This window comes from Pontibacter diazotrophicus, assembly GCF_003367245.1.
GTDB classification, from domain to species: Bacteria; Bacteroidota; Bacteroidia; order Cytophagales; family Hymenobacteraceae; genus Pontibacter; species Pontibacter diazotrophicus.
Map to the genome: position 1 here is coordinate 1 of NZ_QRGR01000041.1, position 44,824 is coordinate 44,824.

General features: G+C 46.3%; 40 protein-coding genes and 1 pseudogene. 19 read left to right on the forward strand and 22 right to left on the reverse strand.

Annotated features, from left to right (window positions below; all coding sequences use genetic code 11):
* Positions 1-398: 398 nt before the first annotated feature.
* The gene (locus DXT99_RS24370; protein ID WP_115568212.1) at positions 399-1,562 is read left to right on the forward strand and encodes a putative sensor domain DACNV-containing protein; all 1,164 of its coding nucleotides are present in this window, start codon (positions 399-401) and stop codon (positions 1,560-1,562) included.
* Positions 1,563-1,597: 35 nt separating this feature from the next.
* Here the strand turns inward: DXT99_RS24370 and DXT99_RS24375 are convergent, their stop codons facing one another.
* The gene (locus DXT99_RS24375) at positions 1,598-3,556 is read right to left on the reverse strand and encodes an adenylate/guanylate cyclase domain-containing protein (RefSeq protein WP_115568213.1); all 1,959 of its coding nucleotides are present in this window, start codon (positions 3,554-3,556) and stop codon (positions 1,598-1,600) included.
* A gap of 672 nt (positions 3,557-4,228) precedes the next feature.
* On the opposite strand from DXT99_RS24375, the gene DXT99_RS24380 reads away from it, so the two are divergent.
* A complete protein-coding gene (locus DXT99_RS24380) occupies positions 4,229-4,501 on the forward strand; it encodes a DUF4242 domain-containing protein (RefSeq protein ID WP_115568214.1) in 273 nt (90 codons plus the stop codon).
* 138 nt (positions 4,502-4,639) lie between these two features.
* Positions 4,640-6,688, forward strand: coding sequence for a sensor histidine kinase (locus tag DXT99_RS27625; RefSeq protein ID WP_246001017.1), 2,049 nt, complete (start codon positions 4,640-4,642; stop codon positions 6,686-6,688).
* Positions 6,689-7,026: 338 nt separating this feature from the next.
* On the opposite strand, the gene DXT99_RS24390 is transcribed toward DXT99_RS27625, so the two are convergent.
* From DXT99_RS24390 to DXT99_RS27205, 4 genes are all read right to left on the reverse strand, one after another.
* Positions 7,027-8,160, reverse strand: a complete 1,134-nt coding sequence (locus DXT99_RS24390; RefSeq protein ID WP_115568215.1) for a fatty acid desaturase family protein — start codon at positions 8,158-8,160, stop codon at positions 7,027-7,029.
* Between the two features lie 931 nt (positions 8,161-9,091).
* Positions 9,092-10,135 (reverse strand): NAD(P)-dependent alcohol dehydrogenase, encoded by a 1,044-nt coding sequence (locus DXT99_RS24395; RefSeq protein ID WP_115568216.1) that lies wholly within the window; start codon positions 10,133-10,135, stop codon positions 9,092-9,094.
* Positions 10,136-10,501: 366 nt separating this feature from the next.
* Positions 10,502-10,828, reverse strand: a complete 327-nt coding sequence (locus DXT99_RS24400; protein ID WP_115568217.1) for a hypothetical protein — start codon at positions 10,826-10,828, stop codon at positions 10,502-10,504.
* Positions 10,829-11,037: 209 nt separating this feature from the next.
* On the reverse strand, positions 11,038-11,277 hold the full coding sequence (locus DXT99_RS27205; RefSeq protein WP_115568218.1) for a MarR family transcriptional regulator: 240 nt from the start codon (positions 11,275-11,277) through the stop codon (positions 11,038-11,040).
* 750 nt (positions 11,278-12,027) lie between these two features.
* On the opposite strand from DXT99_RS27205, the gene DXT99_RS24415 reads away from it, so the two are divergent.
* The 3 genes from DXT99_RS24415 to DXT99_RS24425 all read left to right on the forward strand — a co-directional run bounded on the left by DXT99_RS24415 (position 12,028) and on the right by DXT99_RS24425 (position 14,595).
* A complete protein-coding gene (locus tag DXT99_RS24415; RefSeq protein ID WP_115568220.1) occupies positions 12,028-13,635 on the forward strand; it encodes a PAS domain-containing sensor histidine kinase in 1,608 nt (535 codons plus the stop codon).
* A gap of 126 nt (positions 13,636-13,761) precedes the next feature.
* Positions 13,762-14,199, forward strand: coding sequence for an STAS/SEC14 domain-containing protein (locus DXT99_RS24420; RefSeq protein ID WP_246001018.1), 438 nt, complete (start codon positions 13,762-13,764; stop codon positions 14,197-14,199).
* Between the two features lie 9 nt (positions 14,200-14,208).
* On the forward strand, positions 14,209-14,595 hold the full coding sequence (locus DXT99_RS24425) for a response regulator (RefSeq protein ID WP_115568221.1): 387 nt from the start codon (positions 14,209-14,211) through the stop codon (positions 14,593-14,595).
* Between the two features lie 134 nt (positions 14,596-14,729).
* Here DXT99_RS24425 and DXT99_RS24430 read toward each other — a convergent pair whose 3' ends face one another.
* The gene (locus DXT99_RS24430) at positions 14,730-15,815 is read right to left on the reverse strand and encodes a glycoside hydrolase family 5 protein (protein ID WP_115568222.1); all 1,086 of its coding nucleotides are present in this window, start codon (positions 15,813-15,815) and stop codon (positions 14,730-14,732) included.
* 78 nt (positions 15,816-15,893) lie between these two features.
* Entirely contained in the window at positions 15,894-16,070 is a 177-nt protein-coding gene (locus DXT99_RS28045) for a putative collagen-binding domain-containing protein (RefSeq protein ID WP_115568223.1), read from the reverse strand.
* A gap of 141 nt (positions 16,071-16,211) precedes the next feature.
* Between DXT99_RS28045 and DXT99_RS24440 the strand changes: the two genes are divergently transcribed.
* Positions 16,212-16,643 (forward strand): hypothetical protein, encoded by a 432-nt coding sequence (locus tag DXT99_RS24440; protein ID WP_115568224.1) that lies wholly within the window; start codon positions 16,212-16,214, stop codon positions 16,641-16,643.
* Positions 16,644-16,783: 140 nt separating this feature from the next.
* Here DXT99_RS24440 and DXT99_RS24445 read toward each other — a convergent pair whose 3' ends face one another.
* Both DXT99_RS24445 and DXT99_RS24450 read right to left on the reverse strand, forming a co-directional pair.
* On the reverse strand, positions 16,784-17,632 hold the full coding sequence (locus tag DXT99_RS24445) for a rhamnogalacturonan acetylesterase (RefSeq protein ID WP_115568225.1): 849 nt from the start codon (positions 17,630-17,632) through the stop codon (positions 16,784-16,786).
* Positions 17,633-17,694: 62 nt separating this feature from the next.
* A complete protein-coding gene (locus DXT99_RS24450) occupies positions 17,695-18,474 on the reverse strand; it encodes a rhamnogalacturonan acetylesterase (protein WP_115568226.1) in 780 nt (259 codons plus the stop codon).
* A 1,118-nt stretch (positions 18,475-19,592) separates the two neighbouring features.
* Here DXT99_RS24450 and DXT99_RS24455 point away from each other — a divergent pair.
* Positions 19,593-20,159, forward strand: coding sequence for a heme NO-binding domain-containing protein (locus tag DXT99_RS24455; protein WP_115568227.1), 567 nt, complete (start codon positions 19,593-19,595; stop codon positions 20,157-20,159).
* Positions 20,160-20,729: 570 nt separating this feature from the next.
* On the opposite strand, the gene DXT99_RS24460 is transcribed toward DXT99_RS24455, so the two are convergent.
* The 4 genes from DXT99_RS24460 to DXT99_RS24475 form a co-directional block, all read right to left on the reverse strand.
* A complete protein-coding gene (locus tag DXT99_RS24460) occupies positions 20,730-21,314 on the reverse strand; it encodes an EF-hand domain-containing protein (RefSeq protein WP_115568228.1) in 585 nt (194 codons plus the stop codon).
* 185 nt (positions 21,315-21,499) lie between these two features.
* Positions 21,500-21,673 (reverse strand): IS3 family transposase, encoded by a 174-nt coding sequence (locus DXT99_RS28050; protein ID WP_394851347.1) that lies wholly within the window; start codon positions 21,671-21,673, stop codon positions 21,500-21,502.
* 375 nt (positions 21,674-22,048) lie between these two features.
* The gene (locus DXT99_RS24470; RefSeq protein WP_246001019.1) at positions 22,049-23,311 is read right to left on the reverse strand and encodes a PQQ-dependent sugar dehydrogenase; all 1,263 of its coding nucleotides are present in this window, start codon (positions 23,309-23,311) and stop codon (positions 22,049-22,051) included.
* 245 nt (positions 23,312-23,556) lie between these two features.
* Positions 23,557-24,558 carry a glycoside hydrolase family 43 protein gene (locus DXT99_RS24475; RefSeq protein WP_115568230.1) on the reverse strand — a complete coding sequence of 334 codons (1,002 nt, stop codon included), beginning with the start codon at positions 24,556-24,558 and terminating at the stop codon, positions 23,557-23,559.
* A gap of 793 nt (positions 24,559-25,351) precedes the next feature.
* Here DXT99_RS24475 and DXT99_RS24480 point away from each other — a divergent pair.
* The 4 genes from DXT99_RS24480 (at position 25,352) to DXT99_RS24495 (ending at position 28,250) form a co-directional block, all read left to right on the forward strand.
* The gene (locus DXT99_RS24480) at positions 25,352-25,855 is read left to right on the forward strand and encodes a GAF domain-containing protein (protein WP_115568231.1); all 504 of its coding nucleotides are present in this window, start codon (positions 25,352-25,354) and stop codon (positions 25,853-25,855) included.
* A gap of 330 nt (positions 25,856-26,185) precedes the next feature.
* Positions 26,186-26,599: a hypothetical protein gene (locus tag DXT99_RS24485; protein WP_147294299.1), complete on the forward strand. Its 414-nt coding sequence runs from the start codon at positions 26,186-26,188 to the stop codon at positions 26,597-26,599.
* 232 nt (positions 26,600-26,831) lie between these two features.
* Entirely contained in the window at positions 26,832-27,512 is a 681-nt protein-coding gene (locus DXT99_RS24490) for a site-2 protease family protein (RefSeq protein WP_115568233.1), read from the forward strand.
* Between the two features lie 126 nt (positions 27,513-27,638).
* Positions 27,639-28,250 carry a MarC family protein gene (locus DXT99_RS24495; RefSeq protein ID WP_115568234.1) on the forward strand — a complete coding sequence of 204 codons (612 nt, stop codon included), beginning with the start codon at positions 27,639-27,641 and terminating at the stop codon, positions 28,248-28,250.
* 11 nt (positions 28,251-28,261) lie between these two features.
* On the opposite strand, the gene DXT99_RS24500 is transcribed toward DXT99_RS24495, so the two are convergent.
* The 3 genes from DXT99_RS24500 to DXT99_RS24510 are packed head-to-tail and all read right to left on the reverse strand — an operon-like array spanning position 28,262 to position 31,972.
* A complete protein-coding gene (locus DXT99_RS24500; RefSeq protein ID WP_115568235.1) occupies positions 28,262-29,137 on the reverse strand; it encodes a universal stress protein in 876 nt (291 codons plus the stop codon).
* Positions 29,134-30,804 (reverse strand): BCCT family transporter, encoded by a 1,671-nt coding sequence (locus DXT99_RS24505; protein ID WP_115568236.1) that lies wholly within the window; start codon positions 30,802-30,804, stop codon positions 29,134-29,136. The genes DXT99_RS24500 and DXT99_RS24505 overlap by 4 nt, the downstream gene beginning before the upstream one ends.
* Before the next feature lie 19 nt (positions 30,805-30,823).
* A complete protein-coding gene (locus DXT99_RS24510) occupies positions 30,824-31,972 on the reverse strand; it encodes a hypothetical protein (protein WP_246001021.1) in 1,149 nt (382 codons plus the stop codon).
* Positions 31,973-32,225: 253 nt separating this feature from the next.
* On the opposite strand from DXT99_RS24510, the gene DXT99_RS26900 reads away from it, so the two are divergent.
* On the forward strand, positions 32,226-32,378 hold the full coding sequence (locus tag DXT99_RS26900) for a hypothetical protein (protein WP_181885244.1): 153 nt from the start codon (positions 32,226-32,228) through the stop codon (positions 32,376-32,378).
* Positions 32,379-32,407: 29 nt separating this feature from the next.
* Here the strand turns inward: DXT99_RS26900 and DXT99_RS28055 are convergent, their stop codons facing one another.
* The 5 genes from DXT99_RS28055 to DXT99_RS27795 all read right to left on the reverse strand — a co-directional run bounded on the left by DXT99_RS28055 (position 32,408) and on the right by DXT99_RS27795 (position 35,437).
* Entirely contained in the window at positions 32,408-33,022 is a 615-nt protein-coding gene (locus tag DXT99_RS28055) for a phosphatase PAP2 family protein (protein ID WP_115568237.1), read from the reverse strand.
* Between the two features lie 25 nt (positions 33,023-33,047).
* Complete coding sequence (locus tag DXT99_RS24520) at positions 33,048-33,884, reverse strand: HAEPLYID family protein (protein ID WP_115568238.1); 837 nt, start codon at positions 33,882-33,884, stop codon at positions 33,048-33,050.
* Between the two features lie 115 nt (positions 33,885-33,999).
* Complete coding sequence (locus DXT99_RS24525; protein WP_147294301.1) at positions 34,000-34,383, reverse strand: hypothetical protein; 384 nt, start codon at positions 34,381-34,383, stop codon at positions 34,000-34,002.
* Between the two features lie 486 nt (positions 34,384-34,869).
* Positions 34,870-35,022, reverse strand: a complete 153-nt coding sequence (locus tag DXT99_RS24530) for an IS3 family transposase (protein ID WP_115568240.1) — start codon at positions 35,020-35,022, stop codon at positions 34,870-34,872.
* A 286-nt stretch (positions 35,023-35,308) separates the two neighbouring features.
* On the reverse strand, positions 35,309-35,437 hold the full coding sequence (locus tag DXT99_RS27795; RefSeq protein WP_262511381.1) for a hypothetical protein: 129 nt from the start codon (positions 35,435-35,437) through the stop codon (positions 35,309-35,311).
* Positions 35,438-36,454: 1,017 nt separating this feature from the next.
* Between DXT99_RS27795 and DXT99_RS24535 the strand changes: the two genes are divergently transcribed.
* From DXT99_RS24535 to DXT99_RS24560, 6 genes are all read left to right on the forward strand, one after another.
* On the forward strand, positions 36,455-37,720 hold the full coding sequence (locus DXT99_RS24535) for a M1 family aminopeptidase (RefSeq protein ID WP_115568241.1): 1,266 nt from the start codon (positions 36,455-36,457) through the stop codon (positions 37,718-37,720).
* Between the two features lie 367 nt (positions 37,721-38,087).
* Complete coding sequence (locus tag DXT99_RS24540; protein ID WP_181885245.1) at positions 38,088-38,972, forward strand: DUF5694 domain-containing protein; 885 nt, start codon at positions 38,088-38,090, stop codon at positions 38,970-38,972.
* 144 nt (positions 38,973-39,116) lie between these two features.
* Positions 39,117-40,190: a serine hydrolase domain-containing protein gene (locus DXT99_RS24545; protein WP_115568243.1), complete on the forward strand. Its 1,074-nt coding sequence runs from the start codon at positions 39,117-39,119 to the stop codon at positions 40,188-40,190.
* Between the two features lie 544 nt (positions 40,191-40,734).
* On the forward strand, positions 40,735-42,180 hold the full coding sequence (locus tag DXT99_RS24550) for a S41 family peptidase (protein WP_115568244.1): 1,446 nt from the start codon (positions 40,735-40,737) through the stop codon (positions 42,178-42,180).
* 410 nt (positions 42,181-42,590) lie between these two features.
* Positions 42,591-43,355: a sensor histidine kinase gene (locus DXT99_RS27210; protein WP_246001024.1), complete on the forward strand. Its 765-nt coding sequence runs from the start codon at positions 42,591-42,593 to the stop codon at positions 43,353-43,355.
* Positions 43,348-44,091 carry a LytR/AlgR family response regulator transcription factor gene (locus tag DXT99_RS24560; RefSeq protein ID WP_115568246.1) on the forward strand — a complete coding sequence of 248 codons (744 nt, stop codon included), beginning with the start codon at positions 43,348-43,350 and terminating at the stop codon, positions 44,089-44,091. Before DXT99_RS27210 ends, DXT99_RS24560 begins: the two co-directional genes overlap by 8 nt.
* Before the next feature lie 352 nt (positions 44,092-44,443).
* On the opposite strand, the pseudogene DXT99_RS24565 reads toward DXT99_RS24560, so the two are convergent.
* Positions 44,444-44,599, reverse strand: a pseudogene (locus tag DXT99_RS24565) (ATP-binding protein); the annotation flags it as partial.
* Between the last annotated feature and the right edge of the window lie 225 nt (positions 44,600-44,824).

Below are 44,824 nucleotides of genomic sequence, written 5' to 3' on the forward strand. Positions count from 1 at the left end.
TATCTTTTCTATACATTGCCATTGGGTGTCGGTTAAATCACTTAGGTAAGTCATAAGTCTGCAAACTTTTCTTACCCAACAACCGGCACCTACTTTTCTATTCAACTAAATCAAAACAGCCTCTAAGTATAAACACAAATGATTATAACTTAATTAACCCACTGTTATAGCTCTAACTCTAAATGATGCTTTGTTTTGCAAACTGAAGCAGAGAAGGGAGAGGGACAATTCTTGGACGACATAGAAGGAAATAAGGAAACAGGGAATGTGCATTCGCGTACAAAATAGAAGCCCCCTCGCATGCAGTGAAGCATGCTTCAAATGAATTGTGCAAAGCATGGCTTTGCACAGGCGCTCTAGTTGCCATGAGCACCCCATCCTCTAAAAGCACATCTCTGATGACCAATGAAACAATACAAACAACTCCCGTAACAAAATACCATGCGGCCCTGACACTTGTCGAAACGGTGGAAAGCCACTACACTCACTTTATACCCACGACCCGTCATCTCAGTGGACAAAGGCAGGCGACCCAGCCCCATGCGCAGGCTATCGAGGCAATAATTGATACAGCGTTCTGGACAAGTCTCCGGAGGGAGGAAGGGCTTGCTCCTAGAATATCGCTGGCCTTCCTCTCCCCGGAGCAGGCCATGCAGCCACTACTCTTCGGGCAGCGCCTGGAGCTTACCACAAAGAACCTCACGAAGATAGCACCTGGTGTTGAGCGCCCCGGGATTCACCTTGGTGTCTGGTATGAGGAAGGGGAACTGTACGTGTGGGGAACCACACGTCAGCTTCCCTATTCCTGTTTTGTAGTAGACGTAACCGAGCCTGGCGTGCTGGTCATCAAGCATAAGCGAGGCGAAGGGCCAGTCAAATTCAAGAATATGGCTGTGCTGATTGGGGAGAAGGTAAAGGTAATAGATGAGAGCAGCGCTCACCTGCCCGACTGCCCGACGCTGGTGACCTCTTTACTCGGCCTGGAGCCCTCTTCTTCCTGGAACGACCCTATAAATGCGCTGGTGCAGGTAGCCATCTCCATACGCGCCCACAGGCATGGTGGAGCCCTTCTGATTGTACCCTCCGGCACTGATGCATGGCATGAGTCCATTGTGCACCCGATCCTGCACTTAATAGAACCTCCCTTTTACGGGCTCTCTGAGCTGATGAAACAGGACCTGAGCACGAAGGTAAAGCGCCAGTGGCAGGAGGCGCTCCAAGAGGCTGTTGACACTGTTGCCTGCCTCACGGCTGTAGACGGGGCAACCATCATCGATGATGAGTATGAGCTGATCGCTTTCGGTGCCAAGATAAGCCGGCCAGTGGGAAAGGGCCCGGTGGAGCAGATTGTGGTGACCGAGCCGGTCATGGGCTCCAAAGCTAGCGTTGTTCACCCAACGCAGAACGGGGGGACCCGGCATCTGTCGGCGGCACAGTTTGTGCACGATCAGCAGGATGCCATTGCGCTGGTTGCATCGCAGGATGGGCGCTTTACAGCTTTCGCCTGGTCACCGTGCGAGGAGATGGTTCAGGCACACAGGATTGACACGCTGTTAATGTGAGAGGCTTGTGTTGTGGGGGCATAAAACTGGTGCTGTCAGGTTAAAGTATTACTCATTTTCTCAGGAGGAATACCAATACTATCTATCAGACTGCGGAAACGCGCATCGTTGCGAAGCAAAGCCGGAACAGTGGGGTCCTTTTTCAAAATAACTATGATTGGATCATGGTCTTGGTATGCCTTCTCCAGGAACAGTAAAGCCTTCTCCAAATCGCCTAGCCAGGCGGCAGATAAGCTCAAATGAGTACCGGCTATATATTCTGTCTTTGCTTTCGTTTCCAGTTCATGCATTAGTGCTTCTGCCTCTTCTTTGTTACCGATACTGCAATGCACCCAAATCAGGCAGCTGACCACGTGTTGATGCCGGTTAGAAATCTTAATCAAATAATTAAATGCATTTATTGCCTCTTCATGCCGTTTCAATGCCCAGTAAGCAAGGCCCGCTATACGATGGGACAGGAAGGAGTTGTTGTCGAGTTCGATGCCAGCTTGAGCAACAGTGAGCGCTTCTTCAAACTTTTGCTCAATATAGAGTGTCCACGATAAATCAGCATACACAATGGCACTCAGCGGGGCTAACTTCACGGCTAACCTACCCTGCTTTTCCGCTTGTTGAAACCTCCCCCGGAGGAAGGCCAGATAAGACATGCCATAAAGAGCCCTGGTTTGAGCAAACCTGGGATTTCGTTCTATGGATTTTACAAAATTTATTTCTGCTTCCGCCCAGTTCCATTCAAGCACTACATAATAACTGGCCAGGGTACAGTAAGACTCACAGCGGGAGTCGTCCAGCCTTATAGCTGTGTTCGTAGCTTGTTTCACTTTCTGCATTACCTCTGTTCCCGGGAAAAATCCATAGAAAGCTCCTAATACAAGCGCATCTGCATAACCTGTATACGCCAGCGAATATTCCGGGTCAATGGCAATAGCTTGTTTGAAATACTCCAACCCTATTAAAATGGAGCTACCACGCCGGTTTATATGAAACATGCCTTTCAGGTACAACTCATAGGCCTCTGCATTTAGAGTTGGAGATTTAGTGACAAGTTCAAGGTCGTTCTCAAACAAGGTTACTTTCAATTGAGCCGTTATCGCCAGCGCTATTTCATCCTGTATGGCGAAAATGTCATCCATGTTCCGGTCATACTTGTCTGACCACAGATGGAACCCGTCTGCGGCATTGATTAGCTGGGCAGTGATGCGCAGCCGGTTCCCCTGTTTCCGCACGCTGCCCTCCAGCACGGTGGTTACGCCTAGTCTTTCACCCACTTCCCTTAAATCCACTTTTGCTCCCTTGTACTGGGAAGAAGAGGTACGGCCGGCCACCTGCAGGTCCTTTAAGTGTGCCAGCGAGTTTGTGATTTCCTCGGCTATGCCATCGCTGAAATAATCCTGCTCCGGATCATTGCTCATGTTTACAAAAGGCAACACGGCAATGCTCTTTGGCGGAGCTACTTTTTTTGTTCTGTGCATCAACCACTTCGGATCCTCTTGCCTGCTGTTCGGGTTCACTTCGTACACCCGGACACGCTCTTTTACATTTTTGAGTACCTCATCGCCCACCAGCCTGGTGACTACTTCTTTGTTGTTAGCGACATTCTTATACACCTGCTCCGAAATCAATATACCGCCCTCTGGTGCCAGGGTCTGCAGCCGTGAGGCAATATTGACGCTATCGCCGAAAACATCGTTCTCCTCAAATATCACATCCCCCAGATGAATGCCGATGCGCAGCTTAAGTTCAGGAAATTCAGCGCAGGCCTGTTGAATAGCAATGGCACTCAGCACCGCGTCGGCAGCGTTAGAGAAGCTAACCAGCACCCCGTCTCCCAGTTCTTTTATCAACCTTCCGCCATGCTTCTGAATAAGTGGTTGCTGCAGTTTGCGGTTTCGGTCAAGAATCTTAAATGCTTTCTGCTCGTCGTTGCCCATCAGTGCTGTGTAGCCGACAATGTCGGTGAACATAATAGCGGCCAGCTGACGGGATTTAGACATCTTGAAAATTTAAGAGGTTAACATAAGGTGAAGGTAAACGAAGCCCCAACTATTTATTAAACGTTGTTAACCTTTGCTTGATAGGATATTATTGATTTAGTTTATCATGATTTGCTTCTATGCGTGCCGCAACTGTTGTACTCTATGCAATCCAGGACCTGTTAAGCAGTAGCCTCGTTCCCGTAATGCTGGTCCAGGGTGTGTTATTGTCCTTTGCTCTGCGTCCATTTACGCACCCATCTCTGCAGGTCCTCCACCACTTCGAATTCATCAGTAATTTTTCCCAGATCCAGCAGTGACTATGTGCTGTACTTTTCACAATTTCTTGTGGCTTACTATAATTTATCAAAAATTCTGCAGAACAACCATGTTTTACATATTTACCCCCCTAATTAGTTCATTTTAAAATAGTTAATGTACAATTATAGATGCACCTCTGAATCTTCTCAGGAGGGTCCTCATGTTCATAGTTGTCTTTACCCTTGGCCGATGATTCACCTGATGTCAATAAGCTAATCAACCAATAAAAAGGAGGTGAGTTATACTTCTATGAAGTAACAAAACCATTTGTATGGTCTAACAGACAAATTAAAAGCAAACGCTGGACCGGTATTGATAGCATAAATCTGATACCTGCCAGCAGCATAGGTGTTTCAATCAAACTAAATAATTATGCCAAAATTTATCATTGAAAGGCAAATACCGGGTGCGGGGAAGTTTTCGTCTGAAACCTTAAAGGCAATTTCTCAAAAGTCAAGAGAAGTATTATGCATCCTTGGTTCGGAAATCCAATGGATCCATAGCTATGTGGCAGGAGATAAGATTTACTGTATTTACCTCGCTCCGAGCGAAGAACTGATCCGTGAGCACGCGCGGCTGGGTGGATTCCCCGCTAACAGCATTACTGAAATATCAAATATTATTGATCTGGAGACTGCGAAATAAATTAGCTGTTGCGTCAGACCGATTATTTAATTATACCCGCTTTGTTCGATGCAGTAAATTCGATGCATTAAAGGAAATCTTTTTACCCATCCGTGAAATTAAGCTACATCAATATCTTTAATTATTAAAATTGGGCGTATGGATATCCAGTGGCAAAAAAAGCTAATCCAGGAAAACGCCAGCTTGAAAAAACAACTGCTCGACCAGACTGTTGACCTGGAACGCAAGACCCGGCAACTTGAAATTGAAGCGGCACTTGATAATGTAAGGCTAAGGGCGGGGGCCATGCGATCTAGTTCTGAATTGGGCGATGCATCCGCGGTTTTATTTCAGCAATCTAACCAACTGGGAATTCATACAATCCGGACGGCTGTCGGCATTTTTGACGATCCCAACGAGGCCATGGAATTATGGCTGACAAGTTATGACGATAGCGGGGAAATGACCAAAATCCACTACTATTTTAATTTACATATTCATTCTGTATTTGAAAACATCATTCCAGCCAGGCAGGAGGGTAAGCTATACGCCCTCACTGTACTTTCCGGGAATGATGTCAGGTTGTATTATCAGACCATGGCAACCTACCTCTCAGTACCGAGACAGCAGGTATTTAATGAAACAGAATATTTTTATTCGTTCTTTTTCTCCGGAGGTACAATCAATGCGGTTACTAATCAGCCGATTACGGAAGAGCAACGGAAAATCATGATCCGCTTTGCGCAGGTATTTGGGTTAATCTATACCCGCTTCCTTGATTTGCAGAAGGCGGAAACGAATGCAAGGGATGCACAAATAGAATCCGCATTAGAGCGAGTCAGGGCCAGGGCACAGGCCATGCAACAACCTGAGGAGTTGAAAGACATAACACAGGTTTTTCGTCATGAAATGGGTATGCTGGGTGTGGAAGAATTGGAAACTTGTAGTATTTATATTTATGATGAATCGGACCGGGAATCGAAATGCTGGTTTGCTTTAAAAGATCCTCGGACTGCAGGGAGTAAATTAGTGAGTGGCGAATTTGAGTTTGACTTGAACGTTACTTGGGTAGGCCGTGAGATGCTGCAGTTTTATCATTCAAAGGCCAAAGAAACATCAATCGTCATGACAGATGAAAGCCGCAAAGAGTGGATTCACTACTGCGAGACAAGGGGCCAACCTTCCCGTGGCTATTATAGTGAAGAGATACCCGACAATACCTATCATCTTTACAAATTTTCAAACGGTGCGATTGGCCAGTCCTCCGAAAATGTTATTTCGCAGGGAAGTTGGGATTTGCTTAAACGAGCGGCTTCCGTTTTTTCCCTTGCCTATTCCCGATTCAAGGACCTGACGCAGGCCAGGATAGCTTTGCAAAGCCTGAAAGAGGAAAAGAGCAGGGCAGAGAACGCATTGACAGAATTGAAAGCCACCCAAAGGCAATTGATCCAATCTGAAAAAATGGCTTCGCTCGGTGAGCTTACTGCCGACATTGCACATGAGATCCAGAACCCGCTCAATTTCATCAACAACTTCTCGGAGGTAAACACAGAGCTTCTTACGGAACTGAAGCAAAAAGCACAAGCCGGTAATACAGACAATATCCCAACACTCATTGAAGACATTGAAAAAAATCAGTGCAAAATCACTCACCATGGCAGAAGGGCCAACAGTATTGTGGAAGGGATGCTGCAACACGCAAGAATAAGCACCGGCAAAAGGGAACCTGTAGACCTGAATAAACTAGTGAATGAATACCTATGCTTAAGCTACCAAGGACTACGCGCCAAAGACAAGGGATTCAATGCCATACTGCAAACTCACTTTGATGAAAGCATAGGCGAGATACAGGCTATTCCCCAAGACATTGGTCGTGTTCTGCTCAACCTCTACAACAATGCTTTCTACGCTGTTAATGAGAAGAAGGCTAGACTCAGCGGCACCTTTGAACCAACTGTTTCAGTTCGTACCATGAAGGAAGGCAACAATGTATTGATAACTGTGACGGACAATGGCACTGGAATGTCACAGCAAACGATGAACAAGGCCTTTCAACCTTTTTTTACTACCAAGCCTACAGGTGAAGGAACAGGACTTGGCCTTTCTCTGAGTTATGATACAATTGCTAAGGGTTATGGTGGCAACCTCTCTGTTAAATCCAGGGAAGGTGAAGGTTCGGAGTTTGTTGTGCAATTGCCTGCCATTTAGAACTCATATTTAATTCCGGTAATGTAAAGGATGATAGCGGATACTATACTGACTGCTATAGTGCTTTTGTCTCAATCCCCTTTGCTGCCAATTCAAATCACTTAAAAACATCTGCCTGCATTTTTTAATATCCTCTTGTATGCCGTTACTTTTTCAACAAAAAAATTCTCCAAGTAATCCAGACAGGTTTGAAAACTGACACCCCCGGCAGCCGTGGTTGAAGTAGCTTTATGCTGTTTCAAAAGCATACGACAGGCGTTCATAACTAATTCCTTACAAGGGGTTATTCCAAGTTAGCCTATGGAAGTTGGTGTAATTAGCACCTTGGCTTCCTGGTGCTAATTATTGACTTCCAACGCATGCCTCTCCATCACTCTGCTGGTTTGTACCTGATACGCCTCTTTACCGAACTTCCTCAACATTCGATAATGAGACAGGAGAGCAGACGAGAAAGTCGGACTTTCGATGTAAGGCAGATTGAACTCTTCAGCTGTCTGCCTTACAATTGCAGCAATAGCCGGATAATGGATATGGCAGACTTTTGGGAAAAGGTGGTGTTCGATTTGCCTGTTCAGTCCTCCAAGGAAGAATTCGGTTATAGCGCTTTTAGGGGCAAAATTAGCCGTAGTCCTCATCTGGTGCTCAGCCCATGCCTCCTCCACATTTCCTTCTTCATTGGGCACAGGAAAATCAGTACCCTCTACCACATGGGCCAACTGGAAAACCAATCCCATCACCAGGCCTTCAGCCAAATGCATCACCAGAAAGCCTATACCGGCCTGCCACCAGGCCAGGTCTAGCACCAGCATGGGTATACCTATAAAAATGAAGTAGTGCAGTATTTTGTAAAAGAACAGATTAAAATATTCCCGCTTTGGGTGCTGTGTGCTGTGCTGGCCAATCTTCCCCTGGAAGAATTTTACATAGTCCTTGCGCAGTACCCAAGAAAGAGACGCAAGACCATAGAGGCCAAAGGCGTACAAATGCTGATAACGCTGAATTTTATTTACCTCTTCACTTTCGTCCAGGCGTATCAGACCCGGCGCCACCTCAATATCCTCATCATGCCCAGGTATGTTGGTATAAGTATGATGGACGATGTTGTGTGAGATATTCCACAGGTATGGATTGGCGCCTATCAGGTAGAATAAGTAACTAAGCCCTTTGTTTACTCCGCTCTTCTTTGAGAAAGAGCCATGAATGGCATCGTGGCAAACGTTAAAGCCAATGAATGCTGCAAATGCGCCAAGCACTACGGTTAATCCAAGCATTGCCCAGGTGCCGAACCAGCCAGATAGTATTAGAAGGTAAAGGGAAAAGAAGCCTACTACGAAAAATATAGCTTTGGCCCACATAGACTTGTTTGCATTCTTGGATATCTCTTTTTCTTTAAGATAGGCCTCTACTTTTCCTCGGGTGGTAGCAAAGAATGTTGATTTGTTTGTATTGATGAACTTTACTTTTTGTGACATGAAGATTTGGTGAACTGAGGTTAGTGATTAACGGAATACTTTTAAAACTTCGTAATTCCAGAGCCTCAGTCACTGCAACAACAAATTAGAAAAGGGTACTAAAAAAGATCCTTTCAGAGCGGAATATGGAGAAGAATCCTTCTTTACAAGACAGCCGGCTTTTACAAAGCCAATAAGATATCTCTTCAGGCCCCTTCTATTATGGTGCAATTGCTAAAAACATGCCACGATTATCCGGTGACATTGTATGCTACCATAAGAGTTACCCCAGTTAGTGGTTCATTTAATAGGTAAACTGGGAGTACCAGATATACTAAGTAAACCCTGTAGCCTCATTTACCACGTTTTCTGAGACAGCGGGACAGGCTGAAAATGATAGACTACCTTGATAATAGCAACGGCTAACACCACAGCAGAACTTTTGAAACCGCATATAAGCCGCTATTTCTACCTTATCGATGCAGAAACCTGTGCGAAGTCGATATAAAAAGTGCTAAACCAGTGCAGAATTTCGTGCCAAAGCAGTGTAAATTGGTGCTAAACTTAGAGCTTGTTTAAATTTTGTTTTTGACAGCGAAAATGCGTGATTTTAGGTTCTGACAAAGCTCATTTTGAGCGTAATAGCAGCGCTATTGCGCGAAGAATAGCTGAAGTCAGGTTCTAAAAGCGCACATTTGCAGCTCAAAGGATAAAGTTTAAACATGCTCTTGATACAGCAATGACTTCTTTTCATTTCAGGAATTTCCCCTTTAAAAGATACACGGTCTGTAATAAATTTTGAAATTATACAGACCGTGTACAAACAAAAAGCAGCCCAATAATCCAGAAGCTTACCGTTAAACATTTTTACCACTGATACGAAACTCACACAATTGCATCTATTTTCACTGTTATGATAGGAGCCCGTCTTCAAGCTTTAAAGTTTGTGTATTTAGAGCGACGACATATCGATCACAAACCGGTACTTCACATCGCCTTTCAGCATGCGCTCATAAGCTTCATTGATAGAGTCAATCGGGATAACTTCTACATCCGAAAGAATATCATGTTCTGCGCAGTAATCCAGCATTTCCTGGGTCTCTGCTATACCTCCGATCAATGAGCCTGCAATGCGGCGACGGCCGAAGATCAGCGTGGCAGCATGCAGTTCGGGTGCTTCCGGCGGAACACCCAGCAATATCATGGTACCGTCTCGACGCAACAGGCTGGCGTACATATCCAGGCTTACTTTCGCGGAAACTGTGTTGATGATGAAATCAAATGAGTTTCTCACTTCCTCTAAAGCCTTGGCATCTTTAGTTACCACAAACTTGTGTGCTCCTAAACTCTTGGCGTCCGCCTCTTTGTCCGGTGATGTGCTTAAAACAGTAACCTCAGCGCCCATAGAGGCCGCTAACTTCACAGCCATGTGACCCAGGCCTCCCAGACCTACTACTGCCAGTTTATGACCTGTTCCTACCTTCCACTGGCGGAGCGGGGAATAGGTCGTGATACCGGCGCATAGCAGTGGCGCAACACGCGCCAGGTCCTGGTCTTCCCGTATCTTAAGCACAAACTCTTCCCGCACAATGATGCGGTTTGAGTAGCCGCCATAGGTAGGCGTGTCTAAACCAGGCTCCGGGCTATTATAGGTACCGGTGAAACCTATCTCGCAATATTGCTCCAGTCCTTCAGAGCAGCTTGAACAGGAGCGGCAGGAATCAACCATACAGCCCACGCCAGCCGTTTCGCCCACCTCAAACTTGTTTACAAGATCACCCACTTTTACGACCCGCCCCACTATCTCATGGCCGGGCACTACGGGGTACATGGCCCCACCCCACTCACTTCTGACAGTATGCAGGTCTGAGTGGCAGACACCGCAGAACAGGATCTCTAACATCACATCGTGCGGCCCTACGTCGCGGCGTTCAAAATCATAAGGTGCTAACGGCTGAACAGGATCGAAAGCGGCATATCCTTTTGCTGGAATCATAGTTGTAGTTTGTTAATGTATGCATTGAAAAACGGCAACAGGCCAGAATTGTTTATGCCGGAAGACAAGTCAGCTCAAAAAAGGGCTCCCCCCTCTCCTACTCACTTAAACCTTTTGGCCCTCATCTAACAGACGCAGTTGTGGTTGCCTATCGTGCATCTCTTTTTGCTTTTTACAAGGTGTTATTAAATAGAAAGTGAACCTTAAGGAAAAGCGGCTCCATGAGCGGCCATTTACGCAGAGGCACTGAAATAAAAAAGGGTGCCCACAAGGAGCACCCTATAAAAGCAGGTAAATAATAGAAGAGAAAGAACAGTACATTATCACCAGCGGGTATGAAACTGCGCCCACAGGCACACCTGTTGCCTAATGTTTGGATTCCTTATCGTTCATTAGCCTTAACGCCGCATCTATTATTTGAATTATTTGGTCTTGTGTTTTAGCCTCCCACACACTTGTTTCAAGTTCCTTCAGCCTGTCAGTGTATTCATTGTCCGGGTTGTCAATCACCAGTTTGATCAGACCAGTTGCCAGGGCTCTACGGGCTGAGAAGCGAATCTCGTCGACAAAACCACTAAATTCCTCTTGCCTGGCATAGCCAAACGGGTCTTCCGCTTTGCCGCAATTAAACGCATACCGGAGCAGCCCCTCGAAGCGCGCGCTCGGGTCCCTGTTATCAGAAAGTCTTATCATAAATTCGTGTGTTAGTTTGAATAGATGAACTCCCAATCCAATCACAGGTTCCCCCTTCCCTTTTGTGCTTTGTCATGACGGGCAAAGGCTCGACTGTTTCAGGACTGAGTAATGTGGTTTTGCTTCTCCTCAAGCAAGCTAGCTGTTGCCCCAAAGCTCAGGCGCCTCTGCTCCACGGGCAACGGCTCATTAACTCGAACGAGGCTTGATTACGCATGGGTTAGCCTTGCGCCCTCCCTTATTCCCTTATCTGTGATGGTATAGGTACAGGGGGTAACCCCAGCAAGCATACTTATGTGCCCGCTCTCGACTAATTCGTCTATCAAATACTGCAAATGGTGGTCGCTGGGGGTCATACCCAGGTTTCCCTCTCTTGCGAAATCACCAATAGTAAGTGTTTCGTGTTTGATTAATACATTCAGAACAATAATTCGGTTGAGGCTAATCATAAGAGTCTTTTTAAATTATGAGTGAGTTTTCTTCAGCTTCTGCGCAAATGAAACGTTTCGCTGGTAGGCCAGATCATGGCTGGAAAGCACCGTCACTAAATTAGTCTTGGTTTCATGGTGGCAGGAAAAGGCATGTTCTATTTCCCTACATAGGTATACGGCTGGGCTGGTTTTTCAACTGTAAATTACTGATTATTAACAGGTTTTTATTAAAGGAGAGCTGGACTATGTCTTTTCTCACTTTCGCACCGGATCTAAGAATCAAAATGCGGAGGTGAAGACATACGTTTTGATGAAGCGAAATCGTGGCCAAGAAGATGAAGGCGCGTTATACTCATTAGAGAAGGCACCTCGCACTGGAACTGCAATCTTTTTCTGGGTTTTATCAGGCAGCTGTTTTCGTTGCAGGCATAGGTCCTCACTTAAGACAGCTCCATGGCCATTTTTTTAAAGGAGGCATCGAATACACGTTTGTTCATTGATCAAATTTGATGTTTATACCTGAATCTGCCCATTAAAGCCCCACAGCCAGATGTGCCAACTCTTAACACTCTCTGATTTTTATAGAACATAAACAAGTTTATAGGCTTATAAACTCTGTTCTGCAAAGCAGTCGGTAAAACCTGATGTTTTGCAAGTACTTCCGAACCTATTCCTGATTGTCGGCTGTTCTTCATCCCAGAGAAGACCTGCATAAATCAGGAGACAGTTTTGTGCGGGTCTCTGAACGTTTCATAAATTTAGTCTCTGATGACACACACTTTATTTGCGTACCCGGGTGGAGAAGAGGAGTACCCGAGTGGGGAAGCATTATCCTTCCAGAGGGTATTTGGGTCCTTGCCTGAACTGTACCTGGTCCTGTCTACGGACCTGTACATCCTGGCAGTGAATGATGCTTATTTGAAAGCAACGCTTACGACAAGAGAAAATATTGTAGGAAAACATGTTTTCGAGGCTTTTCCTGATAACCCTGATGTGCCGGATGCCAATGGCGTTGCGAACCTGAACTCCTCCCTGCAGCAGGTGCTCTCCACCGGCCAACCGCATGAGATGCCCGTACAGCAGTATGACGTGCCTCGCCCCCCTGAACTGGGAGGCGGGTTTGAGACGCGCTATTGGCTGCCTTTAAATACGCCGGTGCTCGACGAGGAGGGCCAGGTGCTCTATATCGTCCACCAGGTAACCAATGTTACAGAACAAGTAGCGGAACGTCAGAAAGGGGACCAGAACGAGGTCCTGCTGCAGGGGCTGGCACACACCTCTCCTGTGGCTCTGTGGATGACAGACACCGTTGGCGCTGTCACCTACGTCAACCAAACGTGGATTGACTGGACGGGCAGGGAGATTGAGGAACACCTGGGACAGGGCTGGGCTCTTTCTATTCTGGAGGAGGACCGGGAGCAAGCGATAGGCAAACTCCTTGGTAGTGCGCGCACCCGCGCAAACTACCAGGCAGACTTTCGGATAATTCATGCTGACGGAACCGTCCACTGGTGCTCGGCAGAGGGCGTGCCTCGTTACCTGAGTGACGGCACCTTTGTCGGATACGTAGGGTCCTGCAGTGATATCACCCGGCGCAAGCTCTCTGAAGAGCAGCTGCAGCAAGTATCAGCAGAGTTGACTGCCGCTAACCGCGAACTGCTCTTCGTTAATCAGCAGCTCTCATACACGAACGCAGACCTGGACAACTTTATTTACACGGCCTCCCACGACCTGAAGGCCCCCATTGCGAACATAGAAGGACTCCTGCACCTGATTACCGATGATTTTAGCAATGGAAACTTTGACTTGAGCAACACACAGCACGTGCTGTCTCTTATGCAGCGTGCAGTAGAACGCTTTAAGAAAACAATCGCTCACCTGACTGATGTAACCAGGCTGCAGAAAGAGCATGCTGGCGATATAGCCCAGGTAGATATCTCTAAGATGGTGCATGAGGTGCTTCTGGATATGGAGCAACCGATACGTATCTCAGGAGCCAAAGTAGAAACAGACCTGAACAGGTGTGGGGCCATTGCCTTCTCCTATAAGAACCTGCGGAGCATTGTGTACAATCTAATTTCTAACGCGGTCAAGTATCGCGCTCCGGAACGTCCTCCATTGGTCAGGGTAAGTTGCCACGAAGAGCCAGCACACATGGTGCTCGTAGTGAAGGACAATGGCCTTGGCATGAGTGACAAACAACAGGAACAGCTGTTCTCTATGTTCAGGCGCTTTCACGACCATGTGGAGGGCTCGGGCATCGGCCTTTTCATGGTAAAGCGGATAGTGGAGAACGCCGGGGGTAAAATCGCGGTGACGAGCGCTATAGGTGAAGGAACCACTTTTACCATCTACCTGAAGCGCCAGGAGATTTGAGGCGCATCCTGTAAAGGCCGGGTAAAAGGAACAATATAGAAACACAGCAATTAGAAAAAGCGGACACAGTTTGAAATACACTCCCGAATTTAGTGACATAAAACATTGCAACATAACCTACCTGTTATGAATAGTTGTATTTTTGCCGCACAAGGTGTAGTCATGAGAAAAGAGTATTCAAACATTTTCGGGAAAGTGTTCCTGACTGTTGACATAGACAAAAAGAATCATTGGGTGCACAACGATTGGATCGGTTACCTGACAAGAGATAACGTGCAGTCAGGTGCCCTGGCATATTTGAGTGCTGTTAGGGAATCAGGGTTTAGCTGCGTGTTAAATGACAACAGCAAAGTGCTTGGTAGTTGGGACCACTCACTTGAATGGACTGCAAAGGAATGGGCACCACTGGCAGCCAAGGCCGGTATAAGGTACTTTGCCTTGATCATAACCCCAGATTCTATGGCAGAGTCCTCTGCCTCAAACTTTTCCAGTCTTATTACTGCCTTCGAGATAAAAGTGTTCAGTAATGTAACCGATGCGAAGGATTGGTTACGCTATCAATAAACAGTATTAATGAAACAGGTAAAGAGCATCTTAATTATTGATGATGATGCAGCCAGCATCTACTTGACCAGGCGTGTACTCAGCAGCATTTGCACTGGTTCTAATGTACAGGATGTGCAAAATGGTCTGGAAGGTTTGAAGATCCTGAAAGAAGCGAAGGAAAAGAGACAGCTCCCCCAGCTTATCCTGCTGGATATCAAGATGCAGGGAATGGGAGGCTTCGCTTTTCTGGAGGAATTGGCGAAACTTCAATTTATCAGTCTGATTGACACCAAGATTGTGTTGCTCAGCGCATCCGAAGACCCATCGGACGTAAAGCTGGCTCAAATGCATCTTGCGGCAGAATACGTGCAGAAGCCTCTCACGAAGGGTAAACTGCGCAGCATACTCTATTAGTAAGAGGATTTCTGTGGATGAGCCCCCAAGATTTGCATACTTATGGCTTACATGAATAATTTAACCGGCACAACGGCAATTTACACAGAAGGAGCTTTCTACTTCTCCAACTGTCTGAAGCTAAAGCAGGATTCTTAGTAAGCCTGGAGCAGCGTCAACATCTTTCTATCTAACTTATGCCCTTTGTAGTCTTCATAGGCAACATCTGCCCGGCCGCTATTCAGCACACCGAATTCGCCGCGTAAATTCCATAAGGCCCAACCCCAACCGTTTTCTTTCCAGATTTCCAGGTTATCTTTCATCCAGGCCAGGGATACATCGTGGGGCGTATGTTTGTATGCCCCCCATTCGCCCACATGCACCCCTACATTTTCATTCGATAACTTCTTCCATGGCTCGAACACTTCGCGTTGCAGGCGTGCCTTGTCCCATACATCGGTTTCGGTTTGTTTATAAGGCCAGGTAGGTAAAGGCCAGGTATCGGAGCCAGATGCCCAGGACGCCTTGTAGTGCGTAAGTTGGAAAGGCCCGTAACCGCGGGTGCTTTGGCCCACCTGCAGGTCTTTGATGCCAAAAACAGGTTTGGTGCCGTATTGCATGCCATCGGCAATAATCAGGCGTTCCGGATCTTCGGACCGGATGGCTTCCACCAGCCGCGTTACCACGCGCACATAATCCGGTTCCTCTACTTTGGAGGGCTCGTTGATTAAATCAAAGCTTAGCTCTTCATTAGGTATGCCTTTGTAGCGTTTGGCAAATGTTTGCCAGTGGAAAGCAGCGGCCTCCAGGGCTTTTTCATCTTTCCAGAGGTTTAGCGGCTCTTCCGGCGGATTGACACAGTAGCCTGGAATACGGTGGAAGTTCAGATTTACGTGTACCTTGTGCTTGCGGCCATACGCAACAGCCTGATCAATTTCTTTCAGCACCTTCTCATCCATCTGTAACCAGTTATCAGGCTTCGACCAGCAATGGTATGACATAGGCAAGCGGGCAAAATCAAAACCCCATTCGGCCATCAGCTGAAAATCCGATTCCTGGTAAGGCTGGTTACGGGCATCGTTAAACTTTTCAAGTAGGTTAAAGCCCCGCCAGCGCGGCAAGTGGTTAGGGTTGGGTTTATCACGGGCAGATAATGAAAAAGGCACTCCCACCAACCCAATGGCAGTAGCACTTATTCCTAATTTAATAAAATGGCGGCGGTTTAAGACTTCGAACTTCATAGGTAATCAGGCATTAAACAAACTTTCAAAGCTATATTACTTAAAATAAACCATTTATTATATCCTTTTGCAAAGCTTCTAATCATATTTATGATAGGTTATAATGCCAAGCCTTGTAAAAGCTTGCGAAGCATCATCCTCAACCAGTACCCAATCGTTCCCCGTCCCTGCCTTGCCTGGGGCTGTAAACTGCCTCAGATTTCTATTTCTGTACTTGCCAATAAGACATCCTGCTGTACCACCAGGCGGTGGCATCGCGTAAACTTTTGTTCATATAATAAAATTCATTATTTTTACCAAAATCTGCCTATCGAAAGCTCCCACCCAATTATGGCTGCTCCAGTCAGTGATCAGAATGAATGATAAAAACCATTACTATAGCAGCCCATCTATCTTATGCTGAAGGAAGTTAAAAATGTCTTCGGAAGGACATTTTATAGAATAGAATATAAGAGCAGAGCCAACATGGTGGAAGCCATATGGCACGGCACTGCTTCAAAGCAGGACTTAAAGCAAGCGATTATTGCCGGTTTAGAGGTACATGAGCGTACCAAGTGTGCTTACAGGTTAAATGATAACTCAGATTTCTCGGGTCCATGGGCTGACTCGGTAGCATGGATAGAAGAGGAGTGGTTACCACGCGCCTATGCATCAGGCATCCGGTATTTGGCGCATGTAGCCCGCCCGGGTTCATTTGGTGAATCAGCGGGAGAGGCAATGCTCTGGGGTAAAATTGGGTCCCAAATAAAAGTTCAGCTTTTTGAAAGCAGAGCGGATGCGGTTGACTGGCTGCAGGCAAAACAAAGAGAAACTGCCTCTAAATCATAAGGCACAGGAGAGTAGTTTAAACTGTGTCCGCTTTTCCCTTTTGTTCATATTCATTTCAAGTTCAGCTGCATTCTTTCCCCGAAGCAGGCTTAACTTCTGCTGACATTGGAGCCGAAGTGAAGCCTGGGAAATTAAACAGGTTATCTTCCTGATGCTCCACCGGCGGCTGCTTTCCCTTGCCTTGAGAGATATTTATTCAGCTCCAGCTTTTTGTTCTGCCTGATTCCCTCCACAACGGAAGCGGCATTCACCCTGGCTCCTGCTTCGATGGTGTGGGTACGGTCGGTGGTGTTGAAATAAGTGCTTCGGACCTTCTCCTCCCCTTCTCTTTCATAGCGGTCAGCGATGATTTTGTTTAAGTCAATAAAAAGAGCGCCCTCCTGCTCTGCTGCCTCAGCGGCCCACTTTCCGTAGTCCTGGTTGTTCCGGTTCGGCTTTTCTTCGTTCCAGCTGTTTCTGGGCACAGGTGAGAGCACAATAGGTGTAGCTCCTTTTGCTTTCACTTCCTGTATAAACTGGCGGAGGTACCAGCCATAAGAATGTACCACCTCGTGCTTTTTGGTGATGAGGTTATCTATCTCCTGGATTTCATCACTATTGCTTTTGATGGTTCCACGGGCACGGAGCGTATCATTTACAGGGCTGCTGTCGTTGTGGCCGAACTGCATCATCACGTAGTCACCTGGCTTTATTTTCGGTAAAACCTTGCCCCAGTGCCCCTGTGTGCGAAAAGTGCGGCTACTGGTGCCGCCAAGGGCGTAATTTTGCACCGACACTTGTGTGGTGTCGAAGTACTCATCCAGAAAGCTCCCCCAGCCCCACAGCCCGCCGTCTCCGTTGCCCTTCCCGTTCTTCACGGTAGAGTCACCAATGAGGTACAAGGAAGGCTTTGCCTGGTTTGTTTTTACTGCCGCACAGGAAGCTGATAGCAACAGGGACAGAAAAAGGAAATAAACAAAACTTGTTTTTCGAAACACTACTTCAGACATATAGGGTGGATCATTAATGTAAACTTCATAAGGCTATATTCATGCACAGGCTGATGAATTCCTCAGGACTTCTTCAGGTATTTGTTCAAAGGGTGCTTTTTATTCTTTTTTAATCCTTCTGCTACCGAGGCGGCATTTATCCTGGCTCCCTGTGGGTTGGTGTGCGTGTGGTCTGTCGGGAAAAGCGCTTTCACCTGCTCAGGCCCCATCTGCTCATACTTGTCTGCCGTTATCTGGTTCAGGTCCACAAAAAACACCCCCTCTGCCTGCGCAACTTCTGCAGCCCATTTGCCAAAGGTATCGTTGGCCAGCACCACGTTCCCGTCTTTCCACTGGTTGCGCGGAATCATGGAAGCCACAATGGGCGTAGCTCCTTTGGATTTGGCTTCATTTATAAACTTGCGCAGATACCAGCCATATGTATGCACCACTTCCTTCTCACCGTTCTTCCAGGTTAACTCTTTTGTTTCTTCGCCAGTGCCTCTTAACACGCCCCTATACCCACTTCTGGACGTATCGGGTGAACTTCCCTCGTTATGCCCGAACTGCATTATTACAAAGTCTCCGGGCTGGAGCATGGACATTACGTTGTCCCAACGGCCTTCTTTTACAAAGGTGCGTGTGCTTCTGCCTGCCATCGCCTGGTTATCGACATTGATTTTAATTGTATCGAACAACTCCTGTATATAGGAGCCCCAGCCACCATAGCCTTCATTGGTATTCCTGACAGTGGAATCGCCGATAATATAGAGCGTTGGCTTTGGCTTCTGAGTAAAGCCAGCCGAAAAACACGCTATAAAAAAGATAAAGATGATAGATGTAAGAATCTTATTTTGATGCATGGCTTCTTGTCATTTACATTTATTCTGGATTGGCATCTCTCCTATTGCACTCTATGTCCCTGCTTAAAGAAACTGTTTCTGCTATACATTCAACGGTTCGTATAGTAAGCAGCATTTTGCAGAACCAAGGTACCAAAGGTGGATTAACTTTCTATCCTGCTCATACCTGTTCTACAATCTTATAAGCAGATGACTTCAAACGGCCATGCAGAATCACGCTTCAAAACTTTACTTGGATTACGCATCTCCCATCTGCAGATACTTCTCCAGGGTCACTAAATCTTTGTGAATATGAGGTTCAATTTTTCGCTTCTTCGGCTACTACAGTACGAAAGCCGGTCTGTCTGATCTGGAGCGGCTTTCCAGATCAGGGAAAGTCAGTAATTAGCGCTTTGGCTTAGTGCACGTTCTGAGAACAGTCACCTGCACAAAAGCAGGAACGATCAGTGCCGCAGGTTTTTCTTAAAATAGCGAATTCAACTATTGCAGGGATAAATAATTTTTTTCTTTCCAGATTTCTCACTTCTTTCAAAATAAAAGTACTTTGGTATCGCTCCCTATGAGGTAAGGAGGATAAAAAAAGTATATTAAAAGAATGTAAAGCTTTACCAGAAAGACCTCATACTGTTTAGTACCCGATACCTTCGGCCTTCCAAACATAATTCAACTGTTCATCTTCTATATACTAATACTCTTCTACAGCAACCGAATACAGGTGGAAAGTTAGATAGTTCACTCCTCGGTCTACAGAAAAGCCTCTCAGCAGCAACTGTGGGCTTCTTTAAGCACTTTTAACACTATTTGGGTGCCAAAGCAGTCCCCCCTCTTGCTCCACATCAACAAGTTTTTGATAGTTCAGACATACCTTTACAGGGGCGGGACAAAAAGGAGGAAAAGGAAGAGGTAAGGTTTCCTTTGAGATTATTTCCAAAGGCAAGGCAGAAAGCAGGTCAAACCCTTTGTGCCTCCGTACGCACACCATTACAAACGCAGATCAAACAAACAAGAATCCGATAACTCCCAAAACGACTCTTTATTCATCGCCAGCATACATCATATCAGGATATATTTTTATATTTGATGTTCCTTTTTATCATGTTGACTAAAGAAAACACAGGATGCATTCTTTAACAGGAGACACCATGCACGGGTCGATCTTTGTATTTCTAAAGCGGTTCGTAGAGTACAAGCACAACTATAACACATGGGTCGACATTCTGGAGGAAGTAGGGCTGCGTAACCGTGTGCCTTACCAGATGAACGAAGTATACCCTACCTCTGAGCTATTTACTATCATGTCAGCCGCTGCCCGTGTCCAGGGTGTGTCTGACCCTGTTTTCCAGGAAAAATTCGGGGAGTTCCTGGTGCCGGACCTGCTGCTGGTATTCAAGCGCTTCATTGATCCCTCCTGGAGAACACAGGAGATGCTGCTGCACATCGGTTCCCACATGCACGCTGGCATAAAGCGGGAGAATGAAGCCACCAACCCGCCTCCGCTGCATGTCTCCAAAGTCGGGCAGAACATGCTGGTTATCGACTATCATTCCAGGCGCAGGATGGCTGGCTTTGCTGTCGGCATCATAAAGGGGCTTGCGCAGTATTTCGATGAGGGTGAAAAGATAAATGTACTACCAGCCACAGAGCCGAATGCCGAGCGGGTGCAGATAAGAGTAGCGTTCACCTAACTGGTCTGCAGCAGTCAAGACAAAAGACTCACTATACCCGCCAGGGTGAATCATAGAGGTTCGAACTTGATAATATACTCCATACTGATTTCTTTCAGGAAATGTACCTCCCCTTTCGCCTTTCCTCCGCACTCAGCAGCTGTATCTTCTCCATGTCCAGCGGCATACCTCCTGAAACTGATGTATCAGGCCCAGCAGAACATGAGCAAATTGGGTGATGGGAGCAACAGGAACCAGACAGTTCAGCAGCAGGCAATCTCACCGATTCCTTCATCTCTGTTGTCGGGCTTGCTGTTGCCAGCGGAGACTGGGAATACGCTATCACAACGTCTAATCGCTAAATAATTGAAGTTGCACTTCTGGCTGTGTTCTCTGCCTTGGCTTTCGCGTTGAAAAGGAAGGTTTTGCATAAACGGCACGCTTTTGAGTAGCTATGTCCTCAAGCAGATTTCCTCCCGAACTTTTTTTATAGACGACCAGCATTTACCAGAGCTGCTATTCTTGAGTTAGCTTAAACCAATAGCTTCTATCTATCGATTTGTGATTTGTTTAGACACCGTTGCAGGTCCTCTAGAGAGCGTACTCCGTAGTATCCAGTACTCCGTCATCATCTTTATCCCATATAGTGAAGACACCGTCTGTGTACTCCCGCAGCTCTATCAATCCGTCACCGTCTGTGTCCCAGGCTTCATACCAACCGGTGTCGGGAAAGCCTGTGTTGAACTCTGTCGGTTCTATGTAGCCGTCGCCATCAATGTCCCAGTCTGTCTCATCCAGACCATAGTCAGTTACTGCTGCGTTCCATTCGATATCCTCTATCATTCCGTCATTGTCTGTATCCCATATCTGGAAGAAACTTGCGGCGAACTCGTCTTCATTTAAAAAGCTGTCGTCATTCACATCCCAGTCCTCATAGTAGTTAGTGGGAATAAAAGTAGTATAGAATTCGTCCCTGTCCCAGGTATCGACCGTAGACACATCAACTGTAGCACCCACATCATCCACAGTTACACCCTCGGGCTTATTCAGATCATATGTTACCACCTCATCCTCTACTACTTCTCTTCCTCCATAGCAAGCTACCATTCCAGTCATAAGAAAAAGGGAGATCCCATTTACAATCACTTTCAGGGCGTTCGTTTCTCTTCTTTCCATGATACTGTTCCAAGATTGTCAAATAAATGATTTATGGGAGCCTACCAAAACCTACGGAGTCTGCCAGACACAGTTCAGGAATGAATACTTTGACCTATTGTTAGTGAGTACAGGCTATCCATGGACTTGCAACATTTTACTGGAGATTTTTTACCAGGTAGCAACTGCCTGGATGCACAGCAGGTTTAATATCGGCAAGGAATTAGGCAGCCAAGCGCTGAATGCCTCCATTTCCGGTTGTAAAAGCACACGATGTATTTGAACACAGTTAATTGTGCCTGCTGTCTGGTGGCAGACTTGTGGTGGTACACCATTTCTGTTTTCATCGTCTTAAAAAAAGCTCTCTGCCACGGCGTTATTCCAACAGCTTGTTTGGCGGAGGCAGAGCGAAGGTATGAAAAATAGAAGAGCGCATCCGGGCTGCGGTAAAGGGCAAGGTCCCTTAAGGGGGCAGGACTGTTTCATTCTCCAAGACTATCCCCTTGAGGGGATTATAGGGGTGTAAATTTCGGAGCTTAATTGCCTGATTTACCCTATTGCGTTCTTTCCGCAGGTGTAAACACCCCTCCCGCTCCCCTCAAGGGGAGAATTCGTTAGAATGAAACGGCCCTACCTTAAGGGGGCACACAGCCAGGAGCGCAGGGAATCTGTAAGATATAGCAGAGTTGAAAAAAAACATGCACCGGATACCCCCCTTTTACTTTCAGCTTAAAAGCTCCGTCAGGTAAATGAACCTATTTCTTATACACCCTGTATAACCTTCCCTGGTCGGTAACCGCATACAAGGCGCCATCTTTACCCTGGGTAATATCACGGAACCGCTGCTTCTCACTCTCCAGCAGCCTTTCTTCACCCACCACCTTGTTATCTTCTAACACAAGCCTGACGATTTGCATGCCCCCAAGCCCACCAATAAAAAGGTTGTTTTTCCATTCCGGGATACTATCGCTGCTGTAGAAAGTCATCCCGCTGGGAGAGATACTTGGGTCCCAGTAATAAACTGGTTGTTCGAGCCCTTCCTGCTGCTGGATGCCCTCCCCTACTTTGTCACCGCCGTATTCAATCCCGTACGTGACGGTTGGCCAGCCATAGTCTTTGCCGGCCTCAATCCTATTGAGCTCGTCGCCTCCCCTGGGGCCAAACTCATTCTCCCAGAGGTCCCCCGTTTCCGGGTGAAAAGCAAGCCCCTGCACATTGCGGTGACCATAGGAGTAGATTTCCGGTTTGGCACCTGCCTCCCCTTCAAACGGGTTGCCGCCAACGGGTTCTCCCGCTTTGGTAATCCTGATAACTTTTCCCAGGCTGGAGTTGAGTTGCTGCGCCTGCGGCCGGGTGACTGCGTCCGAGCGCTCCCCGGTACTGATGATGAGATTGTCGTCCTTGTCGAAAAGAATCCTTCCCCCGTAATGCAGTGTGCCTTCATAGGCCGGAGTGGCTCGGTAAATGACAGTTGCCCCTTCTATCTCTTTTTCATCATCCGAAAGCCTTCCTTTGGCTACGGCGGTTAGATTCCCCTCCGGAAGCGGTTCTGAGAAAACCCAGTAAACCATTCTGTTCTGTTCAAAATCCGGATCAAGCCTGACGCCGAGCAGGCCGCCCTGTCCCTCAGCGTTCACATTCGGAATGCCGGTAATGGGGGCACTCACCTCCCCTGATAAGGAAGCGATGCGCATAGTGCCTGCTTTCTCGGTAATTAACAGCCGGCCATCGGGCATGCTGGTCAGGCCCCATGGCTTTTCGAGATCGTCTGTCAGCACCTTACCCTCATAGGCGGTAGTTGACTTTAATCCGGCAACCCTGGTCTGATCCGGAAAGGCGGGTTGATAAGCTGTGTTGGGTTCTTTGGTTTCTACCGGTGGGGCTGCTACGGAAGAGACTGCAGGTTCGCTGCCGGTAGCTTGTGATTGCTCAGAGGGATTATCTCCGCAGGAGGACAGGGCAAGCAGCGTTCCTGTCACCATGGCCAGCGTCGTTTTCGTCATTGGATTTGATTTCATGTTTTAATAAATACTGTCAAAGGTTGTATCCATACGGTAAAACTAACAAAGGGCTGCTTCAATACATATTATTTCATCTATCTGTCTTTCTTAAAACCAAAACCTCCGCCCCTATGGTAGAGGAGCTCGTGCACAGAATTCTCGTGAAAACGCTTGCCAAAGTTTGGCCACCAATGCCTGTAGCCGCCCCAGGTGGGCAGCTTGAAATAGCGCAGATTATACAGGCCGGGCGGTGTTGCCTTGATTCAGAGGTTTTTCCCCACAGTGAGTCTGTCTCCCGAATCGTCTACATCAAAGAATTGGGGAATACGGATGTAGCGTCCACTTTTATCTTCTTTATGGCTGTGCATCAACATCAGCAGTTTACCTTTGAAAGTGCGGAACATCATGCCGTGACCATAGTTGGGCGGTGTTATCGGCTCTGTTTCATGCACCCAGGGGCCATCTAATGTACCACTTTCGGAATAAGCCACGCCTTGCGTATAGATATTGTGAACCCAGCTTGTCCACAACATACCCAGTTTGCCGGTCTGGGTATAAAACAGCCAGGGACCGTCGGTTACTTTATTCGGAATGACATTGCCTGCTTCGTCACGTTCCTTGCTCCAGGGAGACTCACTTGCACGAAAAAGCAGCTTGCCTTCGCCTATAGAGCCACTCAGGTCCGGTTTCAACTCTATTTTTTCTATCGTGCCGTTCCAGTTCTGCAGCCATTCATAACAGTACACCATATAAGGTTTCCCGTCTTTATCCACCCAGAACGTGCCGTCTAAGGTAGGTTTGTCTGCGGGCAGGTAGACGGGGTCCTGCATGGGAATGTAAGGTCCGTCGGGTTTGTCGCTGACTAGTATATGACTGGCACGGCGCTCAATAACATTTCCCCGCACCGTGTCTATTTTCACATCCCGGTTGGTGAAGGTGGCGAAATAGTAGTATTTGCCTTTGTACTGGTGCAGTTCTGCGGCCCAAATCATCGGGTTCTTTCCCATCCAGGAAGCAGGGTCTGTTTTGGCCACTTTATAAGGGCCGGTCCATTTCTCCAGATCCTTGCTTTTCCACAGCATCCCTCCTGTTCCTGTCATGTAATACATCGCTGTTTTTTTGTCAGCCAGGATAAAAGGGTCGCTCAGGCGAATGGAATCCAGGGGAACATCCACTCTTATTACCGGCTCCCTGTTTTGTGAGAAAGCCGGGGCCAGGCTCAGGACGATGAAGACTAGTAGAAACAAGACTCTTTTATATTCCATTGTGTTGCAATTATGCATGTATGTAAAACTTCACTTCAGATCTTTCCAATGGCTGGCTGTTTTTCAGGTTCTTGAGTAGAGGGAACACTGCACCAGGTTTATGCGAAACAACCATTATTTCACAGGCAAACTTTTCTCCCCGCTCTTTAACTACAAACCGAAATGTGCGTTGTCTAAAGTCCTATACAGGACGTTTAAATCAACTTGCACATCAGACGCCGGAAACTCTGGGCTGACGCTATCGGAAGGGAAGCCAGGAACAAGATGACTGTTTAACCATTGAGTAACATTCATTTTCTTTGTCTGTAGTATTCAGGACAGGCTGTGGACGAGGCACAGCCGAGGCTAATGCGTTTGCCGTGTGTAGCCAGCACGGCACGATTAACATATTATTTGAAATATACTCAGATTCCCCAGAGGGTGCAAATTCCTTTTCGGCAAGCTGGTGAAGCTGATTGGCAAGCTACTAGTTTGTTCGTCGTGAGGCTAGGTGAGCTTGTATTGCGGAAAAGCAAAAGCCCAACCTCAGAGGTCGGGCTTTTTAATTGACTCTGAACAAAGCCATGCCTGCAGTAGAAAGCAGGTGCTGCTAAAGGCTATTAACCACCAGCTGCGCTTCTTTCAATCCGGGTGATGTTGCTGTAAGCTTTATGTTGCCAGCCTCTCCGGCTTTGGAACGTACGATAACCAAAATACAGTTAGCTTTGTTACTGTATTTTCAATCAAATCAAGCGTTTGCCTAGTTTCTAACCTCCGGGTTGTAGAGCAGGTATACGTTACTTTACTGCGCAGCATGGAAAACACCTTTGGAATACCCATCATACCAGACAATGAAGACGAGCGGCTGGCGAAACTGCGCAGCCTGAACATCACAAACACATACGAAGAGGAAGGCCCCTTCAAATATATCGTATCCATCGCTTCACGCATGTTCAATGTGCCGATAGCACTCGTAAATTTTGTGGACATGGATTATGTAATAACAAGGGCTGGTGTCGGTGTGGATGGAGAAAACAGGATAAGCAGAGGCACTAGCCTGTGCTCGCTTTCCATACTGAGACAGGAGACAACTGTTTTTGAAGATGCCCGCAAGAACCCCTGCCTGCTGGCAAACCCTCTGGTGGTGGGTGATTTTGGATTGCAGTTCTACGCAGGCGCCCCACTCATAACATCCGATGGTTACAGCATAGGCGCTCTGTGTATTGTTGACAAAGAGCCGAGGGTATTCTCTGCGTCAGACCAGAAGATGCTGGAAAGCCTCGCCTCTGCCGTAATGGACGAAATAGAGAAAAAGTAAACCCTTGTCACCGGCATGTGGGTAGACTCCCCTGACCTATACAGCAAGCTTTCTACAGACAAAACCCTCAGTTATGGCATCAGGGGCATTATTATAGCAACTTTTGAGAGCAAAGACACTGCCTTGGCCTGGCTGAGGGCGATGCAATGAGGGGAAACAGTAGTAGTAGTTTTCGGGGGCAGTAGTGGGACTTGTGTCATCAAGCTTCTATACCCATAGCACATCTTTTTAAAACAGCAGAACGACAGCACGAAAATGCGATAGTAACTGTAGTGAAGTGCAATGGAAATACACCTATATTTGTAGAGAACCTTACGCTGTGATAATCAAATGGTACTATTTGACAACAGTCTTATAAGATTGGATTACAACCCGGCTACGGACATTATGGAGGTGGAGTACCCTGACCTGCATGATTACCTGCTCTCCGAGATAAAGCGCAGTATCGACATTTTATTGGATACTGTGAATCACTATGACGTGAAGCGGCTCCTGCTCGACTCAACCAGAACCATTATCTCCGTTGGCGATAAAGAGAGCCGGGAAATTGCCACCTATCTTGCTGCGGGGCTTACCAAAACCCGGGTGCAAAAGGTGGCACGGGTGCAGTCACCAAGCGCCACTGTGGAGAACACAGCGCAGCACAACATCAGGCACATCAGCGTATCGCAGAAGCTGCCATTCGAGTTGCAGAATTTTAGCAGCAAGGCACTTGCCTTAGAATGGCTTGGAGGAAAATCCTAAAAAGGGTCATCTTTGAAGGCATCAAGCGCTGGATAGCGTTATTTGTAAGAACATCGGCAACAACAGGGTGAGAGTATTCAGTTGTAGGTGACGCTGCGAAGGAAGGCAACCAGACAAGGAGTTTTTCCGGGAAGGCAGTTCTCATTCAAGTCAGCCCTGAAAGCCATTCATCGGTACAAAAAAGGCAAGCAAAGCTGGATTCCGTTTACGTGTATCCGTAACAGAGAGAATCATGTTTGGAGTAAATGACATCCCAAAGTTCTTCCTAGCTTTCTTCCTTGTGCTTCCGGTTATTTCTTTCCTGCACGAGGCAGGACACGTGTTCTTTGCCTGGCTGATGGGAGGCAAAAACATCAAAGTCACTATTGGAAGCGGAGACGTGATTTTCAGGATCGGTATGCTGGAAGTGCGCAAGTACTACTTTTGGTACGGCCTCTGCACATTCGATAATCTCAGGCGCAACCATCGCCTTGCCAATATCCTTATTTTCTCTGGCGGGGCCCTGTTTAACGCGGCGGCGGCAGTAGCTGTGATATCTTTGATCAATAACAATGTGCTGGAGCCCAGCATGGTCACTTACCAGTTTACGTATTTCTCCTTGTACTATATCTTCTTCGCACTGCTTCCGATGCCTTACCCCGACGGGAGCAACAGCGACGGAAAGGTAATACTTGATTTAATCCGGAATAAGACGCAGGCAATAGAGCGGACATACCGCGTTCAGTGGGACGAGGAAGAGAAGCAATGGTACGTGTTGGATCACAACAAAGACCTTGTACAGGCCTTCCGTGATAAAGAGCAGGCGCTTACAAAAGCACATGAGGTGGCACAACTCAACCGCCCCAGCCGCTTAGTCAACATTAAAAGCGGCAAGGAGGTGGAGGTGCAGAACTACCCGAGGGTGCCCCTGTAAGCGCATGCTTTGCGACGGTATTCCTGCTCTTTTAAGACCTGTCTGCTCTTGTACTGTAGGGCAAAGGGAGCATCCATCCTCGCAGCGTCCCGTAACAAGGAGGGCAACAAACCTATATCCGAGCCTATGATAGCAGCAATATTTAGTTTTCTGGTGATGCTGAACCCTTTTGCGCTGTTCCTGTACCTCAAACCTGTGATGAACGACTTGCCGGACTCGGACTTCCGGGCTGTGTTTCTGAAGGCCACCATGATTTCCTTCTTCATCTATCTGGTGTTCCTGCTTTTCGGCGACCTCGTTTTCCAGAAGGTGTTTCGCATCAATTTTGAGTCTTTCCGGATCTTTGGCGGCATCGTGCTCTTCTCCTTCGCCTACATTTTTATTGTGCAGGGCAAAAAAGCCTTCATCCAGATCAAAGGCGACCTGCACGACCTGGCTTCTGAGATAGCGCTGCCCTTTATGGTCGGCGCAGGCACTATCTCCCTTACCATTCTGATGTCTGATCAGCTGGAACTGTGGCAGGGAGTAGTGTCACTGGCACTCATCATGCTTATCAACTTTATCATTATTATGGGGCTGAAGCAAATCCGCCGCGGTATGCGCTCTAAAAGCGTGCAAACCGCCTTTGATAAGAACATGGAACTGCTGCTGCGCATCAACGGCTTTTTCCTGGGTGCCATCGGTGTCGACATGGTGGTAACCGGAATCAGCAACCTCTTCGCAGCAGCGCAGGTGTAGAACCTCCCCCTTTACTGTATCACTTCCTCAGAATACACTAGCCAAAGCGGGACATTAATGTCCATGTTGTAGAGCTTTGACGGCACGCTTCCCAGGCTCAGGGACGGGATGGGGTTATTGCCTTTCAGGCCAAGCACCAGCAGGCCGTGCTTTCCTTTGCGCAGTTGCAGCGCGATACGCTCTGCCGTGCTTTTACCGGCGGCGCGAACCAGCAGGTAAGGCACACCGGCAATCTCCTGATGCCGTTTCTGCAGCTCGCGGAACCTTCCGTTTACCACCTCTTCCGCCTTTTTGATGGCTTTCTCTTCTGATATAAGCGGGAAGTACTGTGTGGGGAGCTTGTACACGTGCAAAATCTCCAGTTGCAGCCCCAGTTGGTCCGTAAGGCTTTTGCTTAGCCGGAGCGCATGGAGCGAGGCGTCTGAGAAATCAATCGGCGCCAGTACGCTGGCAATGTTAAAGCGCGCCGTCTCCGGGAACACAAGGATGCTGCAGGGAAGGATGCGGAGCAGCTTTGTACCCAGTGCCCCTGTGCTCTTGCCGCTCATCCGCTTGCCCAGCACCGTCAGCTTTACCTTATACCGCTTCACCAGGTCGGCCATCATCAGTTCCGTGTTCGGCTCTTCGCTCACCAGTATTTCATGGTCGCAGCCGCCTGCGAACTGCTCCGCCACAATGTCAGCGATGTTCGCCTCCACCTCTTTGCTGAGGTCCACATCACCGAAGGTCTCCCGGAAGTCATCACTCAGCTCATACGTCTTGATGTTATGAACGAAATACACCTTCTTTACCGGCAGGCGCTCGCATATAGAGCGGGTAAAGGCCACCAGCTTTTCATCTATTTCACTTAGGTCAAGGCAGACCATCATGGAGTCTATTGCAATCATATGCTTGGTTCTGTTTTAGTAGGTGGTGGTAAATCTCTTTTCCCGTCAGACACAGTGCTCTCCTGCTTTGCGGCACGCTTCGCCAGCATCTCAGCCATCAACTGCTGGTACTCTTTGCGCTGCTGTGTTTTACCCAGTTTATTCTCTTCCTCTAGTTCCTCACTCAGGCCCCTGTACAGGCTGAAGCACATCAGCAGCAGAATCAGCGCGAATGGCAGGCCTGTGATGATAACGGCTGTCTGCAGGGCCTGCAGTCCGCCGCCAATCAACAGCACGGCGGCAATGGCACCTTCTGCCAGCGCCCAGAATATCCGGATTCCCACGGGGGAGTCGGTCCTCCCCCCGGAGGTAAGGCTGTCCACTACCAGCGAGCCCGAGTCTGAGGAAGTGACAAAGAAACCCGCCACCAGCACAATGCCTATAATGGAGAGCACCGTGGAGAAGGGGAGCTGCTCAAAGAAAACAAAGAGCGCCGTAGACATGTCTGCCGCCACGGCATCCGCAATGGTCGTATCGCCCGCCAGCACCTCCCGCAGCGCTGTGCTGCCGAAAACTGTCATCCAGAGGAAAGAAAGCAAAGAAGGCACAATCAGCACGCCAAGCACAAACTCCCGGATAGTGCGCCCTTTGGAAACACGGGCAATAAAGATTCCCACGAACGGTGCCCAGGAAATCCACCAGGCCCAGTAGAAAACGGTCCAGCCGCCCTGCCAGTTGCCGCCCGAGTAGGCTTCGTTCCAGAAGGCCAGTTGCAGAAAGCTGCCAAAGTAGGAGCCTGTGTTTTGTACATAGGACGCCAGTATAAAAACAGTCGGCCCTAAAAACAATACAGCCAGCAGTATCACCAGGGCAATGCGGATATTCCACTCGCTTAAGATGCGTACGCCCTTTTCCACTCCCGTCGCAACCGAAATCGTGGCTACCAGCGTAATGGCTGCAATCAGCAATACCTGTGTGGTGACACCGCTGGCAATGGCCGGGAAAACGTGGTTCAGGCCAGCTGCTACCTGTTTTACTCCCAGGCCCAGCGAAGTGGCCAGGCCAAAGAGTGTGGCCAGCACAGCCAGTATATCAATAATGTCGCCGATGATGCCGTGGATGCGCTCTCCCAGGAAAGGGTAAAAAGCAGACCGTACTGTTAGAGGCAATTTGCGGTTGTAGGTGAAGTAGCCCAGCGCCAGCCCCACCAGGGCATAAATGGCCCAGGCATGGAACCCCCAGTGCAGGAACGTGAAGTTCATCGCTTGCCTTGCCGCGGCCGGTGTACCGGGCTCTCCCATCGGAGGCGTCTGAAAGTGATTGATAGGCTCTGCTATGCTCCAATACAGAAGCCCTATCCCCATACCGGCACTAAAGAGCATGGCGAACCAGGAGGATGTACTGAACTCAGGCCGAGCCTCCTTGCCGCCCAGCCTGATGTTGCCGAACCGGCCAAAGGCCATGTACAGGCAGAAGCCCACGAAAATGTTCACGCTCAGGATAAACAGCCAGCCCATGCTGGAGGTAACAGCAGCCTGCACATCGCCAAAGAAAGACTCAGCACCCTCCCTGAATATAATGACCAGCGTGATGCTGATGATTAGTATCACTATAGAAGGCCAGAATACAGGGCCGTTTACTTCCAGCCCGAATGACTTCTTTGTATCGCTTCTTGTTACTTTACTCATTCATAAACAGTTTAGGTAATCAGAAATAATATCCCATGTTGACGTTGAAACGCAGGTGCCAGTCAGTGTCCCCGGGTGTGCCCAGGGCAAGGGCATTTGTCCACTCCGGGCCAATCCAGGGTTGGTTGTAGCCGAACGCTGCATCTGTGTAGATGTACATGGGGCCGGCGGTGAACAAGGCGCCCAGCACATTCATGTGCGAGTTTTCAAAGTCGCCTACCCGCTTGTTATAATACCCGTAGTTATCGTAGAAGGTGATTCCCTGCAGCAGGCGGGATGATATGGGCAGGTGGTAAGCCAGGCTGGCCGTGTAAACCTCACCTTCGGTGGCTACATTATAATTAGCTCCGTAAGCGCCCATCTCTACAAAATCAAGGTCTGCCCCGGCAGCATATTCCGGGTTAATGCGGTAGAGCATTGCCTGTAGCTTCACGTTCCAGGGGCTGTGTGCCGCCTGGTACTCATAATGCACGGCGCCTGCATACCGGGTGCCGTTTCGCTCCGTGTCCAGGTTATAGAGCAGCCCGCCCTGCAGGGAAGCCCCCAGTTCATGCTCCAGGCTATCGCCCAGGCGCCGGACTACCTTAAAGTCGAGCTGGTTGTTTTCCTTGTTGCGGCCGGTGATGTCATAAGAGTACCGGTTGGGGCTGGGCTCCGCCAAACCAAACACAAATTCCTCTGCGCTTTTATAGTAAGCTGCCTGCCATTGCCACCGGCCAGTATCGTGGATGTATTTTATCCCCATGTCGTGGTCGTCCTCAAAACCGATGTAATAGGTCATGTTGAAGAACCAGTTGTTGGAGTTGTACTGCTGTATGCCGAACGGCACCTGGTTGAGGCCCACCTGCAGTTGTGATGTTTCGGAGAAATCGTGCTGGAACCATCCCTGTTTCAGGAAAGCACCGCCAAAGGCCTGGGAGTAATGCCGGAACTCTGCGTTTAGTTTGATGCCCCTGTACTCGGACTCCACATTGATGCGGAACACATCATACCCAAAGTCACCGCCGCGCTCCAGCTGGTCCTCTTTCCATGTAGAAAGGTTATAGTTGAAGCGCACGGCGCCGCCTATTTTCAAGGTCGGCTTTTCTTCGGGTTTGTCTGCAGGGTACTGCGCATGGCACAACGTGCTCATCAGGAGGGATGTTACAATTAAAAATACTCTTCTCATAAAGGTAGGACGCGTTAATATCCTAGCTATCCTTCATTGGTTGGACGAGTTTGAAATGGAAACGTTGCCCGAATACATGCCTGGGGGAGCTGATTCAGTGTTCTTATGGATACTAAAACAGTACCTCTGCCTCCCCTCAGTTGCTAAGCTCTCTTATCCCCTGCAATCGCTTTAAAGCATACATGGTTGAACATCTCCAGCATTCTGGACTAAACTTGCTACTTTGACTGGAGACTTTTTCTTAGGCAGCTTTATGAAAGTATTGCGTTTGACTAGTACCGACAGACGTGCCAGCCCTGTCTCCTTTAATCAGGAGGCAAGGCTGGCTGTGCTTGACTACATCAAGAATCTACAACCGGAAGAGAAGGCTTTCGGCACTGAGCTACCTGACTCCTTGCCGGTATGAAGAATGGCTATCTAACAAAGTATGGCTGCCTAAGAAAAAGGCTTCAGCAGACTGTTGCGATTCCACCTATAGGTAAAAGCTGCTTGCCCAGCAAAAGCGCAGAGTGTGCCGATGATCACAGATCCCAGAACATCACTCGGATAATGAACACCTAACGCAAGTCGGGAATAGGCAACAGAAACAGCCCATAAGCACACAAGAAAACGAAGCCTCCTGTCCTTGAACATGAAGCAAAGCGTAGCAGCCACTACAAAGGCGCAGGCTGTGTGCCCTGAAGGAAATGACGGACTCCCTGCCGAAGCCAACTGCTCCACCGATGCTACTGCGGTGTATGGCCTGGGCCGGTTGATTGAATATTTCACTACACCTACCAGCAAGGCATTTAACGCCAGGGCCAGGATAACCTGAAACGCCATAAACTTAAAAACTTTTTGTTGCCGGAATTTCCCGTAGAGGTATAACAGAACCGGAATAAGGAGACATAAAGCGTACGTGGTAACCGTTATGAACATGACAATCTTATCCATTTCCACTACCCGACTACTCTGGACCCCCTGTGATATTTTCGTATCGATTGCAATGTAAGTATGGTTTCCTCCCATATAGAAGGAAACCATAACTGCCAGGCTTAAAAGAATCTGCATTTTGTGATAGCTTGTGAATTAAACTTTATTTGCGGTGCCGCGGCTCATATATAAGCCTCACAAAAGAGCTCAAGCGCTCTTCTCCTCTTATAAGCGGTATACCCGGAACCACACCGATCATCAGTTCTTCACTTATTGTGATCCGCATCTGCGGTCTGGCCACCATGTGGAACTCCCCCTTTGAAAACTCTTTGTTCACCTCCAAACCTATAAAGTTGCGCGTGTTTGGGATCATATAGTGTACACTACTGTTTATCTCGTAGCCCGTTTCTATACCTGATTTGTGGAAAGGGAAATGCACCCGGGGGCCTGTATATACCAGCGAATGCATGTTGCTGCCCCAGCGCTTGGCCATGATTAAAAAGGGGTTGAACAGAAAGCCCTCCACCATATTATCCTTGCCTATCCTGTTGAGGTCAGTTAGCTCGAACTCGGTGATGGTACCCAACGCCATGGAGGTCTGGTACTTGGCTGACACGAGAAAAGTATACTGGGCGGCAAGCTTCACCGACTCAATGCGGTTGGCGGGCCGGTTCAGTTCAGGGTTAGGATCACGGCTGTTGGACGTGTACAGGGAGACCGGCACTTCTACCTCCAAACCCAGTCTGTTGATGGGCGCCCACTCGTATTCTACCAGCAACTCATAGCGGTCGTAGCCCAGATTGTCAGTCATGCCAGCCCCGATGTTCCATTCCTTTTCTCCTTTATGAGCCCCAAGATCACGGATTAGGTCGATGTAAAGCGGTTCTGCGTGTGTAAGTTTCAGCGGTTTTGTTTCGACTGTATCAGCCAATTGTACTTCTTGTGCTACTGCCCTGAGAGAGAACAATAGCAGCATAACGATAAAGATATAACGTAACATGGAAATGGTTTAAAAACGGTTTTGAAAATAGAATGGCATACAAGCCCGGTGCACATGGCGCAGCGGCAAATGCAGCATTAGCGTTAGCAGGAATGCAGACGCTGTAAATCCGAAATTAAACCTGGGCTTTAGGTGGAGGGGGACAAATATCGTATACCAGATTCAGGTATCCGTTGCGGTAATCCTGGAAAGTAGTGGGTTCGCGGAAAGCAAACACCTGGCTGTTAAAACTGAAAGCGGCAGGCATTACAGCAATTATACCTGCTGCAGCTTTGGTCTCATCTATATCGTTGGCCTCATCAGGCAAGGCACCATCTTCCTGAAAAAGAAGCGTTAGTGTTAACTCAGCGAAAGTCTCTATTTCGTTGTACTCCTCGCTGACACTCATCCCAGTCCAGAGGCGATGATCCTCCATGTTGATACTGTAGTTAAACAGGTGCAACATCAGGATAAAGGTGAGGCTCCTAAACCAGGCAATATGTCTTCTAATTAAGCGCAAGAAGTTTCAGGATAGGTATGGGTACAGCTAAATTGTGTTCTAAATGCAAATATAGTTTATAATAATTGCCTAAAAACGATTCTGCGGATAATATGTTATGAAAAAGCTTTTCTAGTTTCAGGTAGATGCAGCTAAGGCATATTATGTCACTCTTACCCAAGAGCTAGCTTTATCATTTAACTCAGACAACAGATTATCATCAGTGCTTGATTTATACCATGTAACTCGAGTTGCGATGTGCACAATTCACTGTGTAGCTAAAACGAATCGCAACTTGAGTTATTTAATATGCAATACGGACATTTTGCTTTATACACATCTTATGTTCAAGAGAGGGGCTGCTAGGGGTAAGCATTTAGATATTTGGAAGATACCTTTGTGCCGGCAGCATGACCGGCGGAGGCGTTCCAGCGGTCAGACTCACACTCTCTTCCTTTGGCTAATTCATCTCGCAACTGGAATTGCAATGTTTTACTGGAGACTTTTTCAGGCAGCCACAGCTTGATTGTACAGCAGGCCTTCATACTGGCATGGCGTCAGATAGCCCAGTGCCGAATGTCTCCTTTTCCGGTTGTACCACCCTTCGATGTACTCGAAGAAGGCAGAGAAAAGCACGGCAACGCTGCCTGCCGTGACCACGGCCGCTTAACGAGAGGAATGGCTATGTCTAGCACAATTAGCCAACGTGACAAAGCAAAAGAGGCTGCTCTAATAGGGCAGCCTCTTTTGCTTACATCATACAATGTCAGGAGCGAACCGTTCCGGGTTCCAGTATATGATAAAGAGAGCAGGAGGCTCTTGAGGCGCACAAGGTAATAAATATTTCTATTTACAAATATGTAGAGAACAAAACTTTGGCGTTGCCAGTTTTTCGTGCTGCACAAGCCAGTTCAATGGCAATATACTAAAAAAAAGAAGCTGTTGGTCAGGCACTTGCTTTTGTATTAGTTGCGGTTAGCAGCTGCGCTAACATATCCTGGTGCCGGGTCATCATGAGTTGCAGCACAAAGCCCATCAGCGCATCGTCTTTCAGCGTGCCGTCTCGGAAGGTCATAAACTTGCTGAACCCAAAAGCGTCCTGCTCCCTGATAAAACCTGTCAGGCGGTAGTACAGGGCCAGGGCCTCTTTCTTCCCCAGTGTAAGGTACAGATATTCTTAAGTTGCTGTTTCCATGGCTCTTTAGAAACAACAAGTTAAGATATTACAAATCATTATATTATATATATTTTTTAATATAATATATGTACTCATCTGTGTGACTGGCGGGTCCTTTCAATTTAGTTCACAGTTCCCTATACAGTGGAGATCCAATGTATGTACCGACAAAGGTGCATATAACTGTTTCCATGAAAATAACTTATGAGGTGCTTTCACGCCTACCGTGTTGACCCTGTGTCCAACTGGCTCTCCAGCGCCTGCTGTACCTGCACTGGCAAGCAAGAAATAGCCGTTAGCCTGCTCGATGGCATCCACAGTTGTGCGTTAGGTGCCTAGCCTTGGGCGTCATCAGCAGCCTCGCACCAGGTGAAGCAGAATATCCTAAAATTGTCTATCTTTAAGCTTACCCCCATGAACAGCAGTCTCTTTCCCTAACAAAAGTACCACATTAGCGGGTGCAACCCAGTGAGCAGATTATTGCCATAACACGTGCTATGTAAAACAAAACCGTACCTCAACCAACTATCCTGATATCATAGCAGGCATATAGAACAAGAAAGGCTCTCTGCTAACCTTTCCATCTCCTTTAACCCAATAAACCATCACATGGCAAACAAGTGTGAGTACATATGAAGCTCCGGGGCAGCTAGGTCAATATATTCCTGTCGTACTGTCCAGATGCTTTCATTCTGCTGTTTAGATTCTTTATGAGCTTCGCACTTTTCTCAAATTAAATTGTCCAACGTCGAAGATACCCTGCAGTTGGTCTAAAAAAATGGGCATTAGTGAAGCATAGCTATACCTTTAAGATATAAGTCGAAAATTCAGGTAAGAAAACCAATATATCAAGCCGATGCTTTGCTTGGTAACTGCAAGTCATTTACAAACAAGCCAAAAATAAAGCTTACAAACATGAATATTGCTACAAACATCATTTTTGCGTTGATGATAGGTCTGTTCTATGATGGAACCAGCTCTAGTGATGATCATCATGAAGAGAAGCCAACTACTTTTATTGACGGACAGTTACTTTTCTCTGTTAAGGAGAAACATCTGAAAGCAAGGCTTTCTTATGCTTATTTAGCCACAGATAGCGCCCGGACTAGCTTAAGCTTTTTTCTGACACCAGATGTAAAAATAGATGCTGTTGAGGGTCGAAATGTAAAAGGTCATACTTTCGATGCCCGTGCGAAGCCTTTTGCCACGTTGAAAATTGACTTCATAGATGCTGTTGCTAAGGATGAGAGAATGAACTTCTCACTTGCCTACTCAGGTAAGCCAAGCAAGGGGTTTTGGAGTGAGGAATACAAGTGGATAGATGTTGATCCTGATTTTATGATTCTACCTCTCTTCACTACTCTTGAGAACTTCACCTACCAGATCAATGCTTCCGTAGACGACAAAACGTTCACCTTCTATGATCTAGACAAAGGACGAGTTACAGAAGATCTTTTCTTTTCTTCCCTGACACCCTCTTACTATTTCAATCCAATCCTGGCGAGCAATAATAAAGCTAATGGAATGGGTGCTAATAAGGTTATGGCCAATACCTATAACATTAATGTTTTCTCAAATAAACCAGATTCAGCGAGTTATGTAGGAAACGCAGCAGGTAGGATCCTAGACTTCTTTAATACAACTTTTGGGGCAGAGGATAAAGTAAGCAGCTTTTCAGTTTTATACAGGCCTCTTCCCTACTCCATTCATAAGATAACACGATCATTTGGCCACAGTATTGTTTTTTCAAAGGGGCATCATGACATAGCTACTTTAGCCCATGAAGTAGCACACTTCTGGTGGCATAGAGGGGATGCGTTAACGACAGAAAAATGGCTGAGTGAGTCTTTTGCAGAGTATTCAGAATATATGTTTGTCAGGCACGACCAGGGAGAGGATAAATTCAATGAAATAATGAAGAACCTAGCCGAGAGATCTGAAAAGCTGCCTGCCCTACTGGGTAATGATAGATTCAGCCCTCAGGGAGACGGGCTTATCTATGTAAAAGGCCCTTACTTACTGAATCAATTAGAAAATAAAATTGGAAGGGATAAATTTCAGGAGTTTCTGGTAGAGCTCAATCGTAAAAAGGTTGAAACAACCACTGATTTGCTTATGGTGTTAGAATCCATCTCTTCGGCTCAGGTCAGAAAAGAATTTGAAGAAGGGTTAAATAAATAATACCCCTTCCAAAAGTTGCGAATGCTCATAGTATAGTCTGGTAATGCTCCGTTAAGCTATAGGCTCTTCTTCACTTATATGCTAGAACCGACACCTGCTATTTGGTGAGACGCTACATAGCCTTGTGAAGGTATGACTTTCGCTTTCTGGCCTCAAGGCAGCCTGCGAATAATCTGCGTGTTGCTCAGTCGGACAAATCCTAACTGACTGGTGAATTGGTTGTGAAGGTGCAGTGTCAGGTAGCACCCGGCCGCTGTGTCATCCTTCTCAAGCCTCGTACTTTTAAAGCAGACATCATCGATTTTTACCTGCTTCTGCTTGTGTGAAGAAGCAGGTAGAAGGCAGTTCCTTAAACAAAAGAAACGGCATGAAACAAACAACTACAATGAAAAAGAGAAAGAGGCTTTATCTGGCTATCATTTTACTAGGAGTGTATTTCAATGCAGCCGCACAATCCGGTAAGACGGAGATATTGTTATTGGGTTCAGACCATTTGAATCAAGTATATGATAGTGGCTACCCTAACACAGACGTCCTGACTCCCAGCAGCCAACTGGCAATCCGGGAATTTACATCATTAATAGAGCAGTATTCTCCGGATATGGTCATGATCGAAGTTGTTCCTGAAGGGCAGCAGGAAATTGACAGTTTGTATTCACTCTACCTAAAGGATGAGCTTAACCTGAATGAGCTGGAAGGTGGCAGAAGTGAAGTATATCAGTTAGCTTTCAGAATAGGGAAAAACCTGAAACTTGACAGGATAGTTTGTGTGAATTCACAGGGAGGCACCTCACAGAGTATATTAGATAATGGTGAGAATATAGAGCTCTACAAAAACGAGACGGTTGAGCTTCGCAAGGTTGTCCGGGAAAAATACGATGCCTTGCAAAGCGGGAAACTTTCGTTCAAAGATTTTCTTATATTCTTGAATCAACCTAAAGCTTATAACCAAATATACCATTTAAGATACATTACTCCTGCAAGGGTTACCAATGGAACTTTCAAAAACCCGGATGAAATGGTGGATACAGCATTTGTCAACCCTAAGTATATTGGGGCGGAGCTCACCTCAGTTTTCAAGAACAGAGATTATAAGATTTACTCCAATATCGTCACCACCCAACTCAGGCAAAAGCCTAAGAGAATATTGCTGGTGATTGGTGTTGGTCATATAGGCTCCCTAAAAAACATTTTCAGAGATGACCCAGCATTTAGCATCGTTGATGCCAACGAGTTCCTCCTGAAAGAGTAACTGCACAGAGACCATTTGTGGAACCTTACTGCTCAACAAGTCGCCTATTATGAAGCACCTCTTATAAGTGAAGCTTAGTTAACATAACTGCTGCGCGACTTACTAAATAAACTGATAACCTACTTTACAGATACAAATAAAACCATGAAGGAACGCTTAGCCACCATATTGCTTTTCATTTGTTCTTGTGCCTTTGGTCAAGACCCTCGTACAGTTACAGATTCTTTGTTGTACGGGCAGAATGGAGTTGCAAATGAATATCCGGAGGTAGGCTTGGTTATAGGTATTTACCAGGATGGAAAAACCAGCTATTATTCCTTTGGATCAAGAACAAAGGATGGTAAGGAACCCTTGGATAGTACAACCATATTTGAGATTGGTTCCGCCACAAAAACTTTTACAGGTTTACTCCTTGCTAATGCAATAGAAAGCAGTGAGGTAGGGCAACATGACTTTATAGACAACTACCTGCCAGAAGGTACAGAGTTTCCATCTACTCTTAAAAACAAGATAAAACTCACAGACCTGGCCTCACATCAATCTGGCCTACCGAACTTGAGTAATGACAAATACTTCTCTAAGCTATTGAAAAGAGACCCAACGAACCCTTTCCGTTTTGTTGATAGGGAATACCTTTATAAGGTATTAGAAAACACGGATAGTCTTGTTGGTTATCGGCAATATCAGTACAATAACTATGCTTTCTCACTCTTAGGAGATATTCTGGGGAATGAAAATGATCAGAAATACACAGAACTTGTAGAGAACACTATTCTGACTTCCTTGCAAATGAACGCCACATCCTTTGACATACCCAGTAACCCAAATGTTGCCGGGCTCTACAATGAAGATGGCGAACCACAGGTTGATATGATTATAGATGCTGCAAATCCGGCAGGTGGTTTAAAATCTAATGCCGTAGATTTGATGAAGTATTTGAAAGCTCATCTTTCCTCCGATAAGTTTAGCGCAGCAGTGAAACTTACCCAGCAAACTTATTTTGAAGACAGTAAAAGAGCGGTAGGACTAGGTTGGGATATAGAAGACAACTATTATCAAAAAGATGGAGACACTTTTGGCAATTCAATCCTGATGAGATACAGCAAGTCAAGGAAACAGGCCATCGTCGTATTGTCTAATCATCAAAATGGTGAATTGGTAAGGGATGCTGTTAATTTTATTTACAGTCGATTAAAGAACCAATCTATAAAAAGATAGCTTAAGTATCCTTTTACGAACAGTTTCACTCAAATATTTTCAAGCTATCATATACGGGTTACTGTTAGGCAAGAAATACTACTTCAACTTAGTCGCCTTTCCCCTTTAGGTGGACCTGCTGATTACCTTGAGCAATAATGAACATTATCAAATGATAGATTTTCAACCTTCTGATATCGAGTCTACCCGATTAATTATGAGCTGGCAGTTCTGCCACAAGCCCCATGTTTCGGCGCTTTGAGTGATCAGCAGGTGCTCAACCAAATCTACATTTATAACATTATTAGCCAGGCTACATCTCTAAGAGGAAGCTAAGATTACATTATCGATGATAAGAATTCTATTGGTATACAAACTAACACTTATAAAAGTGTATCCAATAACAGTTTGTCGCAAAATAGAATAAGGTTTTCATCAGAGATAGCTGGCCCCACAGAATCTATATTGACCTCAGACAGTTTTGATTTTGGACAGCCGAACAGTGCTAAATAATAAAGCAATTAGGATATTTATCTTTTTAGAAAATCATTTAATCTAATTCTTGATGAGACTAACATCTAACATTGTCATTTTATTTTTTGCGATTTGCAGTAGTATTTCCAGCCTTCAGGCGCAGGATTGCAGCTGTGCTGATGCCTTTGAAACAACAGTAGAAACCTATGAGAAAAACTATTCCCTTTTTAGGTATAAGGTGACGGAAAACAACCTTGCCATCTATAATGCCTTTACTGAGGTGATGCGGGAAAAGGCAAAGCAATCGGAAGGACTCAAGGAATGTAAAATAGTGCTGGATCAATGGCTGGGCTTTTTTCGGGATGGGCACAATTCGATAAAACTTGTAATAAAAGACGAGCAGGAATTTGAGCGTATTCAAGTAACCGAGCAACAGTTTAAGGTTAATTATACTGAATTGGGTGATCATAAGGATGATGTCTTAGGTATTTGGAAATGGCGCGAATACACTGTAGCCATTATGCCTGCCCCAGAGTCTGACAAGCGGGCAAGAGATTTTGTAGGAGTGCTATTGGAAAGCACTAATAAAGCCTGGAAGCCATCGGATGTCATAATGGAACTGACTAAGAAGCAAGCGGATGAATTCGACATCAGCTTTTTTATGCCCGACCACTCAGAAATTGTTTTGACGGGAAGCAAGACAAGTGCAGGGCAGCTAAACATCAAAGGTGTGGGAAATTGGCAAAAAAGCTGGCCCGGGGTCGAGATGAGTGAGAATAGCAAACTTTTCCACACATTTCATATCAGGATGATTGATGATATACCCTATGTTCGTTTTCCTGATTTCAATGTGAATCCTGAAGATGTTAAAAGGGCAATTAGTGCCAATCACGAGCAGTTAATGAATGCTGAGATTATTGTAGTGGATTTACGCGATAATGGAGGCGGTAGTGATTATGCCTATTTTCCTATTCTTCCTTACGTACTAAGTGGGCCAATTGAAATGCCTCATGTGGGTATGTGGATGAGTGAAGACAATCTTCAGCCTTATTTGCATGAGCAAGTTGGAAAGGGTAAAAACCCGGAAGATCTTACTCAGAAAGAAAAAGAGAATTATGATTGGTTAATGTCATATGAGGATTCCCTTTTTTATCAGAAGCCCGGTGAATATGCCTACACCTATGAAGCGGACACCCTTTACAAAGGTCCCAAAAAAGTGGCTGTTTTAATGAATGAAAACAGTGGAAGCTCTGCAGAAACTTTCATATTTAGAGCCAAACAAAGTGACAGGGTCATCTTCTATGGGCAAAATTCCGCAGGAGTTGTGGATGGTTTCATGGTATTTTCTAAAAATATAGGCTGCTTTGAACTTTCTTATCCTCATGCTGTCCGAGCCAAAGATGTTGCTGATAATCCTATTGATCCTTACGGTTTTGAGCCTGATGTTTATTTGGATAAAAATGTGGATGCATTGGAATTCAGCATTAAGCACATGAAGCAATTGATCAAAAATCGAGCAACTGAAGTAAATAAATAGTAGCCTTAGAACAGTATATATATTAGATATTATTAATCTTTATTCAGCAGGTGGAGCCAAGCGCACAGATGAAAAATAACTCAGCCATAAGTGAATACTTAATTTATCCAGATCAGAAAAAACGGATATTGGTGCATTCAGCCGCATGGGTATTGATGTTTCTGATATGCTCGTTGTTTGTAACCTTCTTGTTTCGAACAAATACTTTTGCGCTGCCAAGTTTAGTCTATGCTTTCATAACGGTTCTCTTCATCATTTTCAATCATTACACGCTAAGCTATTTAGGCTTAAAGCTGATTAAAAACAAAAGGTGGATTTTCTTTACCGGCTTGCTGATTCTGCTTTACCTGCTCTCTGTTCTGACTGTGATACCTCTGGGCTTCCTGGGAAAGAGCTTTCCTCAGTATAGCATGATTCGGCTTCAAAGCGAAAAATTTTATATACGTTCGCTAGCGGATTTCCTGTCCTTAAACAATTTCATATGGGTTTTTACAATTATCGTGTTTGGTAATTTGCTATCATTATCCCTTAAATTGTTTAAAAACAATTACGAATCACACAAAAGATATGCCCTGCTGCAAAAACAGAATGCCGAGCTGGAATTAAGCTTTCTTCGTGCTCAGATACACCCCCATTTCCTTTTCAATACCCTTAACAACGTTTACGGACTTGTCATGGACAATGAAAAGGCGGCCCAGGTGGTACTAAAGCTTTCCGACCTTTTGCGGTTTTCTTTATATGAAAGTAATAGAGGGTTCATACCCCTTAAGCGGGAAGTAGAGTTCCTTTCAGATTATATCAGCCTTGAACAAATCCGGCATAGCAGTAGGGTAAGCATTCAATACTGTTTTAGCGGTATCCAGGACGAAGAGGTTAAAATAGCGCCCCTGCTGCTGATCAATTTTATTGAAAATGCTTTCAAGCACGGCATCAACGCCACCAGGCATCGGGCATGGGTACGTATCCGTCTAACACAGGATAAGGATACCACAGAATTCACAGTGGAGAACAGCAAACCAGCTAAGCTTGAAGCCAGTTCGGACTTCAATGAAGGAATAGGATTGGAAAATGTAAAACGCCGTCTGGCCCTGCAGTACCCAGGTAAACACCGGTTAAAGATCAAAGATACAACAGACTCTTTCCTGGTAATCTTAACGCTACAAACCAATGAGTAAACCATTAAGCTGTCTTATCGTTGACGATGAACCAATCGCACAGGATATCATTGAAAAATATATTGCCAAGGTCCCCTTCCTGAACTTACTGGATAAATGCGACAATGCCATTGACGCTTTGGAACTGATCAGAGAACTGCAACCTGACCTTATCTTCCTGGATATTAAAATGCCCGAGATGACAGGCCTGGAGCTGGTGCGGGTTATCAGCAATTATCAGCTACATGTCATCTTGACGACCGCCTACCCGGACTATGCCTTGGAAGGCTTTGAGCTGGAAGTGGCCGGTTACTTGTTGAAGCCAATTTCATTTGATCGCTTTTTGAAGGCGGTCAATAAGGTATACGAAATAGCCAGCCTGCAATGGAAAGTCAATGCTGCCCAGGTGCAGGAAACGCAGGAGAGAAGCAATCAACCGCAGTTCTTGTGGGTAAAGCAGGATAAAAAACTTATTCAGATAAACACGGAGGAGATCATCCTGGTTAAGGGAATGAAAGATTATGTGCAATTCTTTTTACCTGGCGAAAAAGTCATAACCCACATGACGATGGCTAAAATTGAGGATAGACTGCCTTCTTCACAGTTCTTAAGGGTGAGTCGCTCTTATATCGTGCGTAAATCAGCCATAAAAGCAATCCATGGTAACACTGTAGAGACCGAGCTTAAAGAGGAGATCATCATCGGCAGCACTTACCGGGAGATGATAAAGAAAGAAATTTTGGAATGGTTAAAATGAGATGTAGTTGCATTACCTGGTCTTACACATGAGTTACTAACATCTGTTTTCTAAAACCCTTTATGTTCTTATAGTGAAAAAGCCATTGAAGGGTAATGTCCTCCTAAAAACGTTCTGTCGGACTAATTATAAATGAAGAAGAATAGGTGTAATAAATTAAGGGGACATCATACTGGCTTTTATCGAAGTTAGGCCAGATATTATTAAATATCGATGGTTTTAGGTTATAGATGTGTATATTCCGGAGAAGTTGACCATGGTATTCCATTGGAAACTGACCACCTCTTCCTCTGGCGAATCCAAGCGGTGCACGCTGCAGAAGCGTTGTTAAAAGTAGTGATTTTAAACGGCTTTACCGATAGGAGCTATCCTGTTCCGGCCTGCCTTTCCTCCTCATTGACTCTCCCTTCAGTTCCATGCGGTGCGCCTCGTGCACGATCCGGTCCAGAATGGCGTCGGCGACCGTCTTCTCGCCTATCACCTCATGCCACTTGCTCACCGGCAGCTGAATAGGCGGTCTGATATAGAAGTAGTTTATATCGGGGCACCTGTCAGTGGACTTTTCAAACCTCAAACGTCCGTTTAACGAGTGTAAAATAAGTATCGTTATGAACTGTGTTAAAAAGCAACTGTATTGGCGCTTTTTTTTAGGCGTACGTTTATCAATTCACAGCGTAAACCTCTCCGGACCTTACCATACCAAACACCTGTTTTATGAGCTTGTTCATCACGG

What these genes read in the sequence shown, in the direction of transcription:
- DXT99_RS24430 (WP_115568222.1), bottom strand. Translation starts at nt 15,815, where the DNA reads ATGAAGTTCGAAGTCTTAAACCGCCGCCATTTTATTAAATTAGGAATA.
- DXT99_RS27210 (WP_246001024.1), top strand. Translation starts at nt 42,591, where the DNA reads ATGATTCGGCTTCAAAGCGAAAAATTTTATATACGTTCGCTAGCGGAT.
- DXT99_RS24540 (WP_181885245.1), top strand. Translation starts at nt 38,088, where the DNA reads ATGAAACAAACAACTACAATGAAAAAGAGAAAGAGGCTTTATCTGGCT.
- DXT99_RS24380 (WP_115568214.1), top strand. Translation starts at nt 4,229, where the DNA reads ATGCCAAAATTTATCATTGAAAGGCAAATACCGGGTGCGGGGAAGTTT.
- DXT99_RS24445 (WP_115568225.1), bottom strand. Translation starts at nt 17,632, where the DNA reads ATGTCTGAAGTAGTGTTTCGAAAAACAAGTTTTGTTTATTTCCTTTTT.
- DXT99_RS24450 (WP_115568226.1), bottom strand. Translation starts at nt 18,474, where the DNA reads ATGCATCAAAATAAGATTCTTACATCTATCATCTTTATCTTTTTTATA.
- DXT99_RS27205 (WP_115568218.1), bottom strand. Translation starts at nt 11,277, where the DNA reads ATGATTAGCCTCAACCGAATTATTGTTCTGAATGTATTAATCAAACAC.
- DXT99_RS26900 (WP_181885244.1), top strand. Translation starts at nt 32,226, where the DNA reads ATGAAAGTATTGCGTTTGACTAGTACCGACAGACGTGCCAGCCCTGTC.
- DXT99_RS24520 (WP_115568238.1), bottom strand. Translation starts at nt 33,884, where the DNA reads ATGTTACGTTATATCTTTATCGTTATGCTGCTATTGTTCTCTCTCAGG.
- DXT99_RS24480 (WP_115568231.1), top strand. Translation starts at nt 25,352, where the DNA reads ATGGAAAACACCTTTGGAATACCCATCATACCAGACAATGAAGACGAG.
- DXT99_RS27795 (WP_262511381.1), bottom strand. Translation starts at nt 35,437, where the DNA reads ATGACCTTCCGAGACGGCACGCTGAAAGACGATGCGCTGATGGGCTTT.
- DXT99_RS24390 (WP_115568215.1), bottom strand. Translation starts at nt 8,160, where the DNA reads ATGTCACAAAAAGTAAAGTTCATCAATACAAACAAATCAACATTCTTT.
- DXT99_RS24560 (WP_115568246.1), top strand. Translation starts at nt 43,348, where the DNA reads ATGAGTAAACCATTAAGCTGTCTTATCGTTGACGATGAACCAATCGCA.
- DXT99_RS24500 (WP_115568235.1), bottom strand. Translation starts at nt 29,137, where the DNA reads ATGATTGCAATAGACTCCATGATGGTCTGCCTTGACCTAAGTGAAATA.
- DXT99_RS24510 (WP_246001021.1), bottom strand. Translation starts at nt 31,972, where the DNA reads ATGAGAAGAGTATTTTTAATTGTAACATCCCTCCTGATGAGCACGTTG.
- DXT99_RS28055 (WP_115568237.1), bottom strand. Translation starts at nt 33,022, where the DNA reads ATGCAGATTCTTTTAAGCCTGGCAGTTATGGTTTCCTTCTATATGGGA.
- DXT99_RS24420 (WP_246001018.1), top strand. Translation starts at nt 13,762, where the DNA reads ATGAATAGTTGTATTTTTGCCGCACAAGGTGTAGTCATGAGAAAAGAG.
- DXT99_RS24550 (WP_115568244.1), top strand. Translation starts at nt 40,735, where the DNA reads ATGAGACTAACATCTAACATTGTCATTTTATTTTTTGCGATTTGCAGT.
- DXT99_RS24505 (WP_115568236.1), bottom strand. Translation starts at nt 30,804, where the DNA reads ATGAGTAAAGTAACAAGAAGCGATACAAAGAAGTCATTCGGGCTGGAA.
- DXT99_RS24475 (WP_115568230.1), bottom strand. Translation starts at nt 24,558, where the DNA reads ATGGAATATAAAAGAGTCTTGTTTCTACTAGTCTTCATCGTCCTGAGC.
- DXT99_RS24370 (WP_115568212.1), top strand. Translation starts at nt 399, where the DNA reads ATGACCAATGAAACAATACAAACAACTCCCGTAACAAAATACCATGCG.
- DXT99_RS24395 (WP_115568216.1), bottom strand. Translation starts at nt 10,135, where the DNA reads ATGATTCCAGCAAAAGGATATGCCGCTTTCGATCCTGTTCAGCCGTTA.
- DXT99_RS24415 (WP_115568220.1), top strand. Translation starts at nt 12,028, where the DNA reads ATGACACACACTTTATTTGCGTACCCGGGTGGAGAAGAGGAGTACCCG.
- DXT99_RS24455 (WP_115568227.1), top strand. Translation starts at nt 19,593, where the DNA reads ATGCATTCTTTAACAGGAGACACCATGCACGGGTCGATCTTTGTATTT.
- DXT99_RS24535 (WP_115568241.1), top strand. Translation starts at nt 36,455, where the DNA reads ATGAATATTGCTACAAACATCATTTTTGCGTTGATGATAGGTCTGTTC.
- DXT99_RS24375 (WP_115568213.1), bottom strand. Translation starts at nt 3,556, where the DNA reads ATGTCTAAATCCCGTCAGCTGGCCGCTATTATGTTCACCGACATTGTC.
- DXT99_RS24490 (WP_115568233.1), top strand. Translation starts at nt 26,832, where the DNA reads ATGTTTGGAGTAAATGACATCCCAAAGTTCTTCCTAGCTTTCTTCCTT.
- DXT99_RS24400 (WP_115568217.1), bottom strand. Translation starts at nt 10,828, where the DNA reads ATGATAAGACTTTCTGATAACAGGGACCCGAGCGCGCGCTTCGAGGGG.
- DXT99_RS27625 (WP_246001017.1), top strand. Translation starts at nt 4,640, where the DNA reads ATGGATATCCAGTGGCAAAAAAAGCTAATCCAGGAAAACGCCAGCTTG.
- DXT99_RS28045 (WP_115568223.1), bottom strand. Translation starts at nt 16,070, where the DNA reads ATGCCACCGCCTGGTGGTACAGCAGGATGTCTTATTGGCAAGTACAGA.
- DXT99_RS24440 (WP_115568224.1), top strand. Translation starts at nt 16,212, where the DNA reads ATGCTGAAGGAAGTTAAAAATGTCTTCGGAAGGACATTTTATAGAATA.
- DXT99_RS24495 (WP_115568234.1), top strand. Translation starts at nt 27,639, where the DNA reads ATGATAGCAGCAATATTTAGTTTTCTGGTGATGCTGAACCCTTTTGCG.
- DXT99_RS24470 (WP_246001019.1), bottom strand. Translation starts at nt 23,311, where the DNA reads ATGAAATCAAATCCAATGACGAAAACGACGCTGGCCATGGTGACAGGA.
- DXT99_RS24545 (WP_115568243.1), top strand. Translation starts at nt 39,117, where the DNA reads ATGAAGGAACGCTTAGCCACCATATTGCTTTTCATTTGTTCTTGTGCC.
- DXT99_RS24485 (WP_147294299.1), top strand. Translation starts at nt 26,186, where the DNA reads ATGGTACTATTTGACAACAGTCTTATAAGATTGGATTACAACCCGGCT.
- DXT99_RS24425 (WP_115568221.1), top strand. Translation starts at nt 14,209, where the DNA reads ATGAAACAGGTAAAGAGCATCTTAATTATTGATGATGATGCAGCCAGC.
- DXT99_RS24460 (WP_115568228.1), bottom strand. Translation starts at nt 21,314, where the DNA reads ATGGAAAGAAGAGAAACGAACGCCCTGAAAGTGATTGTAAATGGGATC.